General features: G+C 34.7%; 56 protein-coding genes, 1 tRNA gene, 1 pseudogene and 2 other annotated features (1 of these 60 running past the window's edge). Of the genes and pseudogenes, 8 read left to right on the top strand and 50 right to left on the bottom strand.

Annotated features, from left to right (window positions below):
* Both BN55_RS04735 and BN55_RS04730 read right to left on the bottom strand, forming a co-directional pair.
* A protein-coding gene (locus BN55_RS04735; RefSeq protein ID WP_040469295.1) for an ABC transporter permease crosses the window boundary here: on the bottom strand, positions 1-975 show its 5' end (the start). The gene continues 1,554 nt to the left of window position 1, outside the view; 975 of the gene's 2,529 nt are visible here — the first part of the coding sequence; the start codon lies at positions 973-975; its stop codon lies beyond the left edge, outside the window.
* 9 nt (positions 976-984) lie between these two features.
* On the bottom strand, positions 985-1,686 hold the full coding sequence (locus tag BN55_RS04730) for an ABC transporter ATP-binding protein (RefSeq protein ID WP_008470733.1): 702 nt from the start codon (positions 1,684-1,686) through the stop codon (positions 985-987).
* 258 nt (positions 1,687-1,944) lie between these two features.
* Between BN55_RS04730 and BN55_RS04725 the strand changes: the two genes are divergently transcribed.
* Positions 1,945-3,474 (top strand): L-lactate permease, encoded by a 1,530-nt coding sequence (locus BN55_RS04725; protein ID WP_008470732.1) that lies wholly within the window; start codon positions 1,945-1,947, stop codon positions 3,472-3,474.
* 285 nt (positions 3,475-3,759) lie between these two features.
* On the opposite strand, the gene BN55_RS04720 is transcribed toward BN55_RS04725, so the two are convergent.
* Together BN55_RS04720 and BN55_RS04715 are read right to left on the bottom strand one after the other, a co-directional pair.
* Positions 3,760-3,833, bottom strand: a tRNA-Arg gene (locus BN55_RS04720).
* Positions 3,834-3,913: 80 nt separating this feature from the next.
* Positions 3,914-6,448: a M1 family metallopeptidase gene (locus tag BN55_RS04715; protein WP_008470731.1), complete on the bottom strand. Its 2,535-nt coding sequence runs from the start codon at positions 6,446-6,448 to the stop codon at positions 3,914-3,916.
* Positions 6,449-6,639: 191 nt separating this feature from the next.
* Between BN55_RS04715 and BN55_RS10095 the strand changes: the two genes are divergently transcribed.
* The 3 genes from BN55_RS10095 (at position 6,640) to BN55_RS04700 (ending at position 10,078) form a co-directional block, all read left to right on the top strand.
* A complete protein-coding gene (locus BN55_RS10095; protein ID WP_008470730.1) occupies positions 6,640-6,945 on the top strand; it encodes a hypothetical protein in 306 nt (101 codons plus the stop codon).
* Between the two features lie 49 nt (positions 6,946-6,994).
* Positions 6,995-7,507 (top strand): hypothetical protein, encoded by a 513-nt coding sequence (locus BN55_RS04705; RefSeq protein WP_008470729.1) that lies wholly within the window; start codon positions 6,995-6,997, stop codon positions 7,505-7,507.
* 186 nt (positions 7,508-7,693) lie between these two features.
* Complete coding sequence (locus tag BN55_RS04700) at positions 7,694-10,078, top strand: Xaa-Pro dipeptidyl-peptidase (protein ID WP_008470727.1); 2,385 nt, start codon at positions 7,694-7,696, stop codon at positions 10,076-10,078.
* A 73-nt stretch (positions 10,079-10,151) separates the two neighbouring features.
* Here BN55_RS04700 and BN55_RS04695 read toward each other — a convergent pair whose 3' ends face one another.
* The 7 genes from BN55_RS04695 to miaA form a co-directional block, all read right to left on the bottom strand.
* A complete protein-coding gene (locus tag BN55_RS04695; RefSeq protein WP_008470725.1) occupies positions 10,152-10,565 on the bottom strand; it encodes an OsmC family protein in 414 nt (137 codons plus the stop codon).
* 109 nt (positions 10,566-10,674) lie between these two features.
* Positions 10,675-12,222, bottom strand: coding sequence for an ABC transporter permease/substrate-binding protein (locus tag BN55_RS04690; RefSeq protein WP_008470724.1), 1,548 nt, complete (start codon positions 12,220-12,222; stop codon positions 10,675-10,677).
* Positions 12,215-13,186, bottom strand: coding sequence for an ATP-binding cassette domain-containing protein (locus BN55_RS04685; protein WP_008470723.1), 972 nt, complete (start codon positions 13,184-13,186; stop codon positions 12,215-12,217). Before BN55_RS04685 ends, BN55_RS04690 begins: the two co-directional genes overlap by 8 nt.
* A gap of 72 nt (positions 13,187-13,258) precedes the next feature.
* Positions 13,259-14,074, bottom strand: a complete 816-nt coding sequence (locus tag BN55_RS04680) for a Cof-type HAD-IIB family hydrolase (RefSeq protein ID WP_008470722.1) — start codon at positions 14,072-14,074, stop codon at positions 13,259-13,261.
* Between the two features lie 19 nt (positions 14,075-14,093).
* A complete protein-coding gene (locus BN55_RS04675; RefSeq protein ID WP_008470721.1) occupies positions 14,094-15,269 on the bottom strand; it encodes an MFS transporter in 1,176 nt (391 codons plus the stop codon).
* A gap of 131 nt (positions 15,270-15,400) precedes the next feature.
* Positions 15,401-16,738, bottom strand: coding sequence for a type I glutamate--ammonia ligase (gene glnA, locus BN55_RS04670; RefSeq protein ID WP_008470720.1), 1,338 nt, complete (start codon positions 16,736-16,738; stop codon positions 15,401-15,403).
* 182 nt (positions 16,739-16,920) lie between these two features.
* Complete coding sequence (gene miaA / locus BN55_RS04665; protein ID WP_008470717.1) at positions 16,921-17,844, bottom strand: tRNA (adenosine(37)-N6)-dimethylallyltransferase MiaA; 924 nt, start codon at positions 17,842-17,844, stop codon at positions 16,921-16,923.
* Positions 17,845-17,987: 143 nt separating this feature from the next.
* Here miaA and BN55_RS04660 point away from each other — a divergent pair, with 143 nt between their 5' ends.
* Complete coding sequence (locus BN55_RS04660; RefSeq protein WP_008470715.1) at positions 17,988-18,167, top strand: DUF3042 family protein; 180 nt, start codon at positions 17,988-17,990, stop codon at positions 18,165-18,167.
* Between the two features lie 57 nt (positions 18,168-18,224).
* Here the strand turns inward: BN55_RS04660 and BN55_RS04655 are convergent, their stop codons facing one another.
* The 6 genes from BN55_RS04655 to BN55_RS04630 form a co-directional block, all read right to left on the bottom strand.
* Positions 18,225-18,626: a rhodanese-like domain-containing protein gene (locus tag BN55_RS04655; protein WP_008470714.1), complete on the bottom strand. Its 402-nt coding sequence runs from the start codon at positions 18,624-18,626 to the stop codon at positions 18,225-18,227.
* A gap of 38 nt (positions 18,627-18,664) precedes the next feature.
* Positions 18,665-18,895, bottom strand: a complete 231-nt coding sequence (locus BN55_RS04650) for a YqgQ family protein (protein WP_040469293.1) — start codon at positions 18,893-18,895, stop codon at positions 18,665-18,667.
* On the bottom strand, positions 18,895-19,578 hold the full coding sequence (locus tag BN55_RS04645; protein ID WP_008470712.1) for a rhomboid family intramembrane serine protease: 684 nt from the start codon (positions 19,576-19,578) through the stop codon (positions 18,895-18,897). The genes BN55_RS04650 and BN55_RS04645 overlap by 1 nt, the downstream gene beginning before the upstream one ends.
* A gap of 13 nt (positions 19,579-19,591) precedes the next feature.
* Entirely contained in the window at positions 19,592-20,140 is a 549-nt protein-coding gene (locus BN55_RS04640; RefSeq protein WP_008470711.1) for a 5-formyltetrahydrofolate cyclo-ligase, read from the bottom strand.
* Positions 20,141-20,189: 49 nt separating this feature from the next.
* Positions 20,190-20,339, bottom strand: coding sequence for a 50S ribosomal protein L33 (rpmG, locus tag BN55_RS04635; protein ID WP_003646937.1), 150 nt, complete (start codon positions 20,337-20,339; stop codon positions 20,190-20,192).
* A 75-nt stretch (positions 20,340-20,414) separates the two neighbouring features.
* Positions 20,415-22,520, bottom strand: a complete 2,106-nt coding sequence (locus BN55_RS04630) for a peptidoglycan D,D-transpeptidase FtsI family protein (RefSeq protein ID WP_008470708.1) — start codon at positions 22,518-22,520, stop codon at positions 20,415-20,417.
* A 113-nt stretch (positions 22,521-22,633) separates the two neighbouring features.
* On the opposite strand from BN55_RS04630, the gene BN55_RS04625 reads away from it, so the two are divergent.
* The gene (locus tag BN55_RS04625) at positions 22,634-25,159 is read left to right on the top strand and encodes a YfhO family protein (RefSeq protein ID WP_008470707.1); all 2,526 of its coding nucleotides are present in this window, start codon (positions 22,634-22,636) and stop codon (positions 25,157-25,159) included.
* A gap of 50 nt (positions 25,160-25,209) precedes the next feature.
* Here BN55_RS04625 and greA read toward each other — a convergent pair whose 3' ends face one another.
* The 6 genes from greA to BN55_RS04595 all read right to left on the bottom strand — a co-directional run bounded on the left by greA (position 25,210) and on the right by BN55_RS04595 (position 31,887).
* Complete coding sequence (gene greA, locus BN55_RS04620; protein ID WP_008470706.1) at positions 25,210-25,698, bottom strand: transcription elongation factor GreA; 489 nt, start codon at positions 25,696-25,698, stop codon at positions 25,210-25,212.
* 73 nt (positions 25,699-25,771) lie between these two features.
* Entirely contained in the window at positions 25,772-26,869 is a 1,098-nt protein-coding gene (gene mltG, locus BN55_RS04615; protein ID WP_008470705.1) for an endolytic transglycosylase MltG, read from the bottom strand.
* 42 nt (positions 26,870-26,911) lie between these two features.
* Entirely contained in the window at positions 26,912-29,326 is a 2,415-nt protein-coding gene (pheT, locus tag BN55_RS04610) for a phenylalanine--tRNA ligase subunit beta (protein ID WP_008470704.1), read from the bottom strand.
* Positions 29,326-30,375, bottom strand: coding sequence for a phenylalanine--tRNA ligase subunit alpha (gene pheS / locus BN55_RS04605; RefSeq protein ID WP_008470703.1), 1,050 nt, complete (start codon positions 30,373-30,375; stop codon positions 29,326-29,328). Before pheS ends, pheT begins: the two co-directional genes overlap by 1 nt.
* A gap of 34 nt (positions 30,376-30,409) precedes the next feature.
* Positions 30,410-30,620 (bottom strand) — a binding site (T-box leader).
* Positions 30,621-30,668: 48 nt separating this feature from the next.
* Complete coding sequence (locus BN55_RS04600) at positions 30,669-31,022, bottom strand: winged helix-turn-helix transcriptional regulator (protein ID WP_008470701.1); 354 nt, start codon at positions 31,020-31,022, stop codon at positions 30,669-30,671.
* 103 nt (positions 31,023-31,125) lie between these two features.
* Entirely contained in the window at positions 31,126-31,887 is a 762-nt protein-coding gene (locus tag BN55_RS04595; RefSeq protein ID WP_008470699.1) for a TrmH family RNA methyltransferase, read from the bottom strand.
* Positions 31,888-31,998: 111 nt separating this feature from the next.
* Between BN55_RS04595 and BN55_RS04590 the strand changes: the two genes are divergently transcribed.
* Together BN55_RS04590 and yidC are read left to right on the top strand one after the other, a co-directional pair.
* Entirely contained in the window at positions 31,999-32,274 is a 276-nt protein-coding gene (locus BN55_RS04590; RefSeq protein ID WP_008470697.1) for an acylphosphatase, read from the top strand.
* Positions 32,275-32,332: 58 nt separating this feature from the next.
* Positions 32,333-33,319 carry a membrane protein insertase YidC gene (gene yidC / locus BN55_RS04585; RefSeq protein WP_008470696.1) on the top strand — a complete coding sequence of 329 codons (987 nt, stop codon included), beginning with the start codon at positions 32,333-32,335 and terminating at the stop codon, positions 33,317-33,319.
* Between the two features lie 53 nt (positions 33,320-33,372).
* On the opposite strand, the gene BN55_RS04580 is transcribed toward yidC, so the two are convergent.
* The 27 genes and pseudogenes from BN55_RS04580 to BN55_RS04450 form a co-directional block, all read right to left on the bottom strand.
* Entirely contained in the window at positions 33,373-34,896 is a 1,524-nt protein-coding gene (locus tag BN55_RS04580) for a sensor histidine kinase (RefSeq protein ID WP_040469291.1), read from the bottom strand.
* Positions 34,862-35,590 (bottom strand): response regulator transcription factor, encoded by a 729-nt coding sequence (locus BN55_RS04575; RefSeq protein ID WP_008470694.1) that lies wholly within the window; start codon positions 35,588-35,590, stop codon positions 34,862-34,864. The genes BN55_RS04580 and BN55_RS04575 overlap by 35 nt, the downstream gene beginning before the upstream one ends.
* A 126-nt stretch (positions 35,591-35,716) precedes the next feature.
* Positions 35,717-36,265, bottom strand: coding sequence for a YceD family protein (locus BN55_RS04570; protein ID WP_008470693.1), 549 nt, complete (start codon positions 36,263-36,265; stop codon positions 35,717-35,719).
* A 1-nt stretch (position 36,266) separates the two neighbouring features.
* Positions 36,267-37,427 carry a nucleotidyltransferase gene (locus tag BN55_RS04565; RefSeq protein ID WP_008470692.1) on the bottom strand — a complete coding sequence of 387 codons (1,161 nt, stop codon included), beginning with the start codon at positions 37,425-37,427 and terminating at the stop codon, positions 36,267-36,269.
* Positions 37,428-37,429: 2 nt separating this feature from the next.
* A complete protein-coding gene (gene rsfS, locus BN55_RS04560) occupies positions 37,430-37,783 on the bottom strand; it encodes a ribosome silencing factor (protein ID WP_008470690.1) in 354 nt (117 codons plus the stop codon).
* 14 nt (positions 37,784-37,797) lie between these two features.
* On the bottom strand, positions 37,798-38,397 hold the full coding sequence (gene yqeK / locus BN55_RS04555) for a bis(5'-nucleosyl)-tetraphosphatase (symmetrical) YqeK (RefSeq protein ID WP_008470689.1): 600 nt from the start codon (positions 38,395-38,397) through the stop codon (positions 37,798-37,800).
* A complete protein-coding gene (locus tag BN55_RS04550; protein ID WP_008470688.1) occupies positions 38,375-39,016 on the bottom strand; it encodes a nicotinate-nucleotide adenylyltransferase in 642 nt (213 codons plus the stop codon). The genes yqeK and BN55_RS04550 overlap by 23 nt, the downstream gene beginning before the upstream one ends.
* Positions 39,017-39,018: 2 nt before the next feature.
* Positions 39,019-40,131, bottom strand: a complete 1,113-nt coding sequence (gene yqeH, locus BN55_RS04545; protein ID WP_008470687.1) for a ribosome biogenesis GTPase YqeH — start codon at positions 40,129-40,131, stop codon at positions 39,019-39,021.
* Positions 40,128-40,646 (bottom strand): YqeG family HAD IIIA-type phosphatase, encoded by a 519-nt coding sequence (locus tag BN55_RS04540; protein ID WP_008470686.1) that lies wholly within the window; start codon positions 40,644-40,646, stop codon positions 40,128-40,130. The genes yqeH and BN55_RS04540 overlap by 4 nt, the downstream gene beginning before the upstream one ends.
* Positions 40,647-40,764: 118 nt before the next feature.
* The gene (rplT, locus tag BN55_RS04535) at positions 40,765-41,121 is read right to left on the bottom strand and encodes a 50S ribosomal protein L20 (RefSeq protein WP_008470685.1); all 357 of its coding nucleotides are present in this window, start codon (positions 41,119-41,121) and stop codon (positions 40,765-40,767) included.
* Between the two features lie 33 nt (positions 41,122-41,154).
* Entirely contained in the window at positions 41,155-41,355 is a 201-nt protein-coding gene (gene rpmI / locus BN55_RS04530; protein ID WP_003646917.1) for a 50S ribosomal protein L35, read from the bottom strand.
* Between the two features lie 18 nt (positions 41,356-41,373).
* Positions 41,374-41,892 carry a translation initiation factor IF-3 gene (gene infC, locus BN55_RS04525; RefSeq protein ID WP_008470675.1) on the bottom strand — a complete coding sequence of 173 codons (519 nt, stop codon included), beginning with the start codon at positions 41,890-41,892 and terminating at the stop codon, positions 41,374-41,376.
* A gap of 38 nt (positions 41,893-41,930) precedes the next feature.
* Positions 41,931-42,042 (bottom strand) — a sequence feature (ribosomal protein L20 leader region).
* Between the two features lie 66 nt (positions 42,043-42,108).
* A complete protein-coding gene (locus BN55_RS04520) occupies positions 42,109-42,873 on the bottom strand; it encodes an ABC transporter permease (RefSeq protein WP_008470674.1) in 765 nt (254 codons plus the stop codon).
* Positions 42,873-43,799 carry an ABC transporter ATP-binding protein gene (locus BN55_RS04515; protein WP_040469284.1) on the bottom strand — a complete coding sequence of 309 codons (927 nt, stop codon included), beginning with the start codon at positions 43,797-43,799 and terminating at the stop codon, positions 42,873-42,875. Before BN55_RS04515 ends, BN55_RS04520 begins: the two co-directional genes overlap by 1 nt.
* Positions 43,800-43,804: 5 nt before the next feature.
* On the bottom strand, positions 43,805-44,236 hold the full coding sequence (locus tag BN55_RS04510) for a DUF3021 domain-containing protein (protein ID WP_008470672.1): 432 nt from the start codon (positions 44,234-44,236) through the stop codon (positions 43,805-43,807).
* Positions 44,233-44,667 (bottom strand): LytTR family DNA-binding domain-containing protein, encoded by a 435-nt coding sequence (locus BN55_RS04505; protein ID WP_008470671.1) that lies wholly within the window; start codon positions 44,665-44,667, stop codon positions 44,233-44,235. Before BN55_RS04505 ends, BN55_RS04510 begins: the two co-directional genes overlap by 4 nt.
* 158 nt (positions 44,668-44,825) lie before the next feature.
* On the bottom strand, positions 44,826-46,757 hold the full coding sequence (gene thrS / locus BN55_RS04500; RefSeq protein WP_008470669.1) for a threonine--tRNA ligase: 1,932 nt from the start codon (positions 46,755-46,757) through the stop codon (positions 44,826-44,828).
* A 280-nt stretch (positions 46,758-47,037) separates the two neighbouring features.
* Positions 47,038-47,937, bottom strand: a complete 900-nt coding sequence (dnaI, locus tag BN55_RS04495) for a primosomal protein DnaI (RefSeq protein ID WP_008470667.1) — start codon at positions 47,935-47,937, stop codon at positions 47,038-47,040.
* A gap of 13 nt (positions 47,938-47,950) precedes the next feature.
* The gene (locus tag BN55_RS04490) at positions 47,951-49,294 is read right to left on the bottom strand and encodes a DnaD domain protein (protein WP_008470666.1); all 1,344 of its coding nucleotides are present in this window, start codon (positions 49,292-49,294) and stop codon (positions 47,951-47,953) included.
* Between the two features lie 5 nt (positions 49,295-49,299).
* A complete protein-coding gene (gene nrdR / locus BN55_RS04485) occupies positions 49,300-49,767 on the bottom strand; it encodes a transcriptional regulator NrdR (RefSeq protein WP_008470665.1) in 468 nt (155 codons plus the stop codon).
* Positions 49,768-49,772: 5 nt separating this feature from the next.
* Entirely contained in the window at positions 49,773-50,369 is a 597-nt protein-coding gene (coaE, locus tag BN55_RS04480; RefSeq protein ID WP_008470664.1) for a dephospho-CoA kinase, read from the bottom strand.
* On the bottom strand, positions 50,366-51,196 hold the full coding sequence (mutM, locus tag BN55_RS04475) for a DNA-formamidopyrimidine glycosylase (protein ID WP_008470663.1): 831 nt from the start codon (positions 51,194-51,196) through the stop codon (positions 50,366-50,368). The genes coaE and mutM overlap by 4 nt, the downstream gene beginning before the upstream one ends.
* Before the next feature lie 11 nt (positions 51,197-51,207).
* Positions 51,208-53,874 carry a DNA polymerase I gene (gene polA, locus BN55_RS04470; RefSeq protein ID WP_008470662.1) on the bottom strand — a complete coding sequence of 889 codons (2,667 nt, stop codon included), beginning with the start codon at positions 53,872-53,874 and terminating at the stop codon, positions 51,208-51,210.
* 114 nt (positions 53,875-53,988) lie between these two features.
* A complete protein-coding gene (locus BN55_RS04465; RefSeq protein WP_008470661.1) occupies positions 53,989-54,765 on the bottom strand; it encodes a sulfite exporter TauE/SafE family protein in 777 nt (258 codons plus the stop codon).
* Between the two features lie 118 nt (positions 54,766-54,883).
* Positions 54,884-55,981 carry a low temperature requirement protein A gene (locus BN55_RS04460; protein WP_008470660.1) on the bottom strand — a complete coding sequence of 366 codons (1,098 nt, stop codon included), beginning with the start codon at positions 55,979-55,981 and terminating at the stop codon, positions 54,884-54,886.
* A gap of 78 nt (positions 55,982-56,059) precedes the next feature.
* Positions 56,060-57,376 carry a UDP-N-acetylmuramate--L-alanine ligase gene (murC, locus tag BN55_RS04455; protein WP_008470658.1) on the bottom strand — a complete coding sequence of 439 codons (1,317 nt, stop codon included), beginning with the start codon at positions 57,374-57,376 and terminating at the stop codon, positions 56,060-56,062.
* A gap of 96 nt (positions 57,377-57,472) precedes the next feature.
* A pseudogene (locus BN55_RS04450) lies at positions 57,473-57,671 on the bottom strand (YtpR family tRNA-binding protein); the annotation flags it as partial.

Genomic DNA, 57,671 nt, shown 5'->3' with positions numbered 1-57,671 from the left:
CACTGCAAACAAGAAGACAGGAAAGATATTAGTAATTAACTCAATTTTTTCTGCATTTGAATAAAATGTAGCATAGCCACTATCTGCTTTTCGATCATTAATCACATAATTTACTGGACCTAATTGTTTAAACAGGCTCTTTTGTCTATCTAAATTTGGCTGAGCACTAACCACATTAATACCGTTCATTTTCGCTAAATCTAATTTTTGCTGATTTTGTGTAATTTGACTTTGAAGAGTACTATTTTTTTGAACAGCTCTTTTTTTCAAATTTTCTTCCAAAGACTTTTTCTTAGTATCAACAAAATCTTGATAAGTATCAGAAAATGAATCCATCTTCTTACTTTTTTCAAAACGAATTTTGGCTATTTGATAGTTTTTACTACGAAAAGCATTTTTTCTAACATAAGCAATTTCATCCAGTTGACCTGCTCCTATGTTAGTCTGACCGATATTTGTTTTGTCTGTGTAATCACTTGGTCTAACAAAACCAACAATTTTAAACTTGGAATTTTTAAGTAGTTGATAATTATTTAAAATAATCTTTTGTCCAATTTTATATTTATTTTTTTGTAAGTTGCTCAAAACGATCTCATTATTTCTCTTAGGCAAATGACCAGAAAGTAATTCAGGCTTAGAAATAGACTGCGACAGGCTAAATATTCTAATAACATTTTTATGATTTTTTATAGTGGTATCTTGCAAATAACTGTATTCTACTTGAGCATGCCTAGCCTGCTGATTAATCTTGGCAACATCGCCAGCATCTAAGCCGTAATTGGTTAAAACATTCATATCAGCCAAATTGGTTTGGTTATAAAAATTTTGCGCGCTTGTTCGCATATCAGGTCCAGCCATTTTAAGGCCAATAAATGCAAATGCACTAACCATCATCAGTAGCATAATGCCTATAAATCGTCCAAGAGAACCGCCTAGCGACTGAAAAGCATCTTTAAATAAAATCTTTTTATACATCATCCCCACCTACCATTCGATTCTCGCAATATCTGCTGGTTGGGAATTAATTTTTATCTCCTTGACCTTGCCATCTTGTAATCTGATAACTTTATCGCCAATCGGAGCAAGAGCTGCGTTATGGGTCACTATAATCACAGTTTTATTCTTTTTTCTGCTCTGATCTTGCAAAAGTTGCAAAACTTTTTTACCTGTTTTATAGTCCAACGCTCCTGTTGGCTCATCACATAATAGCAACGCAGGATTTTTTACCAAAGCACGAGCAATTGCAACTCTTTGCTGCTCACCACCTGATAATTGGCTAGGAAAATTATTTATTCTATTTTTTAAGCCGACATCATTTAAGACATTTTGGGCATTAAGTGGATTTTTTACTAATTCGGCTGCTAATTCTACGTTTTCTTTAGCTGTCAGATTTGGAATTAAATTATAAAATTGAAAGACAAAGCCAATTTTGCTTCGACGGTAATTAGTTAGTGCCTTTTGATTAAAATTTGCGATATCTTGTGCATCAATGATTGCTTGGCCGTTTGTAGGAGACTCCATTCCACCCAAGATGTTAAGCAAAGTAGATTTTCCTGCACCAGATGAGCCAAGGATAATAACTATTTCACCCTTATTTATTTCAAATGAAATATCTCGGTTTGCCTTAACTGTAGTAGATCCTGTGATAAATTCCTTTGAGATATTTTTTAATTCTACGAATGCCATAATTTTACCGCCTTTTTGCAATTGTAGGCCTTTTCTTTTAGTATGACATAAAATTATGAATTTTATTGTAATTCTCTATTACTTAAGGGTATTTTCCATGCTATAAAAAAGTTTGTGAAGGAAATTTCAGTTTGGCAGACTGGTATAACAGCATTTTATTATTTCTTTTCACTAGCTTTTTAGTTCTATTTACATATATAATTAAATTGAAGGATAAAGCTATGAAATAATCTGTATTTAAAGAATGAGGTACAAATTATGTCCATATTAACTTTTATCTTAGCTTTAACTCCCATTATTTGGTTAATTTTGGCCCTAGTTTTTCTTAAAATAAAAGCACCATTAGCCTGTAGTATTGGATTACTTCTCACAATAATTTTGGCCATTTATGGTTTTAAATTACCTTTTCTGGATACAATTACAGGAACCCTGGATGGAATTGCACTCGGTCTCTGGCCGATTATCTATGTAATTGTTGCTGCTTTATTTACATACAATGTAACTAATAAATCAGGTGGTATTAGAGTCATTCAAGATGTTTTATCTTCAATAACTACAGATAAACGCATTTTAGTATTAATTATTGCTTGGGGATTTGGCGGTTTCTTAGAAGCTATTGCTGGCTTTGGAACTGCTGTTGCAATTCCAGCAGGAATCTTAATAGCCTTTGGTTTTGAACCCATTAAAGCAGCTATTATTTGTTTAATCGCTAATACAACACCTACTGCATTCGGCGCTGTAGGCTTACCAGTCATTACTTTAGCTAACGTAACGCAGCTGCCACAAAAATCTCTTTCTTATACTGTTACTTTGCAACTTCTTTTTTTAGTGATCATAGTTCCCTATATCTTGGTTATTCTAACTGGAAATGGTTTTAAATCACTCAAAGGTGTCGGATTTATCACATTTATGGCAGGTCTTTCTTTTGCTCTTCCTCAAATTTTTATCGCAAAGTTTATTGGGGCAGAACTTCCAGCAATTTTAGGCTCATTGATTTGTATCGGAACGACCATTTTATTAACTAAGTGGAAAAACAAAAAGAAAATGGAGTCTGTTAGTAGCCATTCAAAGCACTCGCCAACTGAATTTTTTAAAGCTTGTTCTCCATTTATCTTAGTATTTGTTTTCGTTTTATTAGCCTCTTCACTATTTCCAACAATAAATCATTTTCTGAATTCATTTACAACCTCAATTAAAATTTATACTGGAAAAAATGCATTACCGTTTAAAATTAATTGGCTTTCTAGTCCTGGTACTCTTATCTTAATTGCAACTTTAATTGGAGGCAAAATACAAGGCTTTAATTTTAAGCAACTCTTTGCAATATTAATAACAACTATTAAAGGATTATGGAAAACAGTAATTACAGTTTGTTCCATTGTGGCTTTGGCTAAAGTCATGGGATATGCAGGAATGACGCATACTTTAGCAATTAGCCTTGTCAAAATTATGGGACCATTTTATCCTCTTGTCGCTCCTTTAATAGGTGCACTAGGAACATTTATTACAGGTTCAGATACATCAGCTAATGTTTTATTCGGTAATTTACAACTCTCTGCTGCAAAATCTCTCGGAGCAGATACAAAATGGATAGTAAGTTCAAACATGGTTGGAGCTACTGCAGGAAAAATGATTTCTCCACAAAGTATTGCAGTTGCATCAGCTGCCATTAATAAAGAAGGCAGTGAAAGTATTATCCTAAAACAAGCGCTTAAATGGTTTGGTTTTTACCTAGTAATTATTTGCGTCTATCTTTATGTCAGTGGTCTTTTATTACAGAAATTTTAGTCATAATAAGATTTGAAAAAAGTAGCAGTAAAATGCTACTTTTTATTTATATTATCCTTTACCAAATCTTAATAATTGTAAGCGGCTTTCATAGTGCTTTTTGCTAAATTTTGTAAAAGTAGCAAAAAGTGTGCATCAAAGTGTGCATCACGAAAAGCCTTTTTAAGCTTTTCTAGCTTCTCTATAACTTTTTTATGCAAAAAGAAAAACAGCCATAAAGGCTGTTATATCAAGGAAGTTAGTAATTTCTCAAGCTTCTATTTTTGGTGATAAAAGCTTACTGAATGATTCGGGTGAGATTCGAACCCACGACCCACGGTTTAGAAGACCGTTGCTCTATCCAGCTGAGCTACCGAACCAGAACAGATAATATTATACGTAATATTACCTGTTTTTGTCAAACAATTTTTAAAATATATTTGTTAAATCACTTATTTTCTTACTTCACAGCTTCAGCAATTGCCTTATTAACAGCACTGCCTTCTTTTTCAACCAAGTTAACCTTAGTTTCGATAACACGTGTATCCATCTTGATTTCACGAGTTAAGCCTGGAGTATTTAATTTTGGCTCAAAGAAGTCTTTAAATTGTTCTAAGCGCTCCTTAGTATGGAAGACATTTGCAGTTACAGTAACAAATGTAGCAAATTCCATATCGCCACCTACTGTATCTTCAAGCCATTGCCACTCAAGTCTGATCCAGTTCCAAGCTTGTTCTTGACCATAGTTATTAGCAAGAACACCACGATACCATGCGCGTAAATCCTGTGGTTTTACTACTTGAGAATCTTCAAACTTATCAACAATATCATCAATTAAGTCTGGTTGTTTGGTGAAGGTAATCGCACCGCATAAATCTTGCTTGTAGCTTGGATCATTGGTTGAAACGTAATCATGAAGCAATTGGTCATGCAAAGTCATTGAGCCAAAGTTTCTTACCTCATTATCTAAGACACTAGCACGAATATCTGCAGAAAGTTTTTCTAGGTTATCTTTATTCTCAGTGAAAATAGTGTGTAATTTATTAATAGTTTCCTGATTTTCACCATAAAGAGATGCGCCAATTACGACTGGACGAAGCAAATTATCATCATTTGATTCATTCTTCTTTGGCATATAGCCTAAACGTCTTACTTGATTTTCTGAAAGCAAGTTGTAAAGCTTACGTAAGTTCTTTTCTTCTTGTGAACCTGGCTCAACAAAGTTACGTAAGCTTGCTGTAATACGATACAAAGCATTAGCTACAATTGGTGAAGTTGAATCTGCAAATTTAGGAAGAAGTGGCACAATTTCAGCGTAAGACATTTGTCCGCCTTCCGCCAACAATCTAAAGTCTTGCAATAATTGCAACTTATCAACTGCATCTAAATCATCAATATTAGTTAAAATATCATCTAATAATTGTCTGTCGTATTTAACAATGAAGTCAGAATTATTGCCAACATTTAATCTGAATGGCTTACCATTATTTGCACGTAAATCTGCATAATTCCCTAATTCTACTTCTTCGTCTTTCATAATTTGAGGAGCTGCTGCATAATTTGCATTCAAAGGAATTTGCCACTTACGACCAACTTCTTTACCTTCACCGATAAAGAATTGCTTTTGACTTAAGACTAACTTACCGTCTTCCACTTTCGCATTAACTACAGGATAACCTGGTTGTTCTAACCAAGAATGCATAATGGCACCAATATCTAAACCACTTGCTTGGCCAAGCGCCTTCCATAAATCATCCCCAGTTGCATTGCCATATTTATGAGCAGCAAAGTAGTTCTTCAAACCTTCACGAAGCGCCTTATCACCGAGCAATGCACGTACCATAACTAACATTCTTGAGCCTTTTGCATAAACAATAGCTGAGTCAAACAAGGCATCAATTTCAGCAGGATCATTTACCATAACGTGAACTGATTGAACACCATCAGTAGCATCTCTTTGAAGAGCAGCAGGAACTTCCGAAGTTTGGAACATTTCCCAAATCTTCCAATTTGGCTCCAAAGCGTCAATAGCTACATATTCCATCATATTAGCAAAACTTTCGTTAAGCCATAAGTTATCCCACCACTTCATAGTTACCAAATCACCGAACCATTGGTGAGCTAATTCATGAGCAATGACAGTTGCAACTAATTGCTTCATATCGAGTGAAGTATTATCTGGGTCAAGCAATAAGTATGCTTCACGATAAGTTACACAGCCCCAGTTTTCCATAGCACCTGCTGAAAAGTCAGGAAGAGCAACTTGGTATGAATGCTCTAATGGATATGGTGTTTCATAGAAATCTTCATAAAATTCAATTGAGCGCTTAGCAATATCTAAGGCAAAATCCAATTCCTTGGGTTTATGTGCTTTAGTAGCAAAGACGCCAATTTCAACGCCAGACTTGGTCTTGGTCAATTTCTTTTGCATATCACCAAAGACAAAGGCAACTAAATAGCTAGACATTCTAACAGTTTCTTTGAAATAATGAACTCCATCTTCAACCTTTTCTTCTGGTTGGTTAGAAATAATGGTTTCACCTGGTTGTTCATCAAACTTAATTGCTAATGAGAAAGTTGCTTTTGCTTCTGGTTCATCCACACATGGGAATGCTTGACGAGCAAAGGTAGTTTCAAATTGAGTACCAACTAATTGCTTTTTAATGCCATCAACTTCGTAATATGATGGATAAATTCCCATCATTGAATCAGTCAACTTACCTGCAAAGTCAACCTCAATCTTCATCTTGCCAACTTTTTCAGCTTTAATATTAATTACTTCTTCTTTATCGTTAAAATCAAAATCAACATCTTGACCATCAACTTTAACGGCAGTAATATTTAAGAATTTTTGATTAAATTTAACCAATTCCTCTTGAGCTTCACCGTTAGCAGTAACTTTTCCTGAGAAAGTTTTGCTTTGACGGCTAATATCTAAATAAACATCATAATGTTCTGGGTGGAAAGTTTCGTAAAAACGTTTAACTTCTGTCATAAATAAACCTCCATTTTTTATTTCTTAATTATTTATTATAAGAAATAAAAAACTTACTTACCAGTTTTGAATTAAAAATATTTTAGTTATATTCATCAAAATCTAAAAAACTTCTTTAAATCTTAATTTGTAATTTTTATTCATATTTAGTTAAATCATAAATAACGCGTTTTATTTATTGGGTGATTTTTATGATAAAGAAAGTTAAAATAATTATCTTTGCTTGTATGCTATTACTCGGCATCGGTATTACTACAACTAATACTCATTTCTCTCACCCCGCTTTTGCTTCAATGGGATCAACTGCTGGTGGCCACAGTACTGGTGGTTCTTCAGGTGGCGGTGGTCCTAGCTACACTTCATCTGACAGCAGTGATAGCAGCAATTCTTCTATTGGTGGTATATTAGGCGGCTGCGTGATTTTAGTACTCATCTTTTTCGTTCTTACATTATTGTTGCTCTTTCTGATTTCATGCTTAAAATTCTGGCGACAATAATTATAAACTTTTCTATCCTAATCAAAGATTAGATAAGTACCAGCGCCTATTGCGTCGCCTTAATATCAAATTAATTAAACCTGATCCAAAAGAAGATTTCACGGCCTATAAAGAAGCCTACATTCAAGCGCAGTTCCTATATAGTCAGTTATTGCGAGAAAAATATGTTAACTCTAATTATCAAGTTAAAAGTCTAAAGCAGTATCTTGATCGAAACTATTATAAGGCAATGGTCAAAGAAATTGAACTTAAGAGAAATTCTGGAACAGTTGACGAAACAGTCGTTGATTCTGTGATTTTTGAAGAAGTAGCACATCTTGATAAAAGCTTGCTCCTTGCTAAATTAACTGTGTTAGGCAAAGATAAAGAAATTCAATTTAATCAAGATTTTGATACAAGTTTTAGTAGAAATAAATGGACTGATTATGTCATCTTTGGTCTAGAAGATAATCGAAATCCCAAAATTATTAACTTAGTTTACGGCGAACACTTTCACCTTAATGGTAAAGATTTTGACGATTATCAATCTGGGAATGAATATACTGAGAAAAAGATTGACTAGAATCAAATTTCAACATTTATAAAATTATTTATTTAATACAAATCTTAAAAAGATTCTTAGACAAATTTTTCCATATATTTCTAAAGGTTTTAAAATAAATTAAACTCTTGGGTTTCTAATCCTTCTTTTATATTCGCAAAACTAGTAAAATCAAACTGTAAGAATTAAAAAGGAGTGAATTTTTCTATGAAATACAATCAATATGCCTATCAAGAAACTTCTTATAGCGATCAAATTAAGGAATTAGAGGAAATTAACTTTTTACCAGATAACTGGCAAGACAGTTCAATTAGCGATTTATTTGAAACATTAGTCGAAAATGCAATTGTAGAAGCTAAAACATATGGTGCAAAAAAAGCAAAATTGGCTGAATTTGCAGTGAATTCGCAAACCAGCTTAACTGACTTTTTGGCTACAAATCCAACTAAAGTGCCAAATAAAGCTTTCTATAATGTTGCATTACAGCTTTTAGGCTATCATGTTGGATACGACTATGACTTAGACGATCCATTTAAGCGCATGGAGCAAAATGCTTTGCCTTATTTTGAAAAAGAAGATTTTGACAAAGACGATATTATAAAGGCATTTTATCGTTTACTTAATACTCGTGCCAAAAATGGTCAAACTTTTATTGATGTAATGGCTGGCAAAGGCTATTTCACCCAATTTTATGGCAATGATAAATTTATGTACTTCAACGGTAAATCTTTGCCAACTTTTGATATGACTAAAGTTATTCGTGAAGTCGTTTATGTCGAATCTGATCTTGATACCGATAACGACGGAAAACCTGATTTACTACAAGTTACTGTCTTTAGACCATTTCAATCTAATAATTTCCAATTCCCTGCTTTATATACAGCAGATCCTTATTTTGGCGGAATTATCGCAAATGAAGCACGTAATCACAATGTTGACGTTAACTTGCAAGATTCTGTAAAATCCAGCTATCCTGAATATCAAGCGATGCCAACTGCTAAAGCAGCCAAACCTTCTAGCGAAGACCAAGCTTCAACTGAAGAAGCTGTTCACAAAGCAGCTTATACTTTAAATGAATACTTGCTCGCTCGCGGATTTGCCAATGTATATTCTGGAGCAATTGGAACTCGCGGAAGTGACGGATTAAGAATTACTGGTGCTCCTGAAGAAACTGAAAGTGCTAAAGAAGTTATTGAATGGCTTCATGGGGACCGTATTGCTTATACCGACCGTACTCGCCAGCATGAAACTAAAGCTTCATGGTGCAACGGCAACATTGGTATGACAGGACGCTCATATTTAGGAACTTTACAGATTGCCATTGCTACTACTGGCGTAGCTGGGTTAAAGACTGTAGTTTCTGAAGCTGCAATTTCTTCTTGGTACGATTATTATCGCGAACACGGCCTGGTTGTAGCTCCTGAAGCATGTCAAGGTGAAGATTTAGACATGCTTGCTGAGACTTGTCAATCTAATTTATGGGACGCTGGCAGCTATTTAAAGATCAAGCCAGAATTTGATGCTATGCAAAAGCGGCTGCTAACCAAAGCGGATCGCGAAACTGGCCAATATTCAGACTTCTGGGACGCCCGCAACTACCGTCACCACTTAGACAATGTTAAATGTTCCTGGATTAGCGTTCATGGACTTAACGACTGGAATGTTAAGCCTAAAAATGTCTACAAATTATGGCAAAAGATTTCTAAGTTGCCTATTAAGAGTCACCTATTCTTACACCAAGGTCCGCACTACAACATGAATAATTTACTTTCAATTGATTTTACAGACCTGATGAATATGTGGTTCTGTCATGAATTATTAGATCTTGATAACAACGCTTATGATCAATGGGCAAATGTCATGATTCAAGATAACTTAGAAGCTGACATCTGGCATGAAGAACCAACTTGGAGTAACGCACTGGGCAGCCAAGTAACCTACTTTCCACAAAAAGATGGCGACTTACTCAAAGATGGCGGTGAAAACAAGAATAAAGTTTCATTTACTGATGTCGGAGGAAAAGTTTTCAAAGAAGCTAAAATTTCAGAAGCTCAATGGGAATATGAATTTATTTGCGGTAAAGAAAAGTGGCAAGATCAACAACTTAGATTTATCAGCGATGAATTTATTCACCCAGTAACTATCGTTGGTCGTCCTGAAATTCAATTACGCGTTAGTTCTTCTCTAGCTAAAGGTCAAATTTCTGTAGCATTAGTAGAATTAGCTGATCGCAAGCGATTAACTCCGACGCCTAAGTTTTACCGCGATGAAATTCAAGAACTAGGCTACCGTTTTGGTACACAATTTATGCAAGAATTTGTTCCAGATAAATTGACTCACGCAAAATTAATTACTAAAGCGCATATGAACATTCAAAACTATGCAGATATGAAGCATGCAAAAGAAATTACTCCTGATACTTTTTATGATCTTAAATTTAAGTTGCAACCTACATTTTACAGAATGCCAATCAATTCTCGCTTAGGTTTGATAATTTATTCCACTGATCAAGCTATGACTAAACGTCCCCTTGAATCAGAAACTTACACCATTGATTTAGAACACACTCAACTGCATTACAGTCAAATGTAAAATTTAATTACACAAAAGCCACTGAGTTTAAATATAGTAACTCAGTGGCTTTTTGTATGTACTTGCTAAGAAATTAGACAATCTTTACTTCCATTTCAACATTCTTAGCTAAAGTTTGATATACAGTAGAAACTTGCAATACATGGTCCAGGAACTTTTGTTGTTCATCGCCTGTCATATCGCTATCAAATGAAATACGAATTCTCATTGCGTTAACATCGCTCTTACCATGGCCTAAATCACGCGTAAAGGCTCTAGTTTCAATTTTAAAATTAGAGACGTCTAAACTATTATGATTTACGATCATAGCTTCAGAAATGGCGATACAAGAGTTTACAGCTCCAGCTAAATATTCTACTGGATTTGGACCTGCATCTTGTCCACCTCGGCCATCTGATTCACCAGCGAAAAATTCATGATCACGGGTTACATTTTGTACAGCCCAAGGTTCACCAGTATATTCAGATTTTACTAAATATTCACTCATCAAAATCACCTTTCTTCTAAATCGCTTACACCTATAATTAAACATAAATTAGCCATGAATACAAAAAAATCACTTCCTAAATAGAAAATTTTAGAAAGTGATTTTTATTTTAAATTAGATTATGTGCTTTAAGAAAATCATGAGCCACTTTAGCAGCTGATTTATGGTTAACTTGTACTTCATAATTCATTTGCTGCATCTCGCTGGTAGTGATTTTTCCGGCTAGCTTATTGAGTGCTTTAACGATCTTAGGATTTTGCTTTGCAAAGTTTTCTTTCATCAAAGGTGCACCTTGATATGGTGGGAAGAACTTCAAATCATCATCAAGCATCACTAGCTTATACTGTCTAATTTCAGCATCTGTAGTATAGCCATCAACCAAATTTGCATTGTTAGTCGCAATCGCATGGTAACGAATGCTTGATTCAGTTGACTTAATTGATGCAAAGTCCAGTTTATAAACCTTCTTTAAGCCAGAATAGCCATCTTTTAAGTTTATAAAGTCAGGATCAAATGCAGCATGTACTTTTTTATTTACCCGTTTCAAATCGCTCAACTTAGTTAAGTGATTATCTTTGGCAAATTTTGGTGTTACTGTTAGCGCATAACCATTTTGATATGCCATTGGCTTTAAGTAAGCTAGATGGTATTGCTTTTCAAGCTGGGCGCGCGCTTCATTATAAACTTCGTTAGGATCATTACCGGTCTTTTTGCCAGTTTTAACTAGCGTTTGTAAAACCGTGCCCGTAAATTCTGGATAGATATCAATCTTATTAGATTCTAAAGCTTTAAATAAAAATGTTGTTCCACCAAAGTTAGGCTTTAATTCTACTTTAGTATCAGGATCATTTTTTTCAATTAAATCTTTATACATATGAATCAAAATATCAGGTTCGGACCCCATTTTTCCCGCAATAACTACAGTTTGTGGTTCTATCTTAGCATTAGCTTTAGGTGCTAGCCATTTTTGATATGACGCAAAACCACCCCATACTAAAAGCACTACTGCAATTATTGAAAGGCCTACTTTGGTACGTGTTTTATTTTTGGCAATAAATTCTAAGAACCAAGAGAAAAATAGCGCTAGTAAAGCAGATAAAATTGCCCCTAATAACACTTCAGTATTGTTGTTAGAGTTAATACCAACATAAATATAAGTACCTAATCCTCCGCCACCGATTAAGGCTGCCAAAGTTGCAGTACCGATAATCATTACTAAAGCAATTCTGACTCCAGACAAAATCATCGGCATTGCCAATGGCAGTTCCAATCTTTGAAATTTTTTCCATTTGGTTAAACCAAAAGCCGTTGCCGCTTCTTTTAGATTAGGCGATATACTTGTTAACCCAGAATAAGTATTTTGAAAGATCGGCATTATTGCATATAAAACTAAAGCAATAATTGCTGGAGTGGTTCCAATACCTACAAATGGCAATAATAATCCTAAAATAGCTAAACTAGGAATTGTCTGAATAACGCCTGCTACTTGTAAAGTAAATTCAGCTGCCTTTTTATGGTCTTTTAGCAAAAATGCTAATGGAATTGCGATTACCATTGCAATTAACAATGAAATCAAAGAAATCTTAATATGAACTAGCGTTGTCTGCCAAATCTGAGTATGGTTATCTACAAGCATCTGCCAAACTGAATTAAGCATTGTTAGCCACCTTCTTTAAGAGAAATCTCCAAACGCGTTTAGGTTCAATTAAGAAATCTCCGAAATTTGTTTGAGCAATAAATAATGAATCTGGGTGATCTGAACATCCCTTGACCAAATCTCTGACAGTTTCAACGCGATAATGCGGCAAAGTTTCAGTTTTAGGATAAAACTTTGGATCAACGCCCAATTCGCTTTTAAGCAAAGTTTCTAAATCAAGTTTTTGACTAACCTGATTGCCAGCAAAGAAAGTTTTCACAAAGTCAGTAGCAGGATGTTGCAAAATTTCACGTGGCATTCCCACTTGCTCTAGGTTTCCTTGATGCACGACTGCAATTTGATTCCCCATTCTGATAGCTTCTTGCATATCATGGGTCACAAAGATAATTGTCTTTTCAAATTGCGTTTGCAAATTTAAAACAAGATCTTGCAGCTGCTTTCTGACAACTGGATCTAAAGCAGAAAATGGCTCATCCATTAATACCGTTTCAGGAGCGCCAACTAATGCTCTAGCAATCCCTACTCTTTGCGCTTCACCACCAGATAATTCGTCCGGCATACGCTCAAGATATAATTTTGGATTTAAATCAACGCCTTTTAAAACAACTTTTTGACGATGCAATCTTTCTTTACGTGAAATATCATGCCGCTGCTCAAGTGCTACAGTTATATTTTCGCCGACTGTTAAGTTAGGAAACAGTGATGCCGACTGCAATACGTAGCCTGTATTTTCACGTAACTTGCGCAACTTATATTCTTTGATACTTTTGCCTTTAAATAAAATATCTCCGCTAGTAGGCTCAATTAGCCTGTTAAACATTTTTAAGAGTGTAGTCTTACCACTACCGCTAGGTCCTACTAAAACGAAAATTTCGCCTTTTTTGATGCTAAAAGAGATATTATTCAAAACTGTCGTATCTTTATAATCTTTTCTTATATTTTGATACTCAATAAAATTTTGCATTCTTTCTTACCTTAAATAAATAAACTTAATCTCTTTTATTTTCTCATATTCTTGTATATAGCAAAAGAAGGTTTATTTACTTTCATCAATATATTTTTGCAGCACCTTAAAGACGCCACTTTCTGTGTTTTTAGGAGCCACAAAACGTGCCGTTTCTTTAGCAACTGGCATTCCATTTTCCATGGCATAAGAATATTTTGCTAACTTAAGCATTGGCACATCGTTACCACCATCGCCAAAAGCAATTAAGTCATCAGAAGTTAAACCAAATTTAGCTAACATTTCTTTTAGGCCGGTTGCCTTACTTACTCCGTAAGCATTAACGTCTACGGCAAAGTCAGCTGAACCAAAAGCAGAAATTACTTGACCATGTTCATTATTAAAGCCGGTTTCAATTGCATGAGCTTCTTTACCGCTACAATTAAAAGTAATTTCTACATATTCTTTATCCGGTAAATCTTGCCAGCTAGCAACTTCCGCAGTATCTTTAGCAAAATATGACAAAAATGCCTTATCTTCTTTTGGATCGCTTGCTAATAAATAAGCACGCTTTGGTCCATAAACCATAGTCGTTACATGAGGATAGCGACTAGTTACATAGTCAATTAATTGTAAAACTAGTTCTTTATCCATTGGCGTAAGGCCCACTTCTTTATCATGAGCAATTAAACGCGCGCCATTTACTGATACAAAGTCAATTCGATCAGTAAAGCCCTTAAAATCTTCTTTTAATCTGGCATATGGGCGACCAGAAGCTACGATAAATTGCACATTTTGCCTTTCTAATTCAGTTAAAATGCGATCGAACTCTTTTGCATCGTATTCGTGATTATCATCCAAAAATGTACCATCCATATCAACAGCAACAGCTTTAAAAGGTAAAGTCATAATTTTTCTCCTCAAAATATTAATGTTTACTAATTGCAGAATTTAGTTTGCGACGATAAATGAAATAAATAATTAGGATAAATGGGACAATGATTAGCAGTACTGGGAAGAAATAAAATTCAGGAATTGTTTGTGCAATTACCCCTCCAATCATTGGCGCAGAGGCCATACCAATGTCTAATCCCAAATAAAAAGTTGCACTTGCTAAGCCTTGTTCGCTAATTGGTGCTAAGAGCAGTGCAGTAGATTGATTGACTGAATAAATTACACCATAGCCAAATGCTAAAGCGATCGCTGCCAAAATCATCATCCAATTATTATTCATATATGCAGCTGAAATTAAGAAGATAATTGTCGTCAGTAAACTTAGCCAAAACCAAATACCGTATCTGACAGTATCAAAGTATTTTTTTAGTCCAATTCTAATTACTAATAAAGCAATTGCATAAATCAAAAAAAAGTAACCTACTGCAACTGATAAATGTCTTTTTGTAACATAAACTACAATATCAGCTTGAGCAGCAAAGTATGGAATTGCAAATAACATTGTCAGCAATGCAATTGGAACGGCATCTTTTTGAATGATCTTTATTTTATGCTTTTTAAGATCTTGTTTAGAAAAATCAGGTTGAGCTTTATTTGCTACAAATTGAATACTAATAACCATTAATATGGCAGCTAAAGATGCTAAAGCAAGCGAACAGCGATAACCAATTACCCTATATAAATTAATTGCTAAAGCGGGCGCTAAAGCCATTGCTAAGGCATTCATTAAGCCATAAAATCCCATCGCTTCACCAACATGGGCACGTGGAACCAAAAAAGCAAGCCAAGTCGTCATACATACGGTAGCCAAAACAAAACCAGTTCCGTTAATTAAACGAAAAATCAATAAAGCCGTTGGTGATGTTGAAAAACAATATCCGGTCACACCAATGAAAATTAAAATACCGCCGATAAAAGAAAGTCTATATTTTGAAAAACGGTCAGTTAAATTACCAGCAATTGGGCGTAAAAACATCGAAACAACGCTCATCATTCCTGTAATAATTCCTGCGTAAACAGAACTTGCACCTAAACTAATTGCATAACCATTAATCAATGGCGTAACAAACATTACAGAGAACATAAAGAAAAACGAAGCTGCCATAACTAAAATGACATCTTTGCTATAAATAGATTTACTTTTTTGCAAACTAAGTCCTCCTTCTAGATAACACCTTACTTTAACATAGTTAGTTTCTATTTTGTATCTTTATTGCGTTATTCTACGGCAAAAAAATACTTAGCCGCTAAGCTAAGTACCTCTTTGTTTTATCTATTTAATTAATATCCCATGTAGCGGTCTCTTTCCCAATCAGAAACAGACTGAGTGTACTTGGACCATTCTAGGTTCTTAGAATCAATAAAGCTTTGAGTTAAATGTTCGCCTAATGCGCTTTGAATTAATTCATCAGCCTTAAATGCTTTAATAGCATTGTGAAGAGTTGATGGAAGTGGCTTAATACCAAGTTTTGCTCTTTGCTTTTCACTCATTTCAAAGACATTTGAAGTAATAGGGGCCATTGGCTTTTTAGCTTCTTTAATTCCATTTAAGCCAGCAGTTAAGCAAGCTGCAAGAAGTAAGTATGGGTTAGCAGTTGGATCAGCTGAACGCATTTCCAAACGAGTATTAATTTCTTCTGCATCAGGAATACGAACTAATGGTGAACGGTTCTTAGAAGCCCATGAAATGTAAACTGGTGCTTCAAATCCTGGAATTAAACGCTTATATGAGTTAACTGTTGGGTTACCAATTGCAGTAATTGCACGTGCATGTTCCAAAATACCGTTTAAGAAGTAGAGTGCAGTATCTGATAAATGAAATTCACCATCTTTATCGTAAAAGACGTTCTTACCATTCTTAAATAATGACATGTTAGTGTGCATACCATTTCCGGCTTGTCCTTCAACAGGTTTAGCCATAAATGTAGCAAATAAACCATGCTTTCTAGCTACTTCACGCACTACCATCTTGAAAGTTTGAACACGATCAGCAGTAGTTAAGGCATCATCAAATCTAAAGTCGATTTCTTGTTGACCGTCACCTACTTCGTGGTGAGCTGCTTCAACTTCAAAACCAATACTTTCCAAAGTTTCAACGATATCGCGACGACATCTTGCGCCTTCATCATCTGAAGTCATATCAAAGTATGATGCGTGGTCAGGAACTTCAGTAGTCCAATTGCCATCTTCGCCTAATTTGAACAAGTGGAATTCAGCTTCAAAACCAATATCAAAATCAGTAAAGCCCATGTCTTTCATTTCATTCAAAACGCGCTTTAAATTATTTCTTGGATCGCCTTCAAATGGATCGCCGTTAGTCTTATGAACAGAACATACTAAACGACCGATCTTGCCACCACGTTCATCGCCCCATGGTAAAACTGCCCAAGTTGAAAAGTCTGGATATAATACCATGTCGCTTTCTTCAAGACGTACAAAGCCATCAATTGAAGAACCATCAAAGCGAATATCATTAGTCAATACCTTATCTAATTGACTAGTTGGAACTTCTACAGCTTTGGAAGTACCATTAATATCAGTAAACGATAATCTTAAAAAACGAACGTCGTTATCTTCAACGCTTTGTCTAATATCATCAGCAGTAATTTGTTTACTCATTGTACACACCTTTTTCTATGGGATTTATAAGCTAATTTCGTAATTGGTATAGTCCCAGTAAATGTTTTTATCTCTTGTGTTTTTGCACACTGACAACAATAGCAGATTAGATTGGTATCGTCAATTGAAAATTATAAATTTTCAACTTTTTTAGATTTTAATAATAAAAATTAATTCTATTTTCACTTATTGTTTAAAAATACATTAATTTTATTTTCGATTTCCAAAGCATAATTGGGATCATTAATAGGATCAAACCAATTAACTGCCAGTTGATGCTTAAAATACGTTAATTGTCTTTTAGCATACTTGCGCGATGCTTGCTTTAACTTTGCAACACATTCGTCTAAAGTTTTTTCACCTAAAAAATAAGGGAAAAATTCTTTATAACCAATTGCTTGAATTACTTGATGCTCTTTAGCGCGATTATCAAAAATATAACGGGCTTCATCTAAAACGCCTAAATCCATCATCTTGTCCACACGCTTATTAATTCTGTCATACACAAGCTGACGCTCAGTATTAAGACCGATAATTAAAGCATCATAACGTGGCTGAATTTGCTTTTGCTGCTGACTAAATAATTTTCCTGTGCGATCAATCACTGTTAATGCACGCAGACTACGACGAGTATTATTAGGCTCAATTTTACTAGCAGCTTGCGGATCTTTTTTATTTAATTCATCCCATAATTTTTTTGCGTCATTTTCTTTTAAAAAATCTTCCCATTTTGAATCGACGCTAGTCTTATATTCGCCAGGTTCGCCGAGCTGCATTTTGTTAATTAATGCATTGATATAAAATCCTGTGCCTCCAACGACAAACGGCACTTTATTTTTCCCGGCAATTTTTTCAATTGCTTGATTAGCCATTGCTACGAAATCTTTTACTGAATATTCATCAAAAACAGATTTTTCATTGACTAAATAATGCTTAACTCTTTTTAGTTCTGACTCAGTTGGCTTAGCAGTTCCAACGCTAACTTCTTGGTAAATTTGCATAGAATCGCCAGAAACAATTTCGCCATTTAGTCTCTGTGCAAGATCTAGAGCCAGGTCCGTTTTTCCAATTCCAGTTGGACCAACAATTACAATAATTTTTTTCATAGTTAATTCCTTTATAAAATCTTTTTTTATTTTAGCAAAATACTTTTCTATATAAAAAATATCTACTTCTTAATCTTATTTTCTTTATTTAACTTACTTTTATTGATAGAATTTAACTAATAGAATAACAAGGAGGCTTTATTATGGCAAAAAGATTTGGTGCAGGCGTTGTAACTGGTGTTGTTGCAACTGTTGGTGCTTTAGCAGCAGGCTTATTTACTTACAAAAAAAAGGTAGTAGAGCCAGAAGAACAAGAAGCAAATAGAATCGAAGAAAATAGAGTTAAAGCTAACCGCAAGAGTTTTTCAGCTCACCAAGGTTAATCTAACGCAAAGAAAAAGCGGCTTAAATGATAATGCATTTAAGCCGTTTTATTTTGATTAATATTTAGATGTCTTAGTTTGACCCTTCCATTGATCAAAATCATCTTCTAGCCAATAAACTTTTTTATAGCCGTGTTTTTTCAAAAATCTTGCAGCTCTTAAAGTCAAAACTTGTGAATCAGAGTATAGATACACGGGTAAATCTGGTCTAATTTCTTGGTATTGGTATTTAAACATTGTCATTGGCACATTTCTTGCACCCAAGATATGTTTTTTCTTAAAAGCAGTTTTTTCACGCACATCAATAATTTGTGCTTTTCTTTTACCCTCTTCAAATTGCTTTTGGGTTAACTTTCCGCCAACTCTTTTTTCTTGAATTTTAAGCCAAAGCCAATTCAAACCAAAACCCAAAATGATGACTATTAAAATGACATTGATTATTGTAAAGACGCTATTCATTTATCTGGAAAACTCCTCATTGTTTTATCTATCAACTTCTATGATAATCCATCTGTCTTATTTGCGCTAGCTTCTTTTTGCTCTTCAATTTCATGTTCATGATGCAAAATTAATTTAGCCGACATGTACTCTTTTTCGCTAATTACGCCAGCATGGTGGAGATTATCCAATTCTATTCCCATTAATTCAATGTCCCATTTTCTTTTGCCGACATAAACTAAAATATTGAATTTTTCCAACATTTGCTGCACATCATATAAAGTCTTCATTAGCGCGTAATCACCATTCCCTGTCTTAGACACCAAACACTGTAAAGAATTAATACTACTCCAGCTAAAATTCTAATTTTTGAATGGTATTTTTGTAAGTTAGCATTACCAATTGCAATACTTAAAAAGAATCCTGCAGCCAATCCACCAATATGTCCCAAGATATCAATATCTTTCATAAATAAGTCCAAGAACAAATTAATAATTGCCAGTGCTAATGCTTGTCTTCCTAAAGCAAAAATAGCTGGTATCTGTTTGTTTTTAAAGTAGATAGCAATAATTGCACCAAATAAGCCAAAAAGTGCTGTAGAGGCTCCAGCAGCTACACTATAATCGCTTCCACAAGCAAAACTAAGTAAATTTCCACCAACACCTGATAAAAGATAGATTAACAAAAATCTCCATGAGCCAATAATTGGTTCTAAGTATTGACCAACATAATAAATCATGACTGCATTTGAAGCTAAATGAAGCCAGCCAATATGCAAGAATTGGGCAGTAAATAGGCGCCAAAATTGATCCTGCGATGCCACAATTAAATTGTTCATTGCACCTAAACGCAATAAAACCGCCGCATTAGTTGATCCACCAGTAAATGTTTCAACTAAAAACACAACTAGTAAAATAATTAAAATTGCAAAAGTCATATAAGGAATTGGTAAATTAGATTTTCTTGCTTGCATATGCCCTCCTTCATTAATCAGCCAAGATATATTCGCGAATTGGAATATCATGATCTTCAATATTCCATTGCGCATGAGAATAAGTCTGCTTTTCGTTTAATAAACTTATTGTATTTCCAGTAAATTTTTCTAAAAAACGATCATAATAGCCACCGCCAAAGCCTAAACGTTGACTTGTTTGTAAATCAAAGGCTAAAAGCGGAACAACTAACAAGTCAAGATTATTATCAACTACTGCATCGCTTGTCCAAATTTCACTAGTGCCAAATTTTGTTTTAGTTAGCTGGCTTGAATCAATAAATCGGGTAAATTCCATTTTACGCTTAGGTAAACAACGCGGTATATAAACTTCTTTACCTAGCTTTTGCATTTTTAAAATAATTTGCGAAGTATTTACTTCTTCAGGCATTGAAATTGTAATTCCAATTTTTTGAGCATTTTTAAAACTGGCACTATTTAAAAATTTATCAGTTAACTGTAAATCTTGTCTTGTCTTTTTATTAGTTAAGCTAAATTCTTTTAAAATTTGATGTTGTTTTTTGCGAAATTCTATTTTGTTCATATTAAAATCGTATATACAAAAAAACAACAGGATAACCTGTTGCCTTCAATTACTTAGTTTCGCGGTGAAGTGTTACCTTTCTTTCTACTGGGCAATACTTCTTTAAAGCCAAACGTTCCGGATGCTTACGCTTATTCTTTTCAGATAAATAACTTCTATCGCCACATTCGGTGCATTCAAGGATAATATGTTCTGCCATGTTTTCCACCACCTATTTGTTTTAATGTTGACTGTTAAACTATACCATTTTTTCAAGAATTTTGCTAGTCTTTTTCTATTTATTTAATGCAAAGTAGTCAGTAAACATTTGTTTAGCTACTTGCAAAGTATATGTTCCCTCCATATTTGGATCTAATCCTGGGAAAACAACCGCTACCGCAATCTTAGGTTTATTTGCCGGGGCATAGCCAACAAAGGTCGCGTTGATAACTTCTGGTGCATTTGGATCGCCTGGTTTATCAGGATTGTAGTAGAAGGTTTCAGCTGTACCAGTCTTACCTGCGATTGCTGGCTTAACTGAACTTAAAAAGTGTGCCGTACCCCAGCCGTTAGTTCCGTGAACTACACGATAGAATCCTTGATGGATAACATCTAATTGGTTTTGAGTCCAAGGAATTCGCATTTGAACGGTTGGCTTAGTATTGTATAAAACAGAAACTTTATTTCCTTGCGCATTAGTTTGACCAACAGATTGAACTAAATATGGCTGCATACGATAGCCACCATTAGCAATTGTCGAAACATATTGCACTAATTGAATTGGTGTATATGCATCATAGTTTCCGTAGGATAAGTCAAGTACTGAACCGGTAAGCAAATTACCTTCAGAGTTAAATGAACGTCCCTTAATTCCTGAAACTTCACCCGGTAAATCTACCCCTGTCTTTTGACCTAAACCAAACATCGCAAAGTTTCTTCTTAAAATATCAAATGAATTTTTAGGCATTGAAATGAAAGTATGCGGTTCATATTTTGCTCCAACCCACTTCATTGCTAGGTGCATCATATAAATGTTCGATGATACTTCCAAAGCCGTTGGTGCATCTAATGCACTAAATGTTCCTACAGGATAAACAGATTTTTTAACTGGTGAACCTGGCAAGTAAATTGGAGTATCTGGCAAAGTATTATTAGATGGAGTAATAACATTATTCATTAAACCACCAGCAACAGTAGCCCCTTTAACAGCTGATCCCATTACAAATGATTGGTTGATTACACCCAAAGCATTATCGGTATTTTTACCAGTTTTAGCATTATGGTTAATTCCCGCAATTGCCAAAAGTGCTCCAGTATTAGGATTCATTGCTACAGCATAAGCTCCGTTAGAATACTTAGTAGCTCCAGCTCCTTGAGCGGATGCATAGACTTTTTTCAATGCATCTTCAACTTCAGATTGATACTTAGAGTTAATTGTTAAAATTAAGCTTGCTCCACTTTCACCTTTATAAACGGTCTTAGTTTGCTGAATCTTATCAGAACCTTTTTGAGTTACTTCTGATTGAGACTTAGTACCCTTTAAAAGCGGCTCGTATTTTTCTTCAAGATATGAAGTACCTACACGATCATTACGTGAGTAACCTTGAGTTAAGTAGTATTGCAAATTATCGCTAGGAAGCCCAGCTTTTTCAGAAGAAACAGAGCCAATGATACTTTGGATTGATTTTCCATTAGGATAAGTACGAGCCCAGTCAGTTCCAATACCTACGCCAGGCAATTCTGACAAGTGTTCGCCTACATCAGCTAATTCTTTATCGGTTAAATTTTTATTTTTAATATAAATTGTGGATAAAGTATAGGCTCCAGAAATCTTGTTAAAAATTAAAGCAGCTGTCTTTTCTCTCTTGGTAAAGGTCAAGTCTTTTTTAGCTACTAAAGCTAATTCATTTTTATAAATAGTGGCCGAATCTAAAGTATCTCCTTGAGAATCATATCTTTGAGAACGTGGCAATTCAGCAGTTATTCTTTTATTATTAGCAGTATTTGCTAGATAATATTCATAAAGCTGCTGTTTAGTTGGCTTTTCATCATCTAAACTAATATATCGACTCAATTTATTCGAAATAGAGTATATTTGACTAGTAGACGTACTACTTGATTTAGTATAAGTGATAGCATTATTGGCTTTATTGCCAACCAGAACTTGTCCTTTTGAATCATACATGACGCCCCGAGGAACGCTGTTTGATACAACTGTAGAATCTGTTTTTTGTACCTCAGCTTGGAAACGACTTCCGTATCCTAACTGTAAGTATGCTAATTGGCCAATTAGTAGCAAAAACAAGACGACAATTACCCCCAAGATGATATTCATTCTTAAGGGCGTTGAAGCTGCTATTTTATTTGAATTTTGTTTTTTCTTACGCTTAAAAAATTTCAAATTTAAAACCTCTCTAGACTAGAATAGATTTTAGCAAAAAAGTAGTTCAAATACTATTTTTGGAAGGTATAATTTAATACATTTACACTAATCTTTAAAAATAGGAATTAATCATGCAATTAAATGAAGAAAAAAAGAATGATCTGCTGTTATATCTTTTAGCCTTTATCATCCCTACTGCAATATTTTTAATTTATTTTGCTTGTCGCAAATCTGACATTTTAACAGTTGACTTAGGTCAGCAATACGTCGACTTTATCGCATTTTTCAAAAATAATTTATTTAAAAATCCGCTATCTTTAATTTATAACTTTAATCAGGGATTAGGCGCTAGTTTTATCGCAACAAGTGCTTATTATTTAGCTAGTCCATTAAATTTACTGCTTTTCTTGATTCCAAAACAATTTTTACCACAGGGAATTTTACTAATCATAAGTTTAAAACTTGGACTGATTGGTTTAAGTTCTTATTATTTATGGCAAAAAAACTTTACTTTAACCAGAAAAATTTTTGCGCTAGCTGCAAGCTTAGCTTTTGCTTTAAGCGGCTACGCAGTATGCTACAACTTAAACTTAATGTGGCTCGACACTTTAATTTTATTGCCACTATTAATTGACGCAATTAACAAAATATTCTTTCAACCAAAGCAATTTAATTATCTTTGCCTAATTACATTTTTAATTTGGTTTACCAATTTTTATACTGGCTATATGGCACTTTTATTTGGCCTTTTATATTTTGTTTGCCAAAGCATTATTCAAAAATGCAATAAATCAATCGTAAAAAGTTATTTAACTGCCAGCATCTTAGCTACTTTACTGGATAGCTTTATATTGCTGCCAACTTTTTTAGAATTATTAGCTGGCAAGGTCCATTCTGATACGCAATGGAATTTGAATTGGCAATTCATGCCCTTAAATGCCTTCAATAAACTCGTTACAGGTAGCTTTAGTTTTCACGAAATGTCAAACGGTTGGCCAAATATCTACTTTACGATCAGCTTTTTCTTGCTGTCTTTACTTTATTTTTTCAGTCATCATTTTTGTCTTAAAGAAAAAATTACCAACTTCATATTATTATTCTTAACATTTATTTCTTTATCTTTTAATCCCTTAGTTTTAATTACTCATATGGGGCAATTTCCAGTCTGGTATCCAGCTCGCGGAAGCTTTATTTATATCTTTTTCTCATTAACGTTAGCACTTCAATTCTTAAAAAAGCAAGTTATTATTTCTAAAAAACAAATTCTACTCGCCATATTTATCAGCCTTCTTTTAATTATCTTATGGACATTCAACTTAAAGAATGTAGCATTTTTGAATTCAACAAAAATAATAATTAGCTGCATTTTTATTATTTGCACTATTTTATTATTTATTTTTATCAACAATAAATATGCCTGCTTGCTTTTTTATGGACTTATTGGACTAGAAGTCAGTATCAATCTTATTTTAAGTTTAAATGCTATTTCTTATCAAAAAAATTCAGACTACGTAACCTATACTCGCAATCTAAGTGCATTAATCAACAAAATTAAAATAAAAGATCATTCATTTTATAGAATTGAAAAGAATTTTAACCACACTGACAATGATCCACTTAGTGATAATTATTTCGGAGTAAGTAATTTTAACTCTATTTCTAATGCCAAAACCATTACTTTTGTGGACTCATTAGGACTCAAAAATAATGAAAATTCTTATTCGTATCAATACTCAGATCTTTTAACTGATTCTTTATTAGGAATTAAATATCTGATTGTCGCACCCTTTAACTCAAATAAATCACAATTTAACGAGCATTATTATCGCAGCGATCTAAATAAAAAGATACTGAAAAGTCAGAAATCTCAATTGCAAATAATCAAGAATAACTATGCTTTTCCAATTATTATGCAAATTAACACTCCAGCTAACATAAAATTAAATGCCCCAGCTACTGAAAATCAAAACAATTTATTTGATGCCCTCACTAATACTCACACGCATCTTTTCCAACCAATATTTTGGCCAGTAGCTCAACTTAAAAATATTAAACAAGACGGATCAATTTATCGAAAAATTAATAACCATAAAACTGCGGAAATTACGTTTAATTTTGTGCCAGATACAAACGACACTTACTATCTTGAATTAAGTCCGGACATTACATCCTCTGCAGCAAGTATATCTATCAATCATAACTTTATTGATAATGAAGACTTAGGTACAACGAGTAAAATTATTCCACTAGCTAATAACGACCAAGGCAAAATTATCAAAATATCGCTATCTTTACACGAAAAAGAAATAAATTTAGGTGCATGCCATCTTTATCAATTTAACAATTTTTTATATAAAGAATCAGCCAAATCCTTTATTAAGAAACAGCCGAAATCCTATCCAAATTCTGCCTTATCTTTAAAATTTAAAAACCACTCAAATAAAACTAGCTACATCAAAACCACAATTCCTTATTCAAAAAACTGGCTAGTTTTTGACAATGGCAAATTGATCAAAACTAACACTTGGCTCAATACATTTCTAAGTTTTAAACTATCAAAAGGAACTCATCGTGTAAAACTAATTTATATTCCGTTTTCATTTCTATTTGGAATTTTAATTTCTTTGCTAGCCCTCATATTTTTCTTAAGAGCATAAAAAATGTCTAACGTCGCAAAATACGTTAGACATTTTTATTTTTTAATTAATTAAGCATTAGCGTTAGTCTTAACATCATTGATGGTAACGTCAAATGTACCACCCGGAGTGTTAATTGTAACTTTTTCGCCCTTTTTCTTACCTAACAAGGCTTGAGCAATTGGTGAATCGTTAGAAATCTTACCATTTAATGGGTCAGATTCATCGGATCCCACGATAGTGTAGGTTTCTGGATCGTCAGTACCTACTTCAGTATAAGTAACAGTCTTACCAATAGAAACTTCGTTTGGATCAACACTATCAGCATCAATAACTTGTGCATACTTCAACATTTGTTCAATTTGAATAATACGTTGTTCTACTGCACTCTGTTCATCTTTAGCTGCATCGTATTCAGAGTTTTCAGATAAGTCACCAAATGATCTTGCAACCTTAATACGTTCAATAACTTCTGGACGTTTTACTAATTTCAAATCTTTTAACTCTTTCTGAAGTTTTTCCTTACCTTCAGCAGTCATAGGATATACTTTTTCTGCCATTAGTCCTTAATACTCCTCACTTTTTATTCTTTGCAACAAAATAGTATTGTTCTTTTGGCAAAATGTCAACACATTACTGTCCTAAACTTGAATTTCTTTGCTCATGCTCATCTAAAGTATGAGAGAAGTAAACTTTACCAGTCTTCAAGTTAGCAACAAAGTAAAGATAGTTTGCATCGCGATCTTCAGGATTCAAGACGGCTGAAATTGAATTTAACGATGGATTATTAAATGGTCCTGGTCCAAATCCTTTGTGAATGTACAAGTTATAAGGCGATTTTACACGAACGTCTTTTAAAGACAGTGAATGCTTATGCTTGTTTAAAGCATACATTACTGAAATATCTGATTGAAGTGGCATATCAGCATCTAATCTGTTGAAAAATACTCCAGCAATCTTACGACGATCAGAATCTTTAACACCTTCACGTTCAACTAATGAGGCTAAAGTCAAAACTTCTTGTACAGTTAAGTGCTTTTTCTTGATTGCTTTGTAGTATGGCTTTAAGACTTCATTTTCTTTTTCAACCATTTGTGTAACTAATTCATTCAAGCTTGCACCTTGATAGACATCATACTTAGCAGGGAAAAGGTATCCTTCTAGGTGATAACGTACATCGTTGCTCTTCATACTTGAAGTCAAAAGCTGTGGATATTTCTTTTCTAATCTCTTCAGGAACTTTTCATCTTTCATCAGATCCAAAAAGTCTTTACGCGAATACTTAGTATTTTTAGAAACTGTAGTTGCAATCGAGTCAATCGTTTGTCCTTCTTTAACTAAGACGTGACCAGTAATTGGACGACTTCCGCCTTGAAGTTGGTTGACTAATTCTTTGTTATTCATTGATGGCGACAAATAAAAATCGCCGGCTTGGAAGTTACTTGCTGAATGACTTTTTAACCAAAAGTTAAAAACGGCAACATTTCGAATTAAACCTTTTTTCTTTAAAATAGTTGCTATTTGACTATTAGTAGCCCCTTCTGGCACGTGAACTTCAACTACATTTTGGTCATGACGATTAGCAGGTTGCAATGCATAAACGGTATAGATACCGCCAAACAAGATAACAGCTACAAAAATGATACCAATAATACTAGTGATCCATTTTGTAACCTTGTTAGCTCCTTTTTCTTGCAATTCATACTGTCTTTTTTTTTCTGGATCTAACATACTTTCCTCCAAAAATTTTAGTCTAAGACAATCTTAACAAAACTATCGTACACTAACGTTTAAGTTTTCCTTCAAATCAGCAATAATTTTATCTACAGCTTTATTTACAACATCGTCAGTTAAAGTATCTTTTTCATTCAAGAAAGTCAAAGTGTAAGCAATTGATTTCTTGCCCTTTTCAATGTGACTTCCTGAATATACATCAATAACTTTAATATTTTGCAAGTACTTGCCACCTGCTTTTTCAATTTCATCGATAACTTGTTGGTCTGTAACATCAGTATCCAATAAAAGCGACAAGTCACGCTTAATTGCAGGATATTTTGGAGCTTCTTTAGCATGCATTCCCTTGGTAATAAAGGAAATTACTTTATCTAAATCTAATTCATAGCCGTATAATTCGCTACCATGTAAAGACTTTTCTGCCATTGTTACCATGTGAGCAAGCATCCCAATCATGCCGACATATTGATCATCAATGTAAATACCAGCAGTTCTAGTTGGATGCATCCAGTTAATGTTTTCAGCTTTATAAACAATGCGGTTATTATCTAAGCCTAATGCAGTAAATAAGTTTTCTAATTGACCTTTTACGAAGTAAAAGTCGATCTTTTGATTTTCATGTTGCCAGTTTTCATCAAAAGTTGTGCCACTATATAAAGTAGCCAAGTGCTCATGTTCATTGAATTGACCATTATCATGATCATAAACGCGACCTTGTTCATAAAATGCCAATTGCTTCTCTTTACGAGCCATATTATATGCAGCAGCATCCACTAAACCAGTCATCAAGTTTTCACGCATTGTACTTCTACTTGAGTTAAGTGGCCATTGAACTTGAACAGTTTCTTTAGGATCTTTAGTAAAAGCAACAGCCTTAGCTGGTGAAGTTAATGAGTATGAAATAGCTTCCATTAAGCCTTGATCTTGAACAATCCGCTTAATACGTCTAATAGCAGTTTCTTTTTCTGAATAACCACCGTGAGTTTCTGCAAGAAGAGGTTGAGTAGACTTCAAATTGTCGTAACCATAAATTCGACCCACCTCTTCAACCAAGTCAGCTGGAATAGAAATATCCCATCTTCTGTTAGGAACAGTGACAATTAATTCATCTTTAGAGCCATCCACATTAAAGTCTAAACGATCAAAAATCTTTTCCATTTCAGCTCTAGTTAATTGCGTTCCTAGCACCTTGTTAATGTAAGAAACAGCAGTCTTAATAACTTCCGGTTTTCTTTGCTCATCGCTAGCTTTAATTTCGCCAGCTGCTACTGTAGCTGAAGCATCATTTCTAAGCAAAATTGTTGCCATGTCTAAAGCTTTTTGAGTATTGTCCCAGTTAACGCCTTTTTCAAAACGACTTGAAGCTTCAGTTCTATTTGCATGACGTAAAGCGGCTTTTCTTACTAAAGTGCCATCAAAAATTGCAGATTCTAAGATAACATCAGTGGTATCGTCTTCAACTTCTGAATTCTTACCGCCCATAACGCCGGCCATCATCACTGGCTTTTGACCATCAGTAATGACAATATCGTTTGGATCAAGATCTACTTCTTTATCATTCAATAAAGTAAGCTTTTCGCCTTTATTTGCTTTTCTAACTTCAAGCTTGCCACTTGCAAAACTTCTAGCATCGTAAGCATGCATTGGCTGACCAGTTAAAAGCATGATGTAGTTAGTTACATCAACAACATTATTAATTGGACGAATCCCCGCATTCCAAAGTCGTTTTTGCATCCACATTGGACTTTCGCCAATTTTTACGCCAGTAACCTTACGCAAATAAAACTTAGGGGCTAAATCTTTATCTACGCTTACTTGCAATTCATCAGTCCAATCAGGACCATCTTCTTTTAATACAGGATTTTCGATCTTAGGTTTTTGATCTACAATAGCACCAACTTCGTAAGCTGCACCTTCCATTGATAAGGTATCAGCACGGTTAGGAGTGATATCAAAATCTAAAATGTAGTCATCCATGCCAAGTGCTTCATAAACATCTTGACCAGGCTTTACATCGCTATCTTTTGAAAATACCCAAATACCATTAGCGTATTTTTCTGGAACAACTTTGTCAGCAAAACCAATTTCTTGTAATCCGCATATCATACCATTTGATTGAATACCGCGAATTTTACCACGCTTGATTTTTTCATTGCCTGCAATACGTGCACCATGCAAAGCAACAATAACATCTTCACCAGCTGCAACATTAGGGGCGCCACAAACAATTTGAATTGGTTCTTCTTCACCCACATCAACTTGGCATTTGTGCAAGTGAGTTCCTTCAATTGTTTCGCATTCTAAAATATGGCCAACAACAAGTTTTTTCAATCCTTCTTGTGGATGAACAACTGAAGCAATTTCTACACCAGTTCTAGTAATTTTTTCTGCTAAATCTTTTGGATCTTCATCTAAATCAAGAAAATCTTGTAACCAGTTATATGAAACAAGCATTAATTTTCCTCCTTACGGAATTGTTTTAAAAAGCGGACATCATTAGTGTAAAAGTCACGAATATCAGATATACCGTATTTCAAAATTGCAAATCTATCTAATCCTAAACCGAAAGCAAAGCCGCCATAAACACTGGAATCAACACCCGCATTTTCTAGGACGTTCGGGTGAACCATACCAGCACCTAAAACTTCGATCCAGCCAGTATATTTACAAATTGCACATCCCTTACCATCACAATTGAAACATGAGACGTCCATTTCAACAGATGGTTCAGTAAATGGGAAGTATGATGGACGAAGACGGGTTTTACGATCTTGACCAAACATATGCTTAGCAATCATTTCCAAAGTTCCCTTTAAATCTGACATAGTCACATTTTTATCAACTACTAAACCTTCCATTTGTTGGAATTGGTGTGAGTGAGTTGCATCATCATCATCTCTACGGTAAACCTTACCAGGTCCCACCATCTTTAATGGACCTTTAGAAAAATCATGCTTTTCAAGTACTCGTGCTTGGTCACCGGAAGTTTGGGTTCTTAACAAGTTTTCTTCATCAATGTAGAAGGTTGCTTGCATATCACGCGCTGGGTGATCTTTTGGCAAGTTCATCATTTCAAAACAATAGTGGTCAGTTTCAATTTCTGGACCTTGAACCACGCTATAGCCCATAGCAATGAAGTAGCTTTCTAAATCATCCAAAATAATATTAATTGGGTGCTGAGAACCTAAATGACCCTTTCTACCTGGTAAAGTAACATCAATTTTTTCTTCGGCTAATTTCTTTTCAATTAAAGCCTGAACAAATTTATTTTTGGCTTCGTCAATTTGTTTTTGGAAAAGATCTCTAATTTGGTTAACTTCTTGACCAACCTTAGGACGCTCACTAGGAGCGATATCCTTCATTGAGTGAAGAATTTCAGTTAATTGACCTTTCTTTCCTACTAATTCTACACGGATTTTATCAAGATTCTTTTGGTCAGTTGCTTGATTAATATCCTTGAGTCCTTCTTGTCTTAACTTATCTAATTTTTCAAATAAGTCCATATTTTATCCTTTCTAACAAAAAAAGCTCCGTCCCAAAAGGGACGAAGCTTCGCGGTACCACCCTAGTTTGAACACAAACTAATAAAAGTGCGTGTTCACACTTTTTTCTTTTAACGGGGAAATACCGGAATTGATTAGATTCTGCTCCCAAGATGAAATTCATGCCTGATCTTTAAGTTATTCCACCAAACTAACCCTCTCTATAAAAGACCAACAGCACTACTAATCTTGATCGATGCAATTAAAGTTTATGTTAGTATCTTAATTCATTTTAATAAAACATGCAAGATACTTTAGGCCCATTTATCTGCCCAGTCATGTACTTGGTCAAAAACGGGCTGCAATTCTGCACCTTTTTCAGTCAGAGTATAAGAAATGATTTTAGTCTTTGAATCAACATTTCTTTTAACGATATCTTGCTTTTCTAATTCTTTTAATCTTTCGACTAAAACACGATCTGAACACTTATTAATACAACGTGCAAGATCCTTAAAACGCATAGCATTTGTATCGCACAATGATGAAATAATCAATCCATTCCATTTCTTGCCAATGATATCAAAGGCGCTAATAAAATGATCGCAAAGTGAGTAATCTTCAGGTTTGGGACAGCCTGATTTGTCATCCTTAGTTAGAACTTCGGACATAAAGAGTTCCTCCTTAAAAAATTATTTCTCTGAGTTGCAAAACAACCAACATTTATTTTATTATAGAAAATTCACTTACTAAAAACAAGTCTAATCAACTTTCTTAAGCAAAATGATAAATCATAATTCCTGCTGCAATTGCTGCATTTAATGATTCTGCTTTACCTTTAATTGGAATATAGATCTTTTTATCTGCGAGTTCTTCAACATTTGAGCTGACACCATGAGCTTCATTACCAATTACTAAAGCAAGTTGAGGCACGACAGGACAATTATTTAGCTTTTTAGCAGTTTTATCTAACAAACTGACATAAATTGGCAGTCCATTTTGTTTCATATTAGTTAAAGTTTCGATAATTGGCATTTGAATTATCTGGATATGGAATTGACTGCCCTGCATACTTCTTTGAACCTTAGGATTATATAAATCTACGCTTTCTTGAGATAAAACAACTCCGTCAAATCCTGCAGCATCAGCTGTACGAATAATTGTGCCAACATTACCAGGATCAACTAAATTATCCAAAACTACCCACTTGCCATAATCAAATGAGTAATGTTTAGGCTGATTAATTGGTAGGACCATAAAAATATCTTGGCTATTTTTAGTAGATGATAAGTGATCGCAAATGACATCGTTGATAATGATGATTTTTTTATCATCGATATCTTGCTTAGTTTCTAACTTATCAAAAGCATCCCTACTTGCAAGCAAACAATCAAATTGAACATGATTCATTAGCACTTCTTGAACTAAATGAAATCCCTCGATTAGATATTTTCCTTCTTGTTTACGATACTTTTTCTGTTGAAGTTTACGAATATTTTTTATTTTTGCATTATTTACAGAATTAATTTCTAACATATAAATCAAATCTCCTCTTGATATCTATATTTTAAATTAACTAGCAACAAATTAACATGTTAGAATTTATATTAACTAAGTTTTACAAAATTAAAAAGGAAAAGATGCATCATGGAAACCAAGCAAATCAGAGTTACCGGGCTAGTGCAAGGCGTCGGCTTTCGCTGGACTACGCAAATGGTCGCAAATGACCTTGGCATTAAAGGAACTGTAAAAAATAATATGGACGGCAGTGTCACCATTGTAGCGCAAGCAGATCCATTAAAACTTGCCCAATTTATAAGTAAAGTTAAAGCTTCGCCCACTCCAGCAGGAAGAGTTGATAACATTGAGGTTAAAAATTTACCTGATCAAAAACCATTTCATTCATTTACTGTCATCGGTTGATAGAATTGAATTTTCCTAGTAAACTTGATAGCAGTACAAAGAAGAAAGGTTTACATGCATGAAATTAAAAAATAAATATCTCAAAGTCTTTGCCTTACTAGCATTCGTGGCAATTTTTATGACTGCTTGTACTACTCAGACAAAGCACGGAGCATTGACTGCGCCAACCGTTGGACCATATGCCTGGATTTACAGCATTTTTGGTCGCCCACTTCAAAATATCATGTTATTTGTGGAAGCCAAAATTGGAGGGTCAAACGGTGCTGGCTGGGCTATTGCTTTAATTACTTTAGTGGTTCAATTGATCGTTATGCCGCTACGTTTAAATTCATCTTACAAGATGACTAAGCAACAAGAAAAAACGCAAAAATTGCAACCACAAATGCAATTAATCCAAAATGCGATGAAAGATAAGAACTTGACTCAACCTCAACAAATGCAATTGAGTCAACTCCAAATGAAAATCTATAAAGAAAACAACATGTCAATGATGGGCGGTATGGGATGCTTACCTTTACTGATCCAGTTGCCTATCATGATGGGTATTTATCAAGCTGTGGCTTACTCAAGCCAATTAGCTAAAGCCAGCTTTTTCGGAATTTCATTGAGCCAGCGTTCAATTGTTTTAACAATTATCGCAACTGCTCTTTATGTAATTCAAGGTTATCTTTCAATGATTGGACTTCCAGAGCAACAAAAAAAGGCCATGCAAATGACCTTAATCTTGAGTCCAGCAATGACGTTCTTCATCTCAATTTCTTCTTCAGGCGCCTTAGCTCTTTACTTCTTAGCTGGAGGAATCGTGATCGTTATTCAACAATTGATTACCACCTTTATCGTAATGCCTAAGGTTAAAAAAGAAGTTGCTGAAGAATTGAAAGATAAGCCTTTAAAGACTGTCGTAACTCAAGCTACTATTGATGAAATTATCGGTAACCCAAATTCAAATTCAACTGCTACTCCTACTCAAAAGAAGGCAAGCAATGAATTACACAAAGACTTACGCGCTCGCAATGCTGGCAAACAAAAGCGTAATAAAGATTAACTTTAGACATTTAAAAAGACTAGGTTTGAAAGCCTAGTCTTTTTGATTTGTCTTTATTTTTGTAATAATGGAAATTCGATCTTGAACTTACTACCTGATCCTACTTGCGAAGTTACGCTGATTTTTCCATGGTAACTTTCAACAAGCTTTTGGGCAATTGATAAGCCTAAACCATTTCCACCTTTTTCCCGAGTTCTTGCCTTATCTACACGATAGAAACGATTAAAGATTTTACTCTGCTCATCTGGTGCAATTCCTTCACCAAAATCTTGCACAGCAATTTCTACTTTATCTGCTTCTGTAGAAGCATCCACAATAATTTCTTTACGATCAGTAGAATATTTAATGGCATTATCCATCAGAATTATCAGAACTTGCTCTAAATGATTATGATACATCTTAATCATCGTATTTGGCGCTAAAGCATCGTTATAAGTGATCTTAAAGTCTTTATGGATCATCCGCATATCATTGACGGTTCGCGTCAAGACCTCATTAACATCAGTTACTTCATCAGGGTATTGAACATCAATTTGTTCAGCGCGAGTTAAGTCAAGCATTTCTTGAATTAAGTGATTCATCCGACTAGTTTCTTGAAGTGAAGCCTTAATAGATTCATCTAAAACCTCTGGATCATCTTTACCCCAGCGTTCGAGTAAGTTTAAATGTCCTTGAATTACCGCCACTGGCGTTCGCAACTCATGAGAAACATCACCAACAAATTGTTTTTGCTGCTGGATATAAGCTTGCATCCGGTCTAGCATTTGATTAAAGTTATCAGCTAATTCGCCCAATTCATCTTCACGTCGCAATTTTGGCATTCTTTCTTGACTATTTGGATCATCGTTAACGGCCCGCGAGATTCGTGACATCCGCTTGATTGGCTTAACAATACTATTGACTGTTAAGTAAGACAAAATAATAAATATTAAAATTGCACCTACTGATAAGCCTACCATCCAGTTGCGCAAGCGCCGCAAGATAGCGTTAGATTTAGTCAAGGCATTATCCACAACCAAGTATCCAGTTAATCTTCTAGTTTTGGAAGAATAGATCTTGGTATAATCTTGCAAATGTAACTTACCATCAATATTTTGCAAATTAAGTACGTGATGCGCATCATAATTAGGCATATCAGCATCTTTAGGCAGGGTTCCATTTGAAAAGACAATTTCTCCTTCAGGATTATAAATAAGCACTGTCGTATCGCGACTAGCTAAAGTGGCTAAAATGTCATCGCTAAAGATATTTGTCTTTTCATTAGCCGCAATTGGAGCCCTGCCTTCCAAAATTCGCTGCGTATTCGGCGATAAACTCGGCACCACATTAGAAATCTGCAAAGTATGAGGAATATCTACCAATCGATTTTCAAAAGTTTGAGAAATCGACTGAGTGACATTTTCTTCTTGTTCAATTAATTGCTGACGCACTAATGAATAAATTGCGATAGAAAATATGATAAAAGAGACCGTTATAATCGTCGCTACCAATCCAACCAACTTGAAAGATAGCGAATGCTTAATGGTCTCTTTTAATTTGCTATTAGTTTTCTTCTTGACGTTGTTCATCATTCTCATCGGTTCTTACCATATAACCGGTTCCACGAACAGTTTTAATATAAGATGGTTGTCCTGGAACATCAATCTTATTACGCAAGTATCTTACATAAACTTCAACAACATTAGTCTCAATCTTAGAATCTGGTCCCCAAATCTTGTTAAGCAATTGTTCACGAGTAACCACGTTATTCTTGTTTTCAATTAATGTCATCAACAAGTTGTATTCACGCTTGGTTAAATCAACAGTCTTATTGCCACGGTGCACGATTCTATTAGCAGTTTCAATAGTTAAATCATTAAAATGAACTACCTTTTGAACGCCCATAGTTTCACCTAAAGCACGCTTTTCAATTTGAACGCGACGAAGTACTGCACGAAGACGAGCTAATAATTCTTCAATAGCAAATGGCTTAACGATATAATCATCTGCACCATGATCTAATCCAGATACTCTGTCGATAACAGAATCACGAGCAGTCATCATAATAATTGGCGTAGTTTTTTCTTGACGAACGCGCCGAGCAATTTCTAGTCCATTCAAATCTGGTAGCATCAAGTCTAACAAAATAGCATCAAAATCTTGACTTAATGCCAAATCTAGCCCTTTACGACCATTTGATTCAACGGTAGTTTGATATTTCTCGTGTTGTAATTCAAGTTCAACAAAGCGAGCTAAATTCTTTTCATCCTCAATAATTAAAATTTTACTCATTTTTTGATCCCTATCCTATTCTCTAAACAAAAATAGTCCACTAACTTCTCCAACTTACTGTTTTCAATATTCTAGCCTATTTTTATTAATAATTTAATAATAATTTTAAATCAGTCTTATTGCAAGTTATTTATCACTATTTTCGTCATCGAAAAGATTTTTTAATTTAGCAAAAGCTGGGTTAACCTTATTTTGTTGGCCTTCTTGATGCTCTTGTTCAGAAACAACCTTCCAGCCATTGCCTTCAGGATACAAATCATCATCTTTTTCTTCACGTGTTAATGCGACGCTTGGCAAACTTAAAAGCAAGTTATCTTCAATTGCAGTTTGCAAATCAATTACGTCATCCTTGATCGTAATGATTGTATCTTCTTCATCAAGTTGTTCTTGAGTTGGCTTAACTTCACTATAATTTTCAGTAAAATCAAATTTTTGATGTAAGCTAACTGGCTTTAAACTACGCGTAGAAGGCACTACAACATTTGCTTCTACTGTAAAGCTACCAGTTACAAATGGTTCATCATAAAAGAATTGTCCTTTAACGTGTACATCATCTGCAGAAATTAAAAGTTCCTTACTTCTTTCAAAAAAGTCATGACTTAATTCTACATCTGAATCCACTGGCGTTAAGGGATTATTAGAATTTTTTATTTGTGTAAAAGAATACTCTAACATTTTATTTCACCTCTATTGGTCGGCGACCAAAGTTTTGGTCTTGGCCGATAATTTCTTCATATAAACGATCTGTCTTAACTTGCAGGCCTAAAGTTCCACTTTTTGCACTGCGTTTATCAACTTTTGAAATAATCGGTATTTCAAAGTCCTTGCGATTTTCTTTAAGATAATTACGTCCTCTTGCGCTATAACCAAGAAGTAGTGTAGAAACATCCCCATAAGACTGGATGATATCTTCTTGTCTGATATTAAGCAGCGTATATAAAGCAAGTCTACGTAAACGAGCATAAGTGTATCTTTTAGATTTTACTCGCATTAAAAATGCAGTAAAATCTTGCGCTTCATGGATTTCTTCTTTAAATTTATAATCCAGCCCTTCGCTCATTTGATAGATATCTTTAAGTTCTGATAAATGTGCGCTTTCTATGCGGTATTTTAAAAATTTAAAAAGTATATTCCAGTTAGGATATACTTCTTGATTCATTAAATGCGTTAATTCACTCTTAGGCAAGAAATTTTTTAATTCAATTAAATCTTGTGCTTTATGGTGAATAATAAAATTACGGATTCCTGTAGCAGAAGAAACAATTTTATCACGCACTAGTGGCGAATCATGACCGCTGCCAATACGTTCAATAGGATGCAAATCCATTGGATGGTTGACCTTTAAATTAGCAACTGCATAAGAAATCGCAAGCATCAAGTTCGGCTGGTTAACTTCGTGACCTACTTCACGCGCTACCATTTCATTATATTGCGTCGCATAAGTCTGGGTATAATCTCTAAATTGCAGGCTATTTTTAGGAATCTGAATAATTTTTTTGGCTATATAATCCAAATTCAAATTGGCATCTTCAACGCCAAACACCAGATCTTTTACACCAAGCTTTGCTAAAATGCTAACGCCACCTTCAGCAAAAATATCAGCTGGCTGGACGGCATAAGAAAATGGTAATTCAAACACTAAATCTGCCCCACTATTTAAAGCAGCTTGCGCACGATCCCACTTATCCATAATTGCCATCTGACCACGCTGAACGTAATTGCCTGACATTAAAACAATAATGGGATCATTTTTAGCCAAAAGACGGGCTTGATTTAATAAAAACTCATGCCCGCTATGAAAAGGATTAAATTCGGCAATAATTCCAACAGCACTCATTTTTAATCCTGATCCAAATTCAATTCAACTTTCTTGCCATCATTCCATAGCTTTTCCAAGCCATAAAAGTCTCTTGCATCTTCAGTGAAGACATTTACGATTACGTCGCCTAAATCGATTAAAAGCCAGTTAGAATCACGTGTGCCTTCAATTCGGTAATCATTTGCACCGTGTTCATGAATTTTATCCACAATTGAGTTAACAATTGCGTGCAATTGACGGTTAGAACCAGCAGTAGTAATTACGTAATAATCAGCCAAAATACTGATACCTTGCATATCGTAAGCTTCAGTATCTTCGCCATGTCTTTGCTCAATTGCTTCAACAGTTAAATCTAATAATTCTTTGCTTGTCAAAATTATTCCTCTTTCTATTTTTTTACTGACCAAACATTATATGCATCAAAAGTCTTGGGATATATTTTTTGACGGTTGGTTACTAAAAAATCTAAAGTATGAGCTAATTCAAACCCCACGCCATCATCTAAATTATTAAAGGCTACTTTCCTAGCTTCGTCTACACCTGGGAAATCACGGCCTGGTTCAATAAAATCAGCTACAAAGACAATTTTATCTAGCGTTGTCATCTCAACGTCTGCTGTAGTGTGACGCCAAATAGCTGTTAAAATTTCTTTATCAGTAATGCCAAGTTCTTTTTTAATAAAATATGTACCAACTATTCCGTGCCAAATTGCACGATTATAGTTTAGTAAATCCTGATCAAAACCTTGAGTTTTAATAGCTTCGATAAAGCGTTCATTAGAAATTTGCTTAGCATAATCATGAATAAAACCGGCTAAAGCCGCCTTATCTTCATCATAGTTATTGAGTCTAGCTAATTTTCTACTAGTTTCGCTAACGCCAATACAATGTTTGAATCTTTTTTCATCCATATTTGCTTTTTCTTTAGCAACTAACTCATCTGAAGTTAAAGGAGAAAAAGTTTCTTTAAAAGTTATCTCTTGCTGCATATAAGCCTCTTGATTCTATATATAATCTCACTTCTTCAGGAACTAAGTATCTGATTGAATTGCCTGTTGCAACATTTTGTCTGATCATTGAAGACGAAATATCTAAATCTGGCGCATCTACCCAAATCATTGGATATTTTGGCTTTTGCGGATAATTAGGTCTTCTTACGCCAACTAATGTTGCAAGTAGCGCAATAGTTTCAGGCTCATGCCAATTTTCAAAATCATTGACTTCATCACTACCCATAATCAAGTAGTAATGATTCTTAGGAGCACGCTTTTTCAAGTATCTTAAAGTATCAACAGTATAAGATACGCCACCACGCATTATTTCAAATAGCTTTACATGAAAATATGGATTATTATGCGTCGCTAGCTCTAACATTGCACAACGATCCTTAGCACTAACATTGCCAGCGAGTTCTTTATGCGGCGGAATATTAGTTGGGATAAACCATATTTCATCTAAATGAAGCTTTTTACGTACTTGCTCAGCCATAACTAGGTGCGCCATATGAACTGGATTAAAGGTTCCGCCCATAATTCCAATCTGCATCGCTGAACTAGTAGCTGGCTCAAAACGCATCTCTGGCTTTTCTTTTACAATACAATTATTCATTATTATATCAACGCTCTTCTAATTCCTAATCCTATTGCATCTGGAGTATATGCTTTAACTACTACATTAGCTGGAGTGGTAATAAAACCAACCCCACCAAACAAAATATCGCTTTTGACATCTGGTGAAAATGTCTGCCCCTTTAATAGTCCTAGATCATCTTTTTCACTTGGTGGAAGCAGTAAATCTTTTTTATGCTTTTCATAAAATTGGTCGGCATTCTCAGTTTTGGTCCGGTGAACATAAAGATCGCGCGCTACATAAAGCGTAAATCCTGCAGACGGACCATCGATATAGTCAAAACGACCTAATCCTGCTAAAAAGATAGTTTGACCAGGCAATAATTGATAAGTTGCAGGCTTTAATGGCTTTTTAGGTTCAACAACTTCTAATTCTTTACCAGTTAAATGGCTAGCTAATTGCTTTTTACTCAAAATTCCGGGTGTATCAATCAAGTAGTGTCCATTGTCCAAAGGAATCTTGATTTCATCAAGCGTAGTTCCTGGAAACTTAGAAGTAGTAATTAAGTCCTTTAAGTCTGAACGTTCAGACAAAATAGCATTGATTAAAGTAGACTTACCTACGTTAGTTGTTCCGACAAAGTAGATGTCTTTCTTTTTGCCTTTTTTAGCAATAAAGTTAATTAATTCATCTAAATTCTTCTTCTTAGCTGCGCTAACTAAAAAGATCTTTTCTGGTTTTAGGCCATTACGGTTGGCTTCTTGACGCATCCAGTCTTTGATTTTAGTTTCTTTAGAGTTCTTAGGGAAAAGATCTACTTTGTTTCCTACTAAGATATACTCATTGCCACCAATAAATCTCTTTAATGAAGAAATCAATGAATTGCTAAAATCGAATAAATCAACCACATTTACAACTAGGGCCTTTTTATCAGCTATCGAGTTAAGCAATGCTAAAAAATCGTCGTTGTTCTCAGATACTGGCATTATTTCATTGTAGTGACGCAGGCGAAAACAACGCTGACAATAGACATCGCTACCTTCGTCATTTAAGGCTTTTTTTAATGCTGAAGATGGCAAATAGCCTGCTTCTTTAGGGTCAGTATCTTGTAAAACACTTCCACAACCAATACATCTTAATTCTTCATCGTTCATTTAAGTTTCTCCTCAAAAACTACTTTTTTCTTCAAATTCAAAAAGAAGTATATTATTTTTTCAAAAAAGCGATTAATTCTTGTGTTCCACTTATCTGTCTCAACTAATGGCTTAACCAAAACTGTCTTTACATGAGCCAGATTGCCTGCTTGAATATCAGTAATTAATTGATCTCCTACCATTAAAACTTGATTAGGTTTTAAATTGAGCAACTTCAATTCCTTATTAATTCCAATTGGAAGTGGCTTACGTGCCTTAGCAATAAAGGCAATATGATAAGGATCAAGAACTTTTCCAATTCTTTGTGCATTATTATTTGAAATTACAACCAACTTAATACCAGCTTGCGCTAATTTTTTATTCAGTTGATCCATTTCAATGGCAGTATCTGCTTGATTCCAGGCCAATAGCGTATTATCCAAATCAGAAAAAACAGCCTTAATACCCATCTTTTTTAATTGATGTGGGTCAAGATTATATATTGTATCTATTGTATAACGGGGTCTAAATAACATTAAAAACTCTCCACTTTTTTATCATATATAATATACCAGAATCCGCCACTTAAGAGAAATCATTAAATTTACTCGAAAAAAAAGATCGGGATGCGTTCCCAATCTCTTTAAAAATATCTTAGTTTAAAGCTTTCTTAGCAGTTTCTGCTAATTCCGCAAATGCCTTTTCATCGTTGTAAGCAATGTCAGCTAACATCTTACGGTTGATGTCAACACCGGCAACTTTAAGTCCGTGCATTAACTTAGAGTATGAAAGACCATTTTGTCTTGCAGCAGCGTTAATACGTGCAATCCATAATTTTCTGAATTCACTCTTAACCTTCTTACGGTCACGGAATGCATATTTACGTGATACAAATACTTGAGTACTTGCTGCTTTAAATTGTAAGTGTTTTGAGCCACGGTAACCCTTGGCTAATTTCATGATCTTCTTACGACGCTTGCGTGTTACGGTTCCACCTTTAGTTCTTGGCATCTAAAATTCCTCCTCAAAAAATACTTTATAAAATTAACGCATTTGGGAAAGCATCTGTTTGATGCGCTTTAAGTCACTTGCTGAAACCATAGCAGCTTTTCTCAAATGACGACGTTGTTTCTTGGTCTTTCCGTGGAAACGGTGTCCAGTGTAAGCGTGGTGACGCTTTAAACCACCGTTAGCAGTTCTCTTGAAACGCTTTGCAGAAGCGCGGTGTGTTTTTTGCTTTGGCATATCTATTCCTCCAATTAACTACTTTTTCTTTTTATCTTTTTCACTCAAAGGAGCAAGCATTAAGAACATTGAACGACCTTCCATCTTAGGCTTAGTGACTACAGTAGATAAGTCGCTAGCTTCATTGGCCATTTTTTCCAATACTTCTTTTCCAAGCTCTTTATGAGTGATAGCACGGCCTCTAAAGCGGATTGACACTCTCACTTTAGCGCCCTTGGTCAAGAATTTACGAACATGCTTTAACTTAGTGTCAAAGTCATTTCCTTCAATGGTTGGACTTAAACGAATTTCTTTAACAGCCATTACTTTTTGGTTTTTACGGTTTTCCTTAGCCTTCTTTTGTTGTTCGAAACGGAACTTACCGTAGTCCATAATACGAGCAACTGGTGGCTTAGCATTAGGAGAAAGTAAAACCAAATCCATATCGGCATCTGCTGCTTGATGTAAAGCTTCGTTCTTAGATACGACACCAATTTGTTGGCCGTCGGCTCCAATTAAACGAACTTCACGAGCACGAATGTCTTCGTTTAAGATCATATTTCTTGGTATGAGTATTCACCTCCATGTTAATTTCGAGGACAAGAAAAAAGCGGGCAAAGTTAACGCCCGCTTTTAATCAACAGATATTATCGATCAGCCCAGAGGTATATCAACTTAGGCGAGAAGCGGGTGCTTCTTCTTGTTCTCAACTTCTAAATTATACCATCTAACTAATCTACGTCAAGGGATTAAACAAATTTATATAATTCAACATTAATATGCAGCCAAACTTCCAGCTTTTCTTACTTTTTGATTAGTAATTTCAAAAATAAAGAACCCGATCACTAACCATAAAATTGCATTAAATAAGGATGCCATTAGATAAAACGAAAAATTGTATGTACGTTGGTTAACAATTAATCTCATCCAGCTAACCATTGGACAGATCGGTAATAAACAAGATAAATATTTAATACTTAGTGGATAGTTTTCAAAATTAATTAATAAAATCCCTAAATAGACATACTGAAAGATTACCAAAGTACTTCCAATTCTTTTAAAATTTAAAACTAAACTTACAATTAAATATCCTAATCCAACAGTAACTAACAATGCTAGAAAGAATGGCAAAACTGTAATAGGTGAAAATTTAATCCAATTATTTGTAATCATCATAATAATTATTAAAGCTAAAAACGCTTGAATCGCTGAAGAAACAATATTCACCACAATTTTATTGAAAAACAATCTTTTAAAAGATATTGGCATTAAAAATTGTTGTTCTAAAATGCCATTTTGCATCTGATTAGCAATACAAGTCCCCATTTGACTAATTGTATTCTGGATCAAAGTCCATAAAACGTACCCAATTACCAACGCATTTAACGTTTTTCCAATAATCCCCCCACCAGCTAAAGAACCACTAAAGAAAATGGCCATAAACATTAGGATTAATAAAATAAAATCAGAAAAATAGCTAAAAGGATATCTCTTATATAAGTATATTTGACGCCATATTTCGGCTTTTAAGCTCATCATTATTTTTCTCCTACATAATAATTAAATATGTCTTCTAACTTCATCGTTTTAGTCTCAATCTTCCTAATAGGTAATTCACCTAACACCTCAAGAACTTGAGGTAAATTATTTTGCTTTTTAACATTCAATTGATAAGAATTCTCGGTATTCGTAATAAGAGTACAATACATTGATAATTTTTCTCTATCTGATTCCTTAAGCGAATGCGTTAAAGTAATTTTCAAAATTGATTGATTATTAAAGTTTTCCAGACTATCTTTTATATTATCTGAAAAAACGAGCTTTCCTTGATTAATCAGTAAAATTTTTTCAGCTACTTTTTGAGCAAAATCTAACTGATGAGTAGTTATTAAAATACCGACACCATTAGAGGATAATTTTTTCAAAATACTAATTACCACTTGTGTTGATTTGATATCCAATCCTAAAGTAGGCTCATCTAAAATTAAAAGTTTTGGTTCAGCAATCATCGCGCAACAAATGCCAACTGCTTGTTGCATCCCTCGACTTAGACTAGTAATGGGCACGTTCCTCTTTTCAAACAATCCAAATTGTTTTAACAATTCAACTCCTTTCTTCTCAGCCATATTTTTAGTTAGACCACGTTGACCGCCCCAATAAACAAAATTTTCAATTGGAGATAAAGACCAAAACATATTTCGTGATCCCTCCAAAAGCGCACCTGTGTTTTTCAGGAGCATTAACCCTTTACTAGTAATTTCTTGACCTTCAAAATAGATCTTTCCTTCATCAGGAATTATCAAATTCAAAATCATTTTTAAAGTAGTTGTTTTCCCAGCACCATTTGGTCCTAAAAATACTACAATGTCGCCATGACTTATCTGAAAAGAAACATCATTTACTGCTTTTTTACCTGTATCTTTATATTTTTTTGAAAGTCCATCTACTGTCAATAAAGTCGTCATTTTTCTCACCTAGTATTCTGCTTCAATTTTTTATTAATTTCTCTAACGTCATGCCACAAGTGCCAAAAGTAAATTCCATAGGCAATTGCATACATAATAATGAAATCAACAATCACAGCACCAAATAAATGCCAAGAGAAATTAAAATTATTAATAGTTAAATTAAATAAAAGCCATGCGCTTAAACAAATAAAGAAATTAATAATAATTTGTTTTCTTAATGACCAGGAATCTTTATTAAAAATCAAGCTTGCAAAATAAAAGAAAATCCCAATTACAAAGGAAGTCACTAACCAAAAAAGAAAGTACAATACTGACATTTTCATTGCAGCGACATCTTTTCCATTAAGCGATAAAAATAAATCAGCCGCAACCCAGACCATTCCGATCCCAATTCCAATCAAGCCACTAACTAGCATATTTTTAACATTTCTCATAGTCCTAGCACCTCTTTTAAATTCTTAATCTTACGTCTTGAAATTTGCACAGTAAGATTATTTTTCAAGATTGCATCAACATTTCCATCACTTAAGATCTGCAAATGATCGAGTTTGTGACAATTAACTAACGCACTTCTTGACGCCATTACAAAATCTGAAGGTAATAATTGTTGGATCTGATATAACCTGCCTTTATACAGATAATTTTCTGTTTCTGTATAAACATAAGTCTTTTCATTTTCAACTTGTATTAAATAAATATCGGAGAAATTAATTGAAAAAGCATTTCCTCTTTGATAGCACCAGACAAAGTCCTTTTCACTAGTCAAATCTTCAGTAATTTGCCTAATTCTTTCTGTCATTTTTCGTAACCAAAACTCAGCTTTTTCTTCTGGTAAGTGTTCATCAATATGAAACTTTATTTTCATGTTTATTCCTCCTCTATTTGCTTAACAGTATAGACGCTTAAATTCTAAAATCTATAAAAATTCGGCGAGTGGTAACTTTTTAACGGTGAACGGTTATAAATACAAAAAAGAGCAGAGAATTTAACGTTCTCTGCTCTTTTCTAATTTGGATTTATTAATTATTTTTCTCTTGAGTATGACTTAACATCTGCATCAATTTCAGCAATAAAGTCATCTAAACTCTTAGAAATTTGTTCTTCAGTACCATAGCGACGAACATTAACACCATTTACGTTCATTTCATCGTCACCTAAAACTAAAGTATATGGTACCTTTTGAGTTTGTGATTCACGGATCTTGTAGCCAAGTTTTTCATTTCTGTGGTCTACTTCTGCTCTGAATCCGCGCTTAGCTAATTCTTCACGAACCTTGTCAGCATATGCACCATGAGCATCTTCGTTAACTGGAATAATTTCTGCTTGAATTGGAGCAAGCCAAGTTGGGAATGCACCCTTGTAGATTTCAGTTAAGTAAGCAATGAATCTTTCCATAGTACCAACAATACCACGGTGAATCATAACTGGACGGTGTTCTTCACCATCTTGACCTACGTAAGTTAAGCCAAATCTTTCTGGAAGCATGAAGTCAAGTTGGATAGTTGACATAGTTTCATCGTTACCCAAGGCAGTCTTAGTTTGAATATCAAGCTTAGGACCGTAGAATGCTGCTTCACCTTCAGCTTCAACATAGTCAAGACCAAGATCATCCATAGCTGCTTTAAGCATTGATTGAGATCTTTCCCACATTTCGTCGTTTGCGTAGTACTTGTCAGTGTTCTTTGGATCACGGTATGAAAGTCTGAAGTAGTAATCAGTAATATCAAAGTCTTTGTATACGTCCATGATTAACTTCAAAACTTTAGCAAATTCTTCACGGATTTGATCTAAGGCTACGAAAGTGTGACCGTCGTTTAAAGTCATTTCACGTACACGTTGAAGACCTGACAAAGCACCTGATTTTTCGTATCTGTGCATCATACCTAATTCAGCGATACGGATTGGTAATTCACGGTATGAACGGATGTGGTGCTTGTAAATTTGAATATGTGATGGACAGTTCATTGGACGTAATTCAAGCATTTCGCCATCACCCATGTCCATTGGTGGGAACATGTCATCACGGTAGTGTGCCCAGTGACCAGAAGTCTTGTAAGCATCAACGTTCATTAAAACTGGAGTATAAACGTGTTCATAGCCATCGGCAACTTCTTTATCAACAATATATCTTTCAACAACGCGACGAATAGTTGCACCCTTTGGCATCCAGTAAGGAAGACCAGCACCAACTTTAGGATCAACAAAGAACAAGTCTAAGTCTCTACCAATAGTTCTGTGGTCTCTTTCTTTAATTTCTGCACGACGCTTCAAATCTTCATCTAAAGCAGCCTTCTTGAAGAATGCAGTACCAAAGATTCTCTGAAGCATTGGGTTAGAAGATTTACCTAACCAGTAAGCACCAGCAACTGACAATAACTTGAAGTTCTTAATCTTACCAGTGTTTGGCAATAATGCATCAAAGCCGAAGTCTACAAAGTCGCCTAACTTAAATACATCAACTTCGCTATCAGCATCTTTAAGCAATTCCATCTTGTATGGATCATCTTTAAAGATGTCTTCTAGTTCTCCACGACTCATCTTAGCGTATTCAATCTTTTCACCGTTCTTGATAGCTTTTTCCATTGCCTTTTCAAGAGCTGGCAATTCGCTAACTTTGATTTGGTCTTCTTTATCAGTATCTACAAAGAAGCCACCTTCGTCTGCTTCGTGCAAACCAAAGTGCATTTCAGGATACTTGTTTTTAATTACTGCTTCAAGTAAGAATGCTGCTGAAGCACGCAAAATATCTAAACCTTCTTCGTCTTCATCAGTAACAATAGCAGCTTCAACATCTTCGTTAATCTTGTAATCTAATGGCTTAAGTGCACCGTTAATCTTGGCACCAACTGCCTTTTTTGCCAAAGAAGTAGCAATTGAAGATGCCAATTCCTTAACAGAAATTTCCTTTTCAAATTCTTTCTTTGAACCGTCTGGCAAAGTTACAGCAAAACTCATATATTTACCTCCAAACAAAAAATCCCAGCACAAAAAACTGTGCTGGGACGTTAAATTACGTGGTTCCACCCAAAATTCGAGCTAACAAAAGTTAACTCCTCTATAGGTCGTTAATGGTTCCTAACCAAATTATTAATTTTAGGTTTGATGAAATTGGGGCGCCTTTTATTCAAGAGCTTCCAGAACTAGGCTCTTGTCTCTGAGTTAAAGTCGTCATGTCTTTCATTGATTTTCATTATACTAGCTAAAATTTTAGTTTCAAGTGCTTTTATCAGAAAAATTAAAAACGTCTATTTTGACCGCCAACAAAAACTTCGCGACTCAAATAGCGAACGCGTTGCATCAGCCTTTTTGCCTTAACTTCATCAAGACTATTTTTAGTTTCAGCCAAATGCTGTTCTAAGGCATTCATATCCATGTTTGAACTAAAGAATGTCGGCAAGTCATTGTCCATTCTCTTTTGCAAAATAACGCCCAAAACATCATCGCGCGACCATTCGCTCAAGCTTTCTGCTCCAATATCGTCAAAAATCAAAACTGGAGCATTGGCAATTCGGTCAATTTCTTGATTTAAGCTATTATCTTGGAAATGGCTACTGAGACCGGCAATAAAACTCGGCACATGTAAAAAGATAACGTTGCTACCTTCACTAGCAATTGCATTGGCTAAAGCTGCTAGAATATAAGTTTTTCCCACGCCAAAATCACCTTCTAAATAAAGGCCTTTAGCATGGTGATCTTTTTTATAGTTCTTAATAAAATTAGCAATTTCAACTAAACTTTCGCGTCGTTCAGGATTTCGATCAATGCTTGTTAAATCTACATTGCGTAATTTCTCAGGTAAATCAATTAATTCAATTCTATGCTTTCGCTGAGCTAATTCTTGCGCTTTTATTTTTTGCTGAGTTGGAGCAAAACGAATATCAATTACACGGCCGTTAATAAACAATTGTGGTTGATAACCTTTTATAACTGAATTGGGATGTTCAATTTGATCTACAAAAGTAAAAATATTTGCCAGCGAAGCCTTAATCATCGCATTATCGATGCGATCACGATTTTGATTTAAAAAATCCTGCACTTGTGAATTGCTTATAGCTTTTTTGGCTAAGCTATCTGAATTTTGATCTAATTGTCGATCCTTAATTATTTGTGAAATCACATCAGAAATTGGTTGCATTGTTTACCGCTTTCTAGTCCTTTTTGCCAAAGTCTTTAAAGATCTCATTCAACTCTTGATCAGACATTTTGACATTTGAGTTTTTATTTTTATCTTGATAATTGCTCCAATTAGTCGTCTTTCTGATTCTTCTTGGAGCCTTACTATAAGTGCGTCTATTTTGATTTTGCCGACGCTTTTTCATATAGCTAATCGCTTGAGTCGGCGTCGTTACACCAGCTTGCAGCCAGTTATTAGCAATCTTATCAGCTAAAGTTGCTGTTAAAACAGAATCATATTCTAGACATGTTCGCACTAGCATGTTGATTAACTGCGGACTTAAGCCATATTGACTCTGCAAGCGAAAGACAACGCTTTTTTCGCGAGTTGTGACATAGCCGCCTTTTTGCCGTTTTAAGAAATACAAATAATCAATAGCTGAATATTCGCTTACTTGCTTAAGCAGCTTATTATCTTTATCAGACAAATTCTGAATTGTTTGGACTGCATTTTTATTAGAATTTTGCGTTAATTGTTTATTAATCAAAGCTTTATTTTTCTTTTGTCCAAAATTCTCAGTTATAACTGAGACAATCTTTTTCATGTCCAAAGTTAAATCGCCAGCTGACAAAGTAATTAAAGTATTATCAACAAACTCTTGCTCAGTTAAATCATAAAAAGAAATAATCTCAACAATTTCTCGACGGTGTTTGTTAATTTCGCTTTCTGGTACATGATAGGACGCAAATAACGAAATTAAAAAGTCCCAATCAACTTGCTTAAGATTTTTACCCAAAGATATGCCTTCAGAATTAGCCTTTTTAAAGCTTTCACCTGCCTGGCGCACGCTAGCTGGGGGAGTAATGGCAACTGAAGCATTTAAATGATAAATATCAAAAAATCCCGCACTAATATCTTTGGCATTTTTTAGACCAATAAATTCTTGGTCTTTAAATTCTTTAACTAAACGTTCAAATGCGACAATCCCCACTCTTTCTTGCAATAAGCTTGAAAGCAAAAAAGTGTTAAAAAACTCTTTTGGAGAAGGAACTGGCTTTAATTTAAAAATCAAAACTTCTCCTAAAATTGGATTTTCTCCTAAATAAGTCTTAACTAAACCAACTGCTTCTAATTGATGAATACTTGAAAAAATATTTTTTAAATTCGTATTGGTTTGGTCTTGCAGCTGATAAAGCGTCTTATAATCGCCAGCAATTGGAACAGAATAAAATTCGTTAATTAAAGTCGTATACAGCCCTGTGCTAATAATTCCAACTAAAGGCTGGAATAACTTAGTCAAAACTTGCTGATCTTTCTGGGTAAATTCAATTTTATTAGCTACATAAAAAGGTTGCTTCGGATTAGCGCTTGCATACATTCAAGCTAATTCTCCTTACCATGTTTATTCATCATATCTTCCATTGCTTCCATAAAGCCTGAAACATCTTTAAATTGGCGATAAATACTTGCAAAGCGGATGTAAGCAACATCATCTAAGTTTGCCAATTCGTTCATTACTAATTCACCGATTTCTTTAGATGAAATTTCAGATACGCCTTGTTTTCTAATAGCATTATCAACATGATCGACTAAGGCATCTAATTGATCGCTAGTAATTGGACGTTTTTGAGCCGCCATCATAACACCATGCAAAATCTTATCGCGACTGAATGCTTCACGAGTGCCGTCATTTTTGATTACTAATAATGGAGCTTGTTCAATTCTTTCAAATGTAGTAAAACGAAAACCACAATTTTCACATTCTCTTCTACGTCTAATAGCGCGATTCTCATCGCTAGGACGTGAATCGATAACTCTTGATGAATTTTGGTGACAATTTGGACATTCCATTTTTCTTACCTACCTATTCTCACAAGTATCTGGCTTAATTTTGCTTCTAAATCGGCAATACTACCATTATTATCCACCACAAAATCTGCCAACTTCTCTTTTTCTTGGAGCTTCATTTGACTATTTATTCTACTCATTGCTTGTGCTTTATTCAAATTATTTCTTTCTTGCAGTCGCGCTAGTTGATGCGATAAATCTGCGCTGATCACTAAAACGCTATCGCAAAGCTGATCATAATGAGTTTCAAATAGCAATGGCACATCTAAAATAGCTAACGGTGTATCTTTTTTTTGATAATTTTGCATTTGCAAAACGATCGCTTTTCTGATCAAAGGATGGGTAATTTGATTGAGCTCATTTAACTTAGCTGGAGCGCCAAAAACAATTTTACCCAATTTTTTACGGTCGATTTCTTTTTCATCATTTAAAATACTTGCGCCAAAATGATCCACAATCGCTGTATAGCTTGCGCCATTTTTTTGCATTAAATCATGCGCAACGCGATCTGCATCAATAATTGGAATATTCTTTTTTTCAAAAAAAGCATCTGCCGTAGTTTTACCAGTGGCAATACCACCTGTTAATCCTAAAAAGTACGTCATTTATACACAACCTGACAATGAGGACAAAAAGTGGTCCCTCTTCCATTAACTTTTATTTTTTCTAAAATAGTGCCGCAGCGCGGACACTCCTGGCCTGCATGACCATAAACTTGAAGACGATCTTGATAGCCACCCATCATCCCGTCAGCGTCTAAAAAAGTATGCACTGTAGTTCCGCGCAATTCAGTTGCATTCTCAATAGTAGCATTGATGCTATCATACAAAACTTTAACTTGCTTGACTGGAATTTTAGCTGGAGTACTTAAGGGATGAATCTTACTTTGCCATAATACTTCGTCAACGTAAATATTTCCTAGCCCGCAAACAATACTTTGATCTAAAATGCTTGTTTTGATATTTTTCTTCTTTTTAGCAAGCTGGCCTTTCAAATAATTAAAAGTAAATTCTGAACTATTGGGTTCCGGACCTAGATGACGAATGCCTGTGGTTTGTCTTTCAGTTCCAGTTTCAACTAGATGCATTCTCCCAAACTTACGCACATCATCATATCTAAGAGCAGTCCCATCATCAAATAAAAATTGCACATGCTCATGCTTTTGCTTAGGCGTATCTTTTGCAACTAAACGATACTTTCCTTCCATTCGCAAGTGAGAAACCAAAGTTAAATCATCGCTCAAACGAATCAAAAGATATTTACCATAGCGGTCAATTCCAAGAATAGTTTTATTTTGCAGCCTATCTGCTACTTTTTGGCTATCTCCCATAATAATTTTAGGATACCAAACAGTAACTTTTTTGATTGTTTTTCCTTTAATAAGCGGCTCTAAAGTTCGCCGGACAGTTTCAACTTCTGGCATTTCAGGCATCAAATCACCTCTTATTTTGCATCATACCAATTGTGACCCCAATTTGAATCTGCAATTAATGGTACGTCTAATTTAACTGCTGATTGCATAACTTCTGGGACAATCTTCTTAATTGTTTCTAATTCATCTGCAGGCACATCAAAAATTAATTCGTCGTGCACTTGTAGAATCATCTTTGTCTTTAAGTGCATGTCATCAAGTTTTTTCTGCATATTGATCATTGCAATTTTAATAATATCAGCAGCAGAGCCTTGGATTGGCGAGTTAATTGCAGTTCTTTCCGCGAATGATCGAACATTAAAGTTCTTAGCATGAATATCTGGCAAATATCTTCTGCGATGCATGATTGTTTCGGCATAACCTTTTTCACGCGCATCTTTAATTGCTTTATCCATGTAGTCTTTAATTTGTGGATATTGTTCAAAGTAATTATCGATGAATTCTTTAGCTTGTTTGCGACTAATGCCGATATTTTTAGATAAACCATAGTCAGAAATACCGTAAACAATACCAAAGTTAACAGCTTTTGCATGGCGTCTTTGAAGCGGCGTTACTTGATCTGGTGAATCCAGGTGGAAAATCTTCATTGCAGTGTGGGCGTGGATATCATAGCCAGAATTGAAGGCTTCTTGCATATGCGTGTCGCCTGATACATGAGCTAACACGCGCAACTCAACTTGAGAGTAGTCGCAAGAAAAGATATAGCCATCTTTAGTCGTTGGCACAAAAGCCTTTCTAATTTGCTTACCTTCATCAGTTCGTGTTGGAATATTTTGCAAGTTAGGATCAACTGAAGAAAGTCTGCCAGTAGCAGTTAAGGTCTGCAAGTAGCGCGTATGAATCTTGCCGTCATCTTGAATACATTCAAGTAAGCCTTTGACATAAGTACTTTGAATTTTAGCTATTTGGCGATAATCCAAGATTGCTTGCACAATTGGACTCTTAGTCTTTAATTGATCCAGTACTTCAACTGAAGTTGAATATCCCGTCTTAGTTTTCTTAATTGGTGGCAAGTTTAATTTTTCAAACAAAATATGTCCTAATTGCTTAGGTGAATTAATATTGAATTCTTCTCCTGCTTGAGAATAAATCTTGTTTTCTAGTTCTTTTAACTTAACTGAAAAATCATTTCCTAGTTGATTTAATACGCTAGCTTCAGCCTTGACGCCCGTGATTTCCATTTGCGCTAAAACAAAGGCAACCGGAATTTCGATAGTTTCGTACAAGTCATCTTGCTCATGCTCTTTTAATTTATCTAAAAGCAACGGCTTCAACTTTTCAATGGCGCTAACTTTTCCAGCTAAATGAGTAAAGAATTGCTCATCATCAGGAATTGCTTGCTTTTTACCTTTGCCATAAACTTCAATATCAGTCTTAACACTATATTCACCATAAAGATGAGCTACTTCGCCTAGATCGTTAGAGTTATTTTCGTTGTTAACCAAATATGAAGCTAGCAACATGTCATAATCTAAGCCTTGAGCCTTAATACCAAGACGATTTAAACCGACATAAGTTCTCTTTAAGTCAAAGACGTTTTTGTGAATTGTCTTGTTTTCTAAAATTCCTCTGAGTGGCATCTCAGTTAACATTGCATAGTCTTTTGAAACGTATAACTTATCATTGACTTTTAAAGCAAAACCTTCAAATGGTGCCAAGTGATAGTTGTCACCTAGCATCCCCAAATAAAAAGTAATTTCTTTAGCATCTAAATTATCAAGTTCATGAATGTTGTCACTAGTTAATTCTTGATAGTCATAGTGTTCGAGAGCTTCTTGATTATCCTGACTTCCAGTTGCATTTAATTCTGCCAAAAACTTCTTAAAGCCCAAACGTTCATATAATTGACGTAACTTTTCTACGTCCGGCTCTTCTAACTTCGTATCAGTCAAGTCAATAGTAACTGGCGAAGTGCGATCAATGGTGGCTAACTTTTTAGCTAAAAACGCCTTGTCTTTGTCATTGAGCAAGTTTTCTTTTAGCTTAGATGCCTTCATTTCATCAACGTGTTCATAGAGATTCTCAACTGAGCCGTATTTTTGAATTAAACGCGAAGCAGTCTTAGGCCCTACTTTGGTGACGCCAGGGTAATTATCCGAATTATCGCCCATCAAGGCCTTCATATCGATAAATTCAGTTGGGGTAACACCGTTTACTTTTTTCATGTGTTCTGGCGTATAAGCTTCAGTATCGCCGACGCCATTTTTAGTGATAAAAACAGTCGTCTTATCAGAAGCAAGCTGGGTTAAATCCCGATCTCCGGTCACTATGCTTACCTTGTAGCCAGCGTCTTCACCCATTTTAGAAAAAGTACCAATAATATCGTCGGCTTCGTAGTTCTTTAATTCATAGCTCTTAATACCAAGATCAGCCAACATTTCTCGAATTACTGGCAACTGCTCTAATAATTCGCTAGGAGTTTTTTGACGACCGCCCTTATAATCTTGATACATCTTGGTTCTAAAAGTAACTTTGCCAGCATCAAAAGCAACTAAGATATTAGTGGGATCGACTTGTTTCATAATTGCATCGAGCATATTTTTAAAAGTAAAAATTGCATTAGTATGCAAGCCATCTGGACTAACAAAACGATCTAATTGGCGATATAAAGCATAAAAGGCACGAAAAGCAACAGAGTTACCATCAATCAAAAGTAATTTTTTATTGGTTTGTGTCATGTTTTCTCCTTTTTTATTTAAATTAAACAAAAACTGTCATACATAGTCTCTTAACTATTTTAACAGTTTTTGTTTTATTCTTTTATTCAATGAGACATTTTTAAGAAATGTTTTTTAACGTAAGAATTTCATTCCAATCATTATGATTCCTAACAAAATAAATACCCAGGCAACGATTTTATTTAAAACTCTTTCATTTACCTTGTTTGCAATATGCGAGCCAATCATGCCAGCGATTACGGCTCCTAGCGCAATCCATAAGCCATACTTATAATCAACGTTGCCTTGTCTAGCATAACCAAGTAATGAGGACAAGGCAGTAATAGCCATAATAACGGTAGAAGTACCAACTGCTTGATGCATTGGGTAGTGCAAAATAAAGATAATTGTAAGTAAGACCATAACTCCACCGCCAGCACCAACTAAGCCGCTAATAATGCCAATTCCAAAGCCGAGTCCTAAAAGAGCTAAAGTTTGAGCAAGTTTAGACTTAAAATGGACGCCTTGATTTGGATCATAGACTTTATTTTTCCTTCTTAGGGTTGAAATTCCCGAAAGAATTAACATAATCGCAAAAAGTGCATTTAGTTTTGTATCAGAGATAATTCCAGCCCAATGACTGCCAAGTTGGGCTCCCAAAACTGAACCAACTGTAATCCAGATGCTAGCTTGCAGACGCACGTTTTTATAGCGGATATAAGTTATTGAAACGACAATACTTGTAATTACATCAACTAATAAACTTGTCCCAATTGCTAGGTGCGAATTAATGCCAAAAAGCAGCGTCAACGCGGGCACTACGACAGTTACACCGCTTGCGCCAATTAGACTGGTAATAGTTCCCGTAATAAGTCCGACAATGATAATTTCGATAATAGTTAAAATAGACATTCTCAATGCCTCATTTCTAATCTACGTCTTCAAATATTCATTGTATTAGCTTTTTTAAAGTAAACCAAAAATAAAAGCAAAAACTGACCTAGAAAAATCCAGATCAGCTTTAAATTTATCAATTACTCCTTTGTTTTTTCTTTAAATAATATTGTCCAAAAATTATTACATTTAAAACGAGCAAGACAATCAATAAACCAGTTTGCGAGTTTCTTAATAAATAAAACAAAATTATCCCGGCTATTAAACAGACGCAAGTAGTCAAAATATTGATCATGTTCAATTGAAACTTAGCCTTATTATAAACACTCAAAGTTAAAATAAACAGATAATAAATAGCTACTGCCACTGCCAAAAATAAAGCGACAAAAGTTTTATTTACATGGTTCATATTCAAATAAACAAATCCAACTGTGATTGATAGGATTGTAGCAACTAAAGCAACGTGGCTATACATGAGGATGAATCCTTTATTGTACTGCTTTTCTTCAATAAAGTTGTCCACTTCAATCACATACGTAGCAAACATCAAAACTAAACTAGCAAATACCAAAATTGGTAAGTGCAACGGGATATTCTTGGTAAAATAACTGGCAATGTTAACCACAGCTTCACCAAAAGCAATGATAATAATTAGGCTCACTCTTTCAACTAAATGAGGGAAATTAATATTAGCTGCATTAAATTTTTTATACAAAACAATTGGCAATAAAAACCCTACCAAATAACCCACAATCGCAAAATAAACGCCAACATCATAGCCTAAAAATAAGCCAGCAATGATTAAAGCTAATTCAATTGCCAAAGTATAGATAAATACCCGATGATCGCTCTGTTTGTCTTTTGAATTACCCAATGCATATTGCAAAAGAAGATCAACAATCATTACCGCCATCGCAATATTGAAATATTCAAAAGTAATATGCCAGTCAGTATTGATATTATTTGACAGATAAACCATCACAAACATTTCAACTATTAATCCAGCAATATCACCCAAGCGATCTTTACCGTAGCGATTAAAATACAAAACTTGATATAGCCAGACTTGCATAACAACTACTACAACTAACAAAAATTGAAAATAATTAACAGCTGGGAGGACGCCATTAACTGGATGATGAATCATGACAGCAATTTTTGAGATTGCATAAACAAAAACTAAATCAAAAAACAGTTCAAACATCCCTACGCGTTTTGCGATAATTGCTTTCATCAAATGTCTCCTCCATACTAAAAAACTGTTAAATCGCTATTTAAGCAACTCAACAGTCTTAAAAATCAATTTTAAAAATTATTTCAATAATTTTTCGTAGGCATCTTCATACTTAGGAATATCGCCAGCGCCCATAAATACAACAACTGCATTCTTATGCTTAGTTAAATCAGCAATATTATCTAAGTCAATTACTTCTGAACCTGGAATATTTGTAACCAAGTCTTCACTTGAAATATCGCCGCTTGCTTCACGAGCAGATGCATAAATTGGAGTAACGTATGCTTTATCAACGTCACGCAAGATTTCTTCGAAATCTTTTTGATATTTCTTAGTTCTAGAAAATGTATGTGGTTGGAATACAACAACTAATTCTTTTTCAGGGAACTTTTGACGAGCCGCTTGAATAGTTGCACGCATTTCAGTTGGATGGTGAGCGTAATCATCAATGACAGCAACATCGCCGAAGTCTTTTTCACTAAATCTTCTCTTAGCACCCTTAAATGTTAATAAGCCAGCTTTAATGTCTTCCATTGGCACTTTTTCAGTGTAGGCAACCGCAATAACTGCAGTTGAGTTTAAAATGCTGTGGTCGCCGAATAAGTGAATTTCAAAACGACCTAAATCTTCGCCATGAGCTAAAACGTTAAACTTAGAACCAGTAGTTGATTTTTCAATGTTAACAGCTTGGAAATCATCGCTATCTTTAAATCCATAAGTATACTTAGGAATATCAGTATGCAAGCTTTGAAGGCGCTTGTCATCGCCCCACACAAAGAGTGCCTTTTTAGTTTGATCAGCAGCGGTTTGAAAAGCGCTAGTGTAATCGTCTTGATCTTTGAAGTAGTCTGGGTGGTCAAAGTCAATATTAGTCATAATTTGGTAATCTGGGTGATATGCCAAAAAGTGACGACGATATTCATCAGCTTCATAAACGAAAAAGCGTGAACCTTCAACACCTTTACCGCGGCCATCCCCAATCAAGTATGAAGTTGGTGCAACTTCGCCTAAAACGTGAGCTAACAAACTAGTAGTTGAAGTCTTACCGTGAGTTCCTGAAATACCAATTGAAGTATGAGCTTGGACAATTTCTTCCACAGTATCAGGATAAGATTGCCATTCAACGCCTTTATCAAGACAAGCCTTAACTTCTGGATTATCTTCTTTAAAAGCATTTCCCTTAACAATTACTTGTTCGGCATTACTTTTAATATTATTTGGATCAAAGTCCTTAACTTCAATTCCAGCTTTTTCAAGCGGAACTTGCGTAAAGGTGTATTTTTCAATATCGCTTCCAGCAACATTATAGCCTAAGTCATGCAATAAAAGAGCTAAAGAAGCCATACCTGTACCTTTAATGCCAATAAACCAAATTTGCTTATTTTTATCTAACATAATCAATATCTCCAATAAAATGCCAAAAATATTCGCTTATCATTTTACCATTTTTCTTCAAAAAAAGAGTCCCAATTTAATTGAGACTCGTTCATTTTAAAGGCTAATTTGACCACTAGCTAATAATTCATCGCACTTGGTTGGTTCAAATTCATCCCCAACTTTAAAGCTATCTGGAACAACCATAATACCGCGTTTTTGTGGTGCGTGAGCTAAGCCTAATTCACGAGCTGAACAGATCATACCGTATGAATCAACCCCACGCAATTCACCTGGCCAAATTTGTTGGCCATTT

Source organism: Lactobacillus hominis DSM 23910 = CRBIP 24.179, assembly GCF_000296835.1.
Taxonomy (GTDB): Bacteria; Bacillota; Bacilli; order Lactobacillales; family Lactobacillaceae; genus Lactobacillus; species Lactobacillus hominis.
This window is presented reverse-complemented; position numbering and strand designations above follow the sequence as displayed.

Excerpts from the sequence above, each read along its gene's own strand:
- BN55_RS04520 (WP_008470674.1), bottom strand. The coding sequence starts at position 42,873 with ATGATGAGCTTAAAAGCCGAAATATGGCGTCAAATATACTTATATAAG.
- BN55_RS04600 (WP_008470701.1), bottom strand. The coding sequence starts at position 31,022 with ATGTCCGAAGTTCTAACTAAGGATGACAAATCAGGCTGTCCCAAACCT.
- yqeH (WP_008470687.1), bottom strand. The coding sequence starts at position 40,131 with ATGAACGATGAAGAATTAAGATGTATTGGTTGTGGAAGTGTTTTACAA.
- dnaI (WP_008470667.1), bottom strand. The coding sequence starts at position 47,937 with ATGCAACCAATTTCTGATGTGATTTCACAAATAATTAAGGATCGACAA.
- BN55_RS04565 (WP_008470692.1), bottom strand. The coding sequence starts at position 37,427 with ATGAGTGCTGTTGGAATTATTGCCGAATTTAATCCTTTTCATAGCGGG.
- BN55_RS04650 (WP_040469293.1), bottom strand. The coding sequence starts at position 18,895 with ATGAAGACTTTATATGATGTGCAGCAAATGTTGGAAAAATTCAATATT.
- mutM (WP_008470663.1), bottom strand. The coding sequence starts at position 51,196 with ATGCCTGAAATGCCAGAAGTTGAAACTGTCCGGCGAACTTTAGAGCCG.
- coaE (WP_008470664.1), bottom strand. The coding sequence starts at position 50,369 with ATGACGTACTTTTTAGGATTAACAGGTGGTATTGCCACTGGTAAAACT.
- BN55_RS04725 (WP_008470732.1), top strand. The coding sequence starts at position 1,945 with ATGTCCATATTAACTTTTATCTTAGCTTTAACTCCCATTATTTGGTTA.
- BN55_RS10095 (WP_008470730.1), top strand. The coding sequence starts at position 6,640 with ATGATAAAGAAAGTTAAAATAATTATCTTTGCTTGTATGCTATTACTC.
- rplT (WP_008470685.1), bottom strand. The coding sequence starts at position 41,121 with ATGCCAAGAACTAAAGGTGGAACCGTAACACGCAAGCGTCGTAAGAAG.
- yqeK (WP_008470689.1), bottom strand. The coding sequence starts at position 38,397 with ATGCAGCAAGAGATAACTTTTAAAGAAACTTTTTCTCCTTTAACTTCA.
- BN55_RS04625 (WP_008470707.1), top strand. The coding sequence starts at position 22,634 with ATGCAATTAAATGAAGAAAAAAAGAATGATCTGCTGTTATATCTTTTA.
- BN55_RS04645 (WP_008470712.1), bottom strand. The coding sequence starts at position 19,578 with ATGCAAGCAAGAAAATCTAATTTACCAATTCCTTATATGACTTTTGCA.
- BN55_RS04715 (WP_008470731.1), bottom strand. The coding sequence starts at position 6,448 with ATGACAGAAGTTAAACGTTTTTACGAAACTTTCCACCCAGAACATTAT.
- BN55_RS04540 (WP_008470686.1), bottom strand. The coding sequence starts at position 40,646 with ATGTTATTTAGACCCCGTTATACAATAGATACAATATATAATCTTGAC.
- BN55_RS04685 (WP_008470723.1), bottom strand. The coding sequence starts at position 13,186 with ATGCAAAATTTTATTGAGTATCAAAATATAAGAAAAGATTATAAAGAT.
- rpmG (WP_003646937.1), bottom strand. The coding sequence starts at position 20,339 with ATGGCAGAACATATTATCCTTGAATGCACCGAATGTGGCGATAGAAGT.
- glnA (WP_008470720.1), bottom strand. The coding sequence starts at position 16,738 with ATGAGTAAACAAATTACTGCTGATGATATTAGACAAAGCGTTGAAGAT.
- BN55_RS04590 (WP_008470697.1), top strand. The coding sequence starts at position 31,999 with ATGGAAACCAAGCAAATCAGAGTTACCGGGCTAGTGCAAGGCGTCGGC.
- BN55_RS04690 (WP_008470724.1), bottom strand. The coding sequence starts at position 12,222 with ATGCTTAATTCAGTTTGGCAGATGCTTGTAGATAACCATACTCAGATT.
- greA (WP_008470706.1), bottom strand. The coding sequence starts at position 25,698 with ATGGCAGAAAAAGTATATCCTATGACTGCTGAAGGTAAGGAAAAACTT.
- nrdR (WP_008470665.1), bottom strand. The coding sequence starts at position 49,767 with ATGGAATGTCCAAATTGTCACCAAAATTCATCAAGAGTTATCGATTCA.
- miaA (WP_008470717.1), bottom strand. The coding sequence starts at position 17,844 with ATGAAAAAAATTATTGTAATTGTTGGTCCAACTGGAATTGGAAAAACG.
- murC (WP_008470658.1), bottom strand. The coding sequence starts at position 57,376 with ATGTTAGATAAAAATAAGCAAATTTGGTTTATTGGCATTAAAGGTACA.
- BN55_RS04655 (WP_008470714.1), bottom strand. The coding sequence starts at position 18,626 with ATGAATAGCGTCTTTACAATAATCAATGTCATTTTAATAGTCATCATT.
- BN55_RS04660 (WP_008470715.1), top strand. The coding sequence starts at position 17,988 with ATGGCAAAAAGATTTGGTGCAGGCGTTGTAACTGGTGTTGTTGCAACT.
- BN55_RS04730 (WP_008470733.1), bottom strand. The coding sequence starts at position 1,686 with ATGGCATTCGTAGAATTAAAAAATATCTCAAAGGAATTTATCACAGGA.
- BN55_RS04575 (WP_008470694.1), bottom strand. The coding sequence starts at position 35,590 with ATGAGTAAAATTTTAATTATTGAGGATGAAAAGAATTTAGCTCGCTTT.
- BN55_RS04505 (WP_008470671.1), bottom strand. The coding sequence starts at position 44,667 with ATGAAAATAAAGTTTCATATTGATGAACACTTACCAGAAGAAAAAGCT.
- BN55_RS04700 (WP_008470727.1), top strand. The coding sequence starts at position 7,694 with ATGAAATACAATCAATATGCCTATCAAGAAACTTCTTATAGCGATCAA.
- thrS (WP_008470669.1), bottom strand. The coding sequence starts at position 46,757 with ATGAGTTTTGCTGTAACTTTGCCAGACGGTTCAAAGAAAGAATTTGAA.
- BN55_RS04465 (WP_008470661.1), bottom strand. The coding sequence starts at position 54,765 with ATGTCTATTTTAACTATTATCGAAATTATCATTGTCGGACTTATTACG.
- BN55_RS04550 (WP_008470688.1), bottom strand. The coding sequence starts at position 39,016 with ATGAATAATTGTATTGTAAAAGAAAAGCCAGAGATGCGTTTTGAGCCA.
- BN55_RS04490 (WP_008470666.1), bottom strand. The coding sequence starts at position 49,294 with ATGTATGCAAGCGCTAATCCGAAGCAACCTTTTTATGTAGCTAATAAA.
- BN55_RS04570 (WP_008470693.1), bottom strand. The coding sequence starts at position 36,265 with ATGTTAGAGTATTCTTTTACACAAATAAAAAATTCTAATAATCCCTTA.
- pheS (WP_008470703.1), bottom strand. The coding sequence starts at position 30,375 with ATGGACTTATTTGAAAAATTAGATAAGTTAAGACAAGAAGGACTCAAG.
- BN55_RS04510 (WP_008470672.1), bottom strand. The coding sequence starts at position 44,236 with ATGAGAAATGTTAAAAATATGCTAGTTAGTGGCTTGATTGGAATTGGG.
- yidC (WP_008470696.1), top strand. The coding sequence starts at position 32,333 with ATGAAATTAAAAAATAAATATCTCAAAGTCTTTGCCTTACTAGCATTC.
- polA (WP_008470662.1), bottom strand. The coding sequence starts at position 53,874 with ATGACACAAACCAATAAAAAATTACTTTTGATTGATGGTAACTCTGTT.
- BN55_RS04695 (WP_008470725.1), bottom strand. The coding sequence starts at position 10,565 with ATGAGTGAATATTTAGTAAAATCTGAATATACTGGTGAACCTTGGGCT.
- BN55_RS04595 (WP_008470699.1), bottom strand. The coding sequence starts at position 31,887 with ATGTTAGAAATTAATTCTGTAAATAATGCAAAAATAAAAAATATTCGT.
- infC (WP_008470675.1), bottom strand. The coding sequence starts at position 41,892 with ATGATCTTAAACGAAGACATTCGTGCTCGTGAAGTTCGTTTAATTGGA.
- BN55_RS04460 (WP_008470660.1), bottom strand. The coding sequence starts at position 55,981 with ATGAAAGCAATTATCGCAAAACGCGTAGGGATGTTTGAACTGTTTTTT.
- BN55_RS04680 (WP_008470722.1), bottom strand. The coding sequence starts at position 14,074 with ATGACTTTACCTTTTAAAGCTGTTGCTGTTGATATGGATGGTACATTT.
- BN55_RS04515 (WP_040469284.1), bottom strand. The coding sequence starts at position 43,799 with ATGACGACTTTATTGACAGTAGATGGACTTTCAAAAAAATATAAAGAT.
- rpmI (WP_003646917.1), bottom strand. The coding sequence starts at position 41,355 with ATGCCAAAGCAAAAAACACACCGCGCTTCTGCAAAGCGTTTCAAGAGA.
- pheT (WP_008470704.1), bottom strand. The coding sequence starts at position 29,326 with ATGCTTGTTTCATATAACTGGTTACAAGATTTTCTTGATTTAGATGAA.
- mltG (WP_008470705.1), bottom strand. The coding sequence starts at position 26,869 with ATGTTAGATCCAGAAAAAAAAAGACAGTATGAATTGCAAGAAAAAGGA.
- BN55_RS04640 (WP_008470711.1), bottom strand. The coding sequence starts at position 20,140 with ATGAACAAAATAGAATTTCGCAAAAAACAACATCAAATTTTAAAAGAA.
- BN55_RS04580 (WP_040469291.1), bottom strand. The coding sequence starts at position 34,896 with ATGAGAATGATGAACAACGTCAAGAAGAAAACTAATAGCAAATTAAAA.